At 68.8% G+C, this 57,141-nt stretch carries 51 protein-coding genes and 1 pseudogene; 19 read left to right on the forward strand and 33 right to left on the reverse strand.

Features of this window, described 5'->3' with window-relative positions; genetic code table 11:
* Positions 1-425: 425 nt before the first annotated feature.
* Positions 426-3,962: a discoidin domain-containing protein gene (locus tag AB0M27_RS33485; RefSeq protein ID WP_365727329.1), complete on the reverse strand. Its 3,537-nt coding sequence runs from the start codon at positions 3,960-3,962 to the stop codon at positions 426-428.
* A 463-nt stretch (positions 3,963-4,425) separates the two neighbouring features.
* Positions 4,426-4,752, reverse strand: coding sequence for a hypothetical protein (locus tag AB0M27_RS33490; RefSeq protein ID WP_365727331.1), 327 nt, complete (start codon positions 4,750-4,752; stop codon positions 4,426-4,428).
* Here AB0M27_RS33490 and AB0M27_RS33495 point away from each other — a divergent pair.
* Positions 4,651-4,914, forward strand: a complete 264-nt coding sequence (locus AB0M27_RS33495; protein ID WP_365727417.1) for a hypothetical protein — start codon at positions 4,651-4,653, stop codon at positions 4,912-4,914. The genes AB0M27_RS33490 and AB0M27_RS33495 overlap by 102 nt on opposite strands.
* Before the next feature lie 57 nt (positions 4,915-4,971).
* Positions 4,972-5,088, forward strand: a pseudogene (locus tag AB0M27_RS33500) (aldo/keto reductase); the annotation flags it as partial.
* A gap of 169 nt (positions 5,089-5,257) precedes the next feature.
* On the opposite strand, the gene AB0M27_RS33505 reads toward AB0M27_RS33500, so the two are convergent.
* From AB0M27_RS33505 to AB0M27_RS33520, 4 genes are all read right to left on the reverse strand, one after another.
* Positions 5,258-6,262, reverse strand: a complete 1,005-nt coding sequence (locus tag AB0M27_RS33505; RefSeq protein WP_365727333.1) for a fumarylacetoacetate hydrolase family protein — start codon at positions 6,260-6,262, stop codon at positions 5,258-5,260.
* Complete coding sequence (locus AB0M27_RS33510) at positions 6,186-7,481, reverse strand: MFS transporter (protein ID WP_365727335.1); 1,296 nt, start codon at positions 7,479-7,481, stop codon at positions 6,186-6,188. The genes AB0M27_RS33505 and AB0M27_RS33510 overlap by 77 nt, the downstream gene beginning before the upstream one ends.
* A gap of 285 nt (positions 7,482-7,766) precedes the next feature.
* Positions 7,767-10,697, reverse strand: a complete 2,931-nt coding sequence (locus AB0M27_RS33515; protein ID WP_365727337.1) for an FAD-linked oxidase C-terminal domain-containing protein — start codon at positions 10,695-10,697, stop codon at positions 7,767-7,769.
* 37 nt (positions 10,698-10,734) lie between these two features.
* Positions 10,735-11,901: an aminotransferase class V-fold PLP-dependent enzyme gene (locus AB0M27_RS33520; protein ID WP_365727339.1), complete on the reverse strand. Its 1,167-nt coding sequence runs from the start codon at positions 11,899-11,901 to the stop codon at positions 10,735-10,737.
* Positions 11,902-11,996: 95 nt separating this feature from the next.
* Here AB0M27_RS33520 and AB0M27_RS33525 point away from each other — a divergent pair, with 95 nt between their 5' ends.
* The 7 genes from AB0M27_RS33525 to AB0M27_RS33555 all read left to right on the forward strand — a co-directional run bounded on the left by AB0M27_RS33525 (position 11,997) and on the right by AB0M27_RS33555 (position 19,670).
* Positions 11,997-12,737, forward strand: coding sequence for an IclR family transcriptional regulator (locus tag AB0M27_RS33525; protein WP_365727340.1), 741 nt, complete (start codon positions 11,997-11,999; stop codon positions 12,735-12,737).
* A 906-nt stretch (positions 12,738-13,643) separates the two neighbouring features.
* Entirely contained in the window at positions 13,644-14,339 is a 696-nt protein-coding gene (locus AB0M27_RS33530; protein WP_365727341.1) for a response regulator transcription factor, read from the forward strand.
* A 6-nt stretch (positions 14,340-14,345) separates the two neighbouring features.
* Positions 14,346-15,689, forward strand: a complete 1,344-nt coding sequence (locus AB0M27_RS33535) for a HAMP domain-containing sensor histidine kinase (RefSeq protein ID WP_365727343.1) — start codon at positions 14,346-14,348, stop codon at positions 15,687-15,689.
* A gap of 696 nt (positions 15,690-16,385) precedes the next feature.
* Positions 16,386-17,330: an FAD:protein FMN transferase gene (locus tag AB0M27_RS33540; RefSeq protein WP_365727344.1), complete on the forward strand. Its 945-nt coding sequence runs from the start codon at positions 16,386-16,388 to the stop codon at positions 17,328-17,330.
* Positions 17,327-18,067 (forward strand): ferric reductase-like transmembrane domain-containing protein, encoded by a 741-nt coding sequence (locus AB0M27_RS33545; RefSeq protein WP_365727346.1) that lies wholly within the window; start codon positions 17,327-17,329, stop codon positions 18,065-18,067. The genes AB0M27_RS33540 and AB0M27_RS33545 overlap by 4 nt, the downstream gene beginning before the upstream one ends.
* Positions 18,064-19,419, forward strand: coding sequence for an NADH-ubiquinone oxidoreductase-F iron-sulfur binding region domain-containing protein (locus AB0M27_RS33550; RefSeq protein WP_365727348.1), 1,356 nt, complete (start codon positions 18,064-18,066; stop codon positions 19,417-19,419). The genes AB0M27_RS33545 and AB0M27_RS33550 overlap by 4 nt, the downstream gene beginning before the upstream one ends.
* A 5-nt stretch (positions 19,420-19,424) precedes the next feature.
* The gene (locus AB0M27_RS33555) at positions 19,425-19,670 is read left to right on the forward strand and encodes a ferredoxin (protein WP_365727350.1); all 246 of its coding nucleotides are present in this window, start codon (positions 19,425-19,427) and stop codon (positions 19,668-19,670) included.
* A 140-nt stretch (positions 19,671-19,810) separates the two neighbouring features.
* Here the strand turns inward: AB0M27_RS33555 and AB0M27_RS33560 are convergent, their stop codons facing one another.
* Complete coding sequence (locus AB0M27_RS33560) at positions 19,811-20,131, reverse strand: hypothetical protein (protein WP_365727352.1); 321 nt, start codon at positions 20,129-20,131, stop codon at positions 19,811-19,813.
* 145 nt (positions 20,132-20,276) lie between these two features.
* On the opposite strand from AB0M27_RS33560, the gene AB0M27_RS33565 reads away from it, so the two are divergent.
* Complete coding sequence (locus AB0M27_RS33565) at positions 20,277-20,489, forward strand: hypothetical protein (RefSeq protein WP_365727353.1); 213 nt, start codon at positions 20,277-20,279, stop codon at positions 20,487-20,489.
* On the opposite strand, the gene AB0M27_RS33570 is transcribed toward AB0M27_RS33565, so the two are convergent.
* The 9 genes from AB0M27_RS33570 to AB0M27_RS33610 are packed head-to-tail and all read right to left on the reverse strand — an operon-like array spanning position 20,470 to position 27,449.
* A complete protein-coding gene (locus AB0M27_RS33570) occupies positions 20,470-20,976 on the reverse strand; it encodes an ester cyclase (protein WP_365727355.1) in 507 nt (168 codons plus the stop codon). The two genes, AB0M27_RS33565 and AB0M27_RS33570, sit on opposite strands and share 20 nt — an antisense overlap.
* Positions 20,973-21,293: a Dabb family protein gene (locus tag AB0M27_RS33575; RefSeq protein ID WP_365727357.1), complete on the reverse strand. Its 321-nt coding sequence runs from the start codon at positions 21,291-21,293 to the stop codon at positions 20,973-20,975. The genes AB0M27_RS33570 and AB0M27_RS33575 overlap by 4 nt, the downstream gene beginning before the upstream one ends.
* Positions 21,294-21,310: 17 nt before the next feature.
* Positions 21,311-22,117 (reverse strand): SDR family oxidoreductase, encoded by an 807-nt coding sequence (locus AB0M27_RS33580; RefSeq protein ID WP_365727358.1) that lies wholly within the window; start codon positions 22,115-22,117, stop codon positions 21,311-21,313.
* A 20-nt stretch (positions 22,118-22,137) separates the two neighbouring features.
* A complete protein-coding gene (locus tag AB0M27_RS33585) occupies positions 22,138-22,704 on the reverse strand; it encodes a YceI family protein (protein WP_365727360.1) in 567 nt (188 codons plus the stop codon).
* Positions 22,705-22,743: 39 nt separating this feature from the next.
* Positions 22,744-23,841 carry an LLM class flavin-dependent oxidoreductase gene (locus AB0M27_RS33590; protein ID WP_365727361.1) on the reverse strand — a complete coding sequence of 366 codons (1,098 nt, stop codon included), beginning with the start codon at positions 23,839-23,841 and terminating at the stop codon, positions 22,744-22,746.
* 6 nt (positions 23,842-23,847) lie between these two features.
* A complete protein-coding gene (locus AB0M27_RS33595) occupies positions 23,848-24,702 on the reverse strand; it encodes an ABC transporter ATP-binding protein (RefSeq protein WP_365727363.1) in 855 nt (284 codons plus the stop codon).
* The gene (locus tag AB0M27_RS33600; RefSeq protein WP_365727365.1) at positions 24,699-25,544 is read right to left on the reverse strand and encodes an ABC transporter permease; all 846 of its coding nucleotides are present in this window, start codon (positions 25,542-25,544) and stop codon (positions 24,699-24,701) included. Before AB0M27_RS33600 ends, AB0M27_RS33595 begins: the two co-directional genes overlap by 4 nt.
* On the reverse strand, positions 25,541-26,464 hold the full coding sequence (locus AB0M27_RS33605) for an ABC transporter permease (protein WP_365727367.1): 924 nt from the start codon (positions 26,462-26,464) through the stop codon (positions 25,541-25,543). Before AB0M27_RS33605 ends, AB0M27_RS33600 begins: the two co-directional genes overlap by 4 nt.
* 7 nt (positions 26,465-26,471) lie before the next feature.
* The gene (locus tag AB0M27_RS33610; protein ID WP_365727368.1) at positions 26,472-27,449 is read right to left on the reverse strand and encodes an ABC transporter substrate-binding protein; all 978 of its coding nucleotides are present in this window, start codon (positions 27,447-27,449) and stop codon (positions 26,472-26,474) included.
* Positions 27,450-28,037: 588 nt separating this feature from the next.
* On the opposite strand from AB0M27_RS33610, the gene AB0M27_RS33615 reads away from it, so the two are divergent.
* A complete protein-coding gene (locus AB0M27_RS33615; RefSeq protein WP_365727370.1) occupies positions 28,038-28,583 on the forward strand; it encodes a flavin reductase family protein in 546 nt (181 codons plus the stop codon).
* Between the two features lie 278 nt (positions 28,584-28,861).
* Here the strand turns inward: AB0M27_RS33615 and AB0M27_RS33620 are convergent, their stop codons facing one another.
* Complete coding sequence (locus AB0M27_RS33620; protein ID WP_365727372.1) at positions 28,862-29,539, reverse strand: Crp/Fnr family transcriptional regulator; 678 nt, start codon at positions 29,537-29,539, stop codon at positions 28,862-28,864.
* A gap of 190 nt (positions 29,540-29,729) precedes the next feature.
* Complete coding sequence (locus AB0M27_RS33625) at positions 29,730-31,022, reverse strand: M24 family metallopeptidase (RefSeq protein WP_365727374.1); 1,293 nt, start codon at positions 31,020-31,022, stop codon at positions 29,730-29,732.
* 244 nt (positions 31,023-31,266) lie between these two features.
* Between AB0M27_RS33625 and AB0M27_RS33630 the strand changes: the two genes are divergently transcribed.
* The gene (locus AB0M27_RS33630; RefSeq protein WP_365727375.1) at positions 31,267-31,422 is read left to right on the forward strand and encodes a hypothetical protein; all 156 of its coding nucleotides are present in this window, start codon (positions 31,267-31,269) and stop codon (positions 31,420-31,422) included.
* A 186-nt stretch (positions 31,423-31,608) separates the two neighbouring features.
* Here the strand turns inward: AB0M27_RS33630 and AB0M27_RS33635 are convergent, their stop codons facing one another.
* The 12 genes from AB0M27_RS33635 to AB0M27_RS33690 all read right to left on the reverse strand — a co-directional run bounded on the left by AB0M27_RS33635 (position 31,609) and on the right by AB0M27_RS33690 (position 44,960).
* The gene (locus AB0M27_RS33635; RefSeq protein WP_365727376.1) at positions 31,609-31,827 is read right to left on the reverse strand and encodes a hypothetical protein; all 219 of its coding nucleotides are present in this window, start codon (positions 31,825-31,827) and stop codon (positions 31,609-31,611) included.
* 345 nt (positions 31,828-32,172) lie between these two features.
* On the reverse strand, positions 32,173-32,328 hold the full coding sequence (locus tag AB0M27_RS33640; RefSeq protein ID WP_365727378.1) for a hypothetical protein: 156 nt from the start codon (positions 32,326-32,328) through the stop codon (positions 32,173-32,175).
* A 14-nt stretch (positions 32,329-32,342) separates the two neighbouring features.
* A complete protein-coding gene (locus AB0M27_RS33645; RefSeq protein ID WP_365727380.1) occupies positions 32,343-33,389 on the reverse strand; it encodes a branched-chain amino acid ABC transporter permease in 1,047 nt (348 codons plus the stop codon).
* Entirely contained in the window at positions 33,386-34,273 is an 888-nt protein-coding gene (locus tag AB0M27_RS33650) for a branched-chain amino acid ABC transporter permease (RefSeq protein WP_365727383.1), read from the reverse strand. Before AB0M27_RS33650 ends, AB0M27_RS33645 begins: the two co-directional genes overlap by 4 nt.
* Positions 34,274-34,280: 7 nt before the next feature.
* Positions 34,281-35,528 carry an amino acid ABC transporter substrate-binding protein gene (locus tag AB0M27_RS33655; RefSeq protein ID WP_365727385.1) on the reverse strand — a complete coding sequence of 416 codons (1,248 nt, stop codon included), beginning with the start codon at positions 35,526-35,528 and terminating at the stop codon, positions 34,281-34,283.
* 453 nt (positions 35,529-35,981) lie between these two features.
* Positions 35,982-36,704 carry an ABC transporter ATP-binding protein gene (locus tag AB0M27_RS33660; RefSeq protein ID WP_365727387.1) on the reverse strand — a complete coding sequence of 241 codons (723 nt, stop codon included), beginning with the start codon at positions 36,702-36,704 and terminating at the stop codon, positions 35,982-35,984.
* A 2-nt stretch (positions 36,705-36,706) separates the two neighbouring features.
* On the reverse strand, positions 36,707-37,438 hold the full coding sequence (locus AB0M27_RS33665; RefSeq protein ID WP_351208767.1) for an ABC transporter ATP-binding protein: 732 nt from the start codon (positions 37,436-37,438) through the stop codon (positions 36,707-36,709).
* A complete protein-coding gene (locus AB0M27_RS33670; protein ID WP_365727389.1) occupies positions 37,435-38,472 on the reverse strand; it encodes a branched-chain amino acid ABC transporter permease in 1,038 nt (345 codons plus the stop codon). The genes AB0M27_RS33665 and AB0M27_RS33670 overlap by 4 nt, the downstream gene beginning before the upstream one ends.
* Positions 38,469-39,347, reverse strand: a complete 879-nt coding sequence (locus tag AB0M27_RS33675; protein ID WP_365727391.1) for a branched-chain amino acid ABC transporter permease — start codon at positions 39,345-39,347, stop codon at positions 38,469-38,471. The genes AB0M27_RS33670 and AB0M27_RS33675 overlap by 4 nt, the downstream gene beginning before the upstream one ends.
* Positions 39,348-39,355: 8 nt before the next feature.
* Positions 39,356-40,591 carry an amino acid ABC transporter substrate-binding protein gene (locus tag AB0M27_RS33680; protein ID WP_365727393.1) on the reverse strand — a complete coding sequence of 412 codons (1,236 nt, stop codon included), beginning with the start codon at positions 40,589-40,591 and terminating at the stop codon, positions 39,356-39,358.
* 793 nt (positions 40,592-41,384) lie between these two features.
* Positions 41,385-42,731: a dihydrolipoamide acetyltransferase family protein gene (locus AB0M27_RS33685; protein WP_365727395.1), complete on the reverse strand. Its 1,347-nt coding sequence runs from the start codon at positions 42,729-42,731 to the stop codon at positions 41,385-41,387.
* Positions 42,732-42,773: 42 nt separating this feature from the next.
* A complete protein-coding gene (locus AB0M27_RS33690; protein WP_365727397.1) occupies positions 42,774-44,960 on the reverse strand; it encodes a thiamine pyrophosphate-dependent enzyme in 2,187 nt (728 codons plus the stop codon).
* Positions 44,961-45,123: 163 nt separating this feature from the next.
* Here AB0M27_RS33690 and AB0M27_RS33695 point away from each other — a divergent pair, with 163 nt between their 5' ends.
* Positions 45,124-45,675 (forward strand): VOC family protein, encoded by a 552-nt coding sequence (locus tag AB0M27_RS33695; protein WP_365727399.1) that lies wholly within the window; start codon positions 45,124-45,126, stop codon positions 45,673-45,675.
* A gap of 19 nt (positions 45,676-45,694) precedes the next feature.
* Positions 45,695-46,339 (forward strand): GntR family transcriptional regulator, encoded by a 645-nt coding sequence (locus AB0M27_RS33700; protein ID WP_365727401.1) that lies wholly within the window; start codon positions 45,695-45,697, stop codon positions 46,337-46,339.
* Positions 46,340-46,479: 140 nt separating this feature from the next.
* On the opposite strand, the gene AB0M27_RS33705 is transcribed toward AB0M27_RS33700, so the two are convergent.
* The gene (locus tag AB0M27_RS33705) at positions 46,480-47,538 is read right to left on the reverse strand and encodes a LacI family DNA-binding transcriptional regulator (RefSeq protein WP_365727403.1); all 1,059 of its coding nucleotides are present in this window, start codon (positions 47,536-47,538) and stop codon (positions 46,480-46,482) included.
* A gap of 353 nt (positions 47,539-47,891) precedes the next feature.
* Here AB0M27_RS33705 and AB0M27_RS33710 point away from each other — a divergent pair, with 353 nt between their 5' ends.
* The 4 genes from AB0M27_RS33710 (at position 47,892) to AB0M27_RS33725 (ending at position 55,263) form a co-directional block, all read left to right on the forward strand.
* Entirely contained in the window at positions 47,892-48,839 is a 948-nt protein-coding gene (locus AB0M27_RS33710; RefSeq protein WP_365727405.1) for an NAD(P)-dependent oxidoreductase, read from the forward strand.
* A 149-nt stretch (positions 48,840-48,988) separates the two neighbouring features.
* Positions 48,989-50,233, forward strand: a complete 1,245-nt coding sequence (locus AB0M27_RS33715; protein ID WP_365727407.1) for a Xaa-Pro peptidase family protein — start codon at positions 48,989-48,991, stop codon at positions 50,231-50,233.
* A gap of 456 nt (positions 50,234-50,689) precedes the next feature.
* Positions 50,690-52,165 carry an NAD-dependent succinate-semialdehyde dehydrogenase gene (locus AB0M27_RS33720; RefSeq protein ID WP_365727409.1) on the forward strand — a complete coding sequence of 492 codons (1,476 nt, stop codon included), beginning with the start codon at positions 50,690-50,692 and terminating at the stop codon, positions 52,163-52,165.
* Between the two features lie 929 nt (positions 52,166-53,094).
* On the forward strand, positions 53,095-55,263 hold the full coding sequence (locus tag AB0M27_RS33725; RefSeq protein ID WP_365727419.1) for an RICIN domain-containing protein: 2,169 nt from the start codon (positions 53,095-53,097) through the stop codon (positions 55,261-55,263).
* Between the two features lie 392 nt (positions 55,264-55,655).
* On the opposite strand, the gene AB0M27_RS33730 is transcribed toward AB0M27_RS33725, so the two are convergent.
* Both AB0M27_RS33730 and AB0M27_RS33735 read right to left on the reverse strand, forming a co-directional pair.
* A complete protein-coding gene (locus AB0M27_RS33730; protein WP_365727411.1) occupies positions 55,656-55,997 on the reverse strand; it encodes a hypothetical protein in 342 nt (113 codons plus the stop codon).
* Between the two features lie 26 nt (positions 55,998-56,023).
* On the reverse strand, positions 56,024-56,215 hold the full coding sequence (locus AB0M27_RS33735; protein ID WP_365727413.1) for a hypothetical protein: 192 nt from the start codon (positions 56,213-56,215) through the stop codon (positions 56,024-56,026).
* A gap of 340 nt (positions 56,216-56,555) precedes the next feature.
* Between AB0M27_RS33735 and AB0M27_RS33740 the strand changes: the two genes are divergently transcribed.
* The gene (locus AB0M27_RS33740; protein ID WP_365727415.1) at positions 56,556-56,930 is read left to right on the forward strand and encodes a hypothetical protein; all 375 of its coding nucleotides are present in this window, start codon (positions 56,556-56,558) and stop codon (positions 56,928-56,930) included.
* Positions 56,931-57,141: the final 211 nt, after the last annotated feature.

The raw sequence follows: 57,141 nt of genomic DNA on the forward strand, positions 1-57,141 counted from the left end.
CGGGGGCCCCCGCGCGCCGGGGGGCCGGGCCGGGCCTCTTTGGGGGGGGTGGGGGGGGGGGCGCCGCCGGGGGGGCGGGGGGCGCCCCCCCACGCCGGCGGCCGACGCCGGTGGGGCGGCCGCGGTGCGGGAGGCGGCGTCGGCCGGCGCGAAGGACATCCACACCATGCCAAGCGCGGCGACAAGGGCCACCGCCAGGCGCGGGACCGGCCCCGTGCCGCGTAAAGGCCTTGGGATCTCACGCATCGGATGCTCCTTCAGGGAATGTGGGGGACGGGCGCCCCGACCGTACAGAGCATGATGAGAGGTCGCAAGATTTCCATCCAGACAAAGAAAATATTGCCCAGAGTGTTGAAAGAAGACAATGCACACAACGGCCCGGGGGCCGACCCACGCTTGTGGGCCGGCCCCCGGGCGTGTTGCCGTCAGGGATTGACGTTGATGGTGAAGGTCGTGGTCGGGTTGTAGACGTCGATGTGGTTGTTGGTCTGGGTCAGGTGGTTGAACGTCGCCGAGCCCACGGCCGGGCCCTGTCCCGACTCGGGCATCGGATTGGCCCAGATGCCGTAGCCGGACTTGGCGTCGTAGGCGTCTCCGCTCTGCTGTGCCCCGGTGATGGACGTGTTGGTGAAGACGGTGTCCTTGATCGGGTTGAGGGCCGTGCCGTTGACGTAGTCGGTCTGGAACATGATGCCGGCGTACGTCGGGTCGACGATGTCGGTGTCGTTCACCCGGATCCCCTGGAACGGCTGGGTCGCGGAGAACAGCCAGATCGCGGGGAACACCTGGCCGCCCCAGAAGTGACCACCGTCGCGCACCAGCGAGACGTTCTGGATGGTGGTCGGCTGGGTGCCGAATCCCTGGAAGGGATAGCCGAAGTTCAGCGAGCTGATGGTGATGCCCGAATACGTCAGCGTGTCGGCCACGTACAGGTTCTGCAGGGTGTTGTTCTCACCGCCGTAGACGGCGACTCCCGCCGCCCGCCACGGCGTCAGCGCGGTCAGGTTCTGGAAGGTGTTGTTGGTCAGGTCCGAGGAGTTGTGGTCCTGGGCCGCGAACAGCGCGAAGCTGTCGTCGCCGGTCGACCGGGCCTCGTTGTTGCTCACCAGGTTGTTCTGGCTGCCGTTGGTGAGGTTGATGCCGTCCGCGAAGGTGTCGCGGATCCGCATGTTCGTCGCCTTCAGCCCGTTCACGTGGGTGCCCCAGATGGCGCACACCTGGTGCTCGACCCAGACGTCGTCGACGGTGATGTTGGAGACGTCGGTCAGGTCGAAGACCTTGCCGGGCCCGTCGATGCGGGAGGTGTAGTTGCCGAACCAGCCGAAGCCCCGGAAGGTCGAGCCGTCGGCGCTGCTCTGCACCGACCAGCCGACGTCCGAGTTGTCCGACGTGGTCGGGGAGTTGAACTGGGTGTACCAGGGCCCTGCGCCCACCACCTTGACGGCCTTGCCGTAGACGTTGAACTTGCCGGTGGTCTGGTACTGCCCGGCGGGCAGGTAGACGCCGACGAGGTTGCCCGTGGTGTCCTGGCGGACGGTGTCGAGCGCCTTCTGCACGTCCTGCTGGCCGAAGCCCGCCGGGGTGAGGTAGGCGTTCGGGTCCGGGTTGGCGACCGGGGCGACCTGCTCGGTGTTGATGTAGTCGATCGCGTACTGCGAGGTGTTGGACGAGTCCTTCTGCAGCTTGATGACGCTGCCCTGGGGCACGGCCCGGTCGAGCATCACGTGCGCCTCGTCGTAGATGTGACGCGGCGATCCGGCGCTGGGATTGTTGCCCGGACCGGTCTCCGCGCCGTACAGCCAGGCGTACTTGGAGTTCAGCGTGATGGTCTGCAGGAAGGTGCCGTCGACATAGACGTTCAGGGTGGCAGTGGCACCGCCGCCGCCGGGGGCGTCGGGGATGGAGAAGCGGGTCACCAGGGTGTTGGTGCTGGCCCGGGTCGTCCACTGGACGTAGGCGCCGGTGGTGTTCAGGGTGACGGCCTTGCGCCCGGACGCCTCGCCGGCCAGGTCGCCGATGGTGCGGTTGGGGCCGACCACGGCGGCGCCGCCGCCGATCTGGCCGTCCTCGCCCTGGTACACGTCATAGGGCATGTTGGCGCCGCGGCCTACGAACAGCGAGGTGTCACTGGTGTTGTTGGCCTGTTTGACCGACAGCTCGTTGGGGTCGACGGCGATCACGGTGTGCACCGTGTACTTGCCGTTGACGGCCGTCCAGCTGCCCAGGCTCACCGGGGGAGCGGCGGCGCCGGCGGCGATCGTGCCGGTGTAGGAGCCGGTGAGGGTGGTGAGCGTCTTGCCGGTGCTGTCGAGCAGGGTGAGCGTGACACCGTGGGAACCGCTGCCCGAGGCGACCGTGCCCTGGTTCTTCAGCGTCACCGAGAACTTGACGCTGTTGCCCGCCGAGGGGTTGTTCGGGCTCCAGTCCACGGTTCCGACCAGGTCCGAGCTCTGTACCGGCGCGACGACAAGGTTGTTCGGGTTGGTGTAGGTGTTGTTGTCGTAGCCCAGCTCGATGAAGCTCTTCGCCTCGTCCACCTTGGCGGTGAGCTGGTACGTACCGGCCGTCTGCGCGCCGATCACCGTGGACACCGTGGTGGAGGCGCCGGCCGCCAGAGCGCCGACGGGGGCGGTGCCGACCTTGGTGCTGCCCAGGTAGAAGTTGACGTTGGAGGCCGGAGAGGCCGCGGTGCCCACGTTGGCGACCGTGGCGGACGCGGTGACCGAGTCGGTCTCCACCGGGGCGGACGGGGACCACGAGGACGCGGAGACCGTGAGGTCGGGGTTGGGGGCCGGAGTGCCGATCACCTGGAGTTCGCCGACCTGGCCGCCGGGGGCTCCGCTGTTGCTGGTGATGCTCAGCTCGACATCCGCGACCTTGGCGCTCACAGGGATGGTGACGGTGTTGCCGGTGTTGGGGTCGAAGGTGTACGTCTGCGCGGCCGAGATGCTGGTGAAGTCCGTCGCGCTCTGCTCACGGCCGAGCACCTGGATGGTCTGGGTGCGGGTGGACCAGGCCGAGGCCGGGTTCAGCTTCACCACGACGGAGGTGACGTCGGCGTTCGCGCCGAGCTGCACGGTGAGCCGGCTCGGGTACGAGGAGCCCTCGAAGTACGTGGTGAGGTCGCCGTCGTTCGCGTTCGTCGGGGCGTAGGTGTACGTGTACGGGCTGCCGGTGATCGGCTTGTGCAGCGCCAGGTTGGTGCCGCTGCCGCCGGTGCCGGTGCGGGTGACGGTGTTGCCGGCGGGCGAGACGTTGCCGGCGGCGTCGCGCGCCTTGACGTAGTACGACACCGTCGCCGTGGCCGGCTGGTTGTCGGTCCAGGTCAAAGTGGTGCCGCTGACGGTTGCGGCCAGCGCGCCGTTGCGGTAGACGTCGTAAGCGGTGACGCCGACGTCGTCGGTCGACGCTCCCCACGACAGGGCGATCTGACCGGCCTGCGGCTGGGTGTAGGACAGGGTGCCGGGCGTGGTGGGGGGCGTGGTGTCGGCGGTGCTCGGCCCGTACACCTGGAACTCGGAGACCTGGGCCGCCGGCCATCCGGTGTTGGCCGTGATCAGCGCTCGCAGGTAACGGGTGCCGGTCGCCGCGAAGTTGATGGCGACCGTGCTGTTGGTGGCCGGATCGAACGTGTACGAGGCGGACGCCACGATGGTGGTGAAGTTGCTGCCGTCGGTGCTGCCCTGGACCGACAGCGTCTGGGTGCGGGCGGGCCAGTTGGTCACCGGCACCTGCAGCACGAGCTGGTTGACGCTGGTGGTCGCGCCCAGGTCGACCTGCAGCCACTGTGGGAAGGCGTTGTTGGCGCTCTCCCAGTAGGTTGCCTGGTTGCCGTCGTTGGCGTTGGCCGGCGTGTAGGTCTGGGTGTAGCTGCCGGCGCTCATGGTCTTGCCCGCCGCCAGGTTGGTCCCGGCGGCGTGGGCGGGTCCGGCCTGCAGCACTGCCAGCAGTGCTGCCAGCATGCCGAGCACTGCGACGACGGCGGTTCGCTGCCGGCCTGACGCGGGCGGCGCGGAGGATCTTCCGGTGGTTCTCATCCTCGTCCTCGGCTCCTTGGAGGGGTGGGGGTACGGATGCGAGGGGTGACGAACTCGGTGAGCTGGCGACTGCGCGAAAATCTCGATGTTGATCTTGCGAAATCGCCCATGATTCGATGAAAAAACTGCAGCATCGATTGAAAGGAAGCTACAGAGTGGCCATGCACTCGTCAATGAATGCGACAGCGCGCGGAGTTGCCGCCCTCGTGGCGAGCCGGACTGCGATCGCGGCGGGCGTTCCCCGGCCATGACGTGCACCGGTCCGGCCGGTACGGGTCCGGGTGCCGATCCGGCGCTGCGCCATCTGCTGCCGGTGCCGCAACGCCGGGTCGGCAAGCCCGCGTTCACCGATGCCGACCGCGTGAGGCTAGCCGGTCTGCTCCGCCACTCACCCCACCGCGATGGAGGCACTTCCCAGCGGTAGCCGGGAGAGGATCGTGCGGCTCGGACCCACTCTCCTCCTGGCCCTCGAGGACGCCGGCAGCGAGACCAGGTTCTTGATCCTTGACCGCGACTCGAAGTTCACGACCGCCTTCAACGCCCTGCCGACGCCGGACTGAGAGTCGTCACCGGCATCCGGACCGCGCGCACGAACTCCCTCACGGAGCGCTGGATACAGACGTGCCAACGCGAACACGTCGACCGCACCATGGCCCAGGACCAGAGCCACCTGCTCCACGCGCTCCGCGAGTTCGAGACCCACTACGACGAGCACCGGCCGCACCGAGCCCTGAAGCAAGCCGCGCCGCGCCGCTCCGCCCACTCCCCCAACCGATCAACGAACCAGCGCACATCAGACACCAAGAGGTACGCCGACGAGACCGACTCGGCGGTACCCCCCACGAGTACCGACATGCCGCGTGCCCGGGCCGGATGATGTACCGGCACCCGCACTCCAGTGCCTGCGCACCATCGCGGCCCCGGCCTCCACCCGGAGCAGGAACTGCAAAACGTCGCCGCGCTGGAGAATCCCGACCTCACCAGCGATGAACCGGGCGAGATCGACGAGTACTCCACCGACGGCGGCGTCGACCTCCGGCGGGACGCCCGCACCAGCGACCCCGGTCGACCGTCTCCGGGCTCGTCCAGGTGCCACGGGCGGGACGCGCAGCGCTCAGTCAGCCTGAACCATCGCCTGCACCACGGGTGCCGCCGGCTTCGCGGGCGGGAGTTGGGCCACAGGAGAGCGCACACTCATCGGCCGGGGCGGGGTCGAACGCTCACGTCGTGCCCGGCTCGCCGAGCGGCTCCGCGCCGACCACCGGATTCGACAGTGTTCCCACGCCTTCGATCCGGACTTCGACCCGGTCCCCCGGGACCAGCGGACCCACGCCGGCGGGGCTGCCCGTGAGCAGTACGTCACCTGGCTGCAGGGTGATCCAGCGGGTGACGAAGGCCAGCAGTTCACCCACGCCGAAGACCATGTCGGCGGTGGAGCCGTCCTGGACCGTACGACCGTTGACGAGGGTGTCCAGCCGCAGCGCTCCGGGGTCGGCCACGTCCGTCTCGATCCATGGCCCGAGCGGGCAGAAGGTGTCCGCGCTCTTGGCCCTGGTCCACTGCCCGTCGGCGCGCCAGTCGTCCGCGGTGATGTCGTTGGCACAGGTGTAGCCGAGCACGTAGTCGGCGAACGACGCCGCGGGAACGTCGCGGGCGGTGCGGCCGATCACGACGGCGAGTTCTCCCTCGTACTCCAGCCTGCGCAGTCCGGCCGGGTGGACCACCGCCGCACCGGGGCCGACCACGGCATTGGGCGCCTTGAGGAACAGCGGCGGCTGGGTCGGCCACGGCCGCTGCTTCTCCGCTATCTGTCCTGCGTAGTTGCTTCCCGCACACACAATGACCCGCGGGTCGCAGGGCGCGAGGAGCTCCACCTCGTCGAGCGCCGCGATCCTGGGGCCAGGCCGTGAACTGCCGAGCGAGGTGTCGCCCATCTCGTGAATGTACTCGCCGATCAGCGCACCACGTCCGGTGTGCTCTGCCCTGCGATACCTGACCAACCGCACCGCGCATCTCCCTTGTCGGCCCCTGTGGACCGTACTTGTCCCGAAAGTTGTCGAAGCCGGCTCCCGCACCTGTCGGGCCTGTGTGCCGGGCGGCCGGATTCCGGCCGCCCGGCACACAGAGGACAGGGCGAGAAGGGAACTGTCAGGCAGGCCTGACAGCGGGTGGTCCCTCCGCTCCCTCCGTTTCGGTACCGATGGGCGGGACACTCGTCGCCTCACGCAGCTTCTTCCGCAGCGTCAGGACGAGCAGCGCCGCCACCGCAAAGACGGCGCCGAAGAACACCTGAGTGAGGGCGTATCCCCCGCTGATGTCCTTGAGCCATCCCCCGATGTAGGGTCCGAAGAATCCACCGAGGTTGCCGACCCCGTTGATGATGCCGATGCCCGCACCCGCGGCCGCCACCGGCGTGAGCTTGGTGACGGTGGCCCAGAACGGTCCGTACCAGGCGATCGACGCCGCAGTGCCCAGGATCATCGCTCCCAGCACGAGCCACTTCTGCTGCGCCGAGATCAGACCCGCCCCGGCCAGGACCACGGCTCCCACGCCGAGGACCGCGACCATGTGGGCGACGTGCCTGCCGCGGCGGTCCGCGGACCTGCCGATCAAAATGATCGCCGCGCCGGCTGCGATCTGGGGCAGCATCGCGACCACACCGACTTTCATGTCGGTGTGGAAAGCCGTTTTGAGCACGCTCGGCAACCACATCGAAAGCCCGAGCAGACCCAGTTGGGTCAGCGTGTAGATGAGGGCGAACAGCCACACGATGGGGCTGCTGAACGCCGCCTTGAACGTCCCCTGGTTCTTGAGCGGTTCGCCCTCCGCAGTGCGGGCCTTCTCGATGTAGTCCCGCTCGTTGGCCGAGAGCCACTCGGCTTTCGCCGGGGTGTCGCGGATGATGGCGAGCCATGCGACGAGCCCGAGTACGAGTGGGGCGCCGCCCTGGATGATGAACATCCAGCGCCAGTCCGCGTACGTCAGGATGATGCCGGAGAACGGGGCGGCGACGATTGCCGCGATCGGCGTGTACAGCTTGAAGATCGCGTATGCCCGGCTGCGTTCGGCGAACGGGAACCACGACCGGATGGTGGACATCAGCGCGGGCTGTACGCCGCCCTCGGCCACCCCGAGCAAGAAGCGGGTGAGTACGAGTTCGGTGTAGTTGTGCGTCAGCCCTGAGGCCACCGCGGCCACGCTCCACAGCACCATCAGGATCGCGATCCACCGTTTCGCGCTCCACCGCTCGGCCATGTAGCCGCCGGGGACCTGCAGCAGCAGGTAACCCCAGAAGAAGACGCCGCTCGCGAAGCCCTCCTGGGCCCCGGAGAGGTGCATGTCCACCTCGAGGTGGGGCAGGGCGAAGCTGATGTTCGTTCGGTCTATGTAGCAGATGATGTAGACGAAGACGATGACAGGCAGAATTCTGGTCCATCGCCTCATATGGGATCGCCCTCGCAAAAGGGATGTCGGCGTTGCCAACGACCTACCTCCTTGTAGGTGCAAACTGCCGGATGTCTCAGCGCACTGACTGCACGCGAGACTCGTGGGACGAGCTGCGTCGTCTCCCTTCTCGATGTGCCTGCCGCTCGGCGGTTTTCGCGCAGGGCGCGGCCGAGGCCGGACAGGCAGTGACACGTCATACGGATGTGCCGGCCCCGGCGGCGGTGCTGAGCGTCGCGTGCGCCCCGCCTCCGGGGAGGAATTCAGCCGGGACCACCCGGTCTGTCAGGTGGTGTGGAGCGCGGAGCGGACGAGTTCCACAGGGTGGAGGGCGCGGCGTCCGCCGCCGTGGGAGATCTGCTGCCGGCAGGACACACCGGTCGCTACGACGACGGTGTCGGGGGAAGCCGCTTTGATGGCTGGGAAGAGGCGGTCGTTGCCGACGGTCATCGACAGGTGGTAGTGCTCGGATTCGTATCCGAAGGATCCGGCCATGCCGCAGCATCCGGCGTCGAGTTCCTCGACCGTCACTCCGGGGATCCGCTTGAGGAGCGCGATGGTCGCGGCGGTCCCGACCTCGGCCTTCTGATGGCAGTGGCCGTGGTAGAGCAGCCTGCGCCCGGCGAGCCAGGAGTCCGCACGCAGCCGTAGCCGTCCGTCGTCGATGGCTTCGGTCAGCAACTCTTCCACCTGCTTCACCCGGCCGGCGACGTCCTTGACCGCCGTGTCGTCGGGCAGCAGCGCCAGATGCTCGTCGCGCAGAGTCATCAGGCAGGACGGTTCGCACCCCACGATCGGCGAGTGCGGTTCCCCGCGAGCGGTGAGCGCCTGGGCGAGCGTGCGCGCCTTGTGCTTGGCGTCATCGACGAGCCCTTTGGACAGGCTGGACCTGCCGCAGCAGCCGCCGGCCTCCAGGTGGACCTGCCATCCCGCCAGTTCCAGCAGTTCGATCGCCGCCCGGCCGATGTCCGGCTCGGTGAAGGTGGTGAAGGAGTCCGCGAGGAAGACGACCGTGCCCTGGGTGACGGGGTGTGCCGTGGGCGTGCGGCGGCTGAACCAGCGCAGCAGGTTGGCCCGCACGAACGTCGGTAGCGGCCTGGCGGGGGTGATGCCGATGAGCCGGTCCATCAGCCGGCGCACCGGTGGGATGCGCCCGGGCAGGTTGGACAGCGGTGCGGTCGCCGAGCCAAGGCGGTTCAGCGAACGGATCGTACCGAAGATCCTGGATCGTAGCGGCGTTCCGTGCAGGTCATGGTGGTGTGACAGCGTTTCGGTCTTGAGCGCGGCCATGTCCACGCCGAGGGGGCATTCGCTCTTGCACGCCTTGCATCCCAGGCACAGGTCCATGATGTCGTGCAGCCGTTCGTCGCCCAGTGCCGCCCGGGGATCGGGCTGTGACAGGGCGTTGACGAGCGCGTTCGCCCGGCCGCGGGTGGAGTGCTCTTCTTGGAGTGTCGCCATGTACGAGGGACACATGGTGCCGGTGGCGCTCTTCCGGCAGAGCCCGATGTTCATGCACCGGTCCGCCGCGCCGCGCATGCCACCGACCACCTCGAAGGACAGCCGCGTCCGCACCGGGGTGGCCGGTGGCAGTGCCGCGTCCCGCAGGTTGTCCGTCATCGACGGGGCGTCCACGATCTTGCCCGGGTTCATCCGGTTGTGCGGATCGAAGACGCCTTTCACCTGGCGCATGGCCTCGTAGAGTTCGTCGCCGAAGAGTTCCCGGTTGAACTCGCTCCTGGCCAGCCCGTCGCCGTGCTCGCTGGAGTTGACGCCGCCGTACTCCCTGACCAGGTCCTTGATCTCCTCCGCGACCGAGCGCATCGTGAGCACCTGGGCCGGATCGGTCAGGTCGAGGAAGGGGCGGATGTGCAGGCAGCCGACCGAGCAGTGCCCGTAGAACCCGGCCGTCAGGTCGTGGCGGTCCAGGATCGCCTTGAAGCGCCGGGTGTACTCGGCGAGGTGCGCGGGATCGACCGCGGTGTCCTCGATGAAGGCCAGCGGGCGGCGTGAGCCGACGCTTGCGGCCATCAGCAGGCCGAGGCTTGATTTGCGCACTTTGAGCAGGGCGGCCTGCTGGTCGGCCGTGACGGCCTCCAACGTGTGGTAGCCGTGGCCGTGGCGCTGCCACAGCGCGGTCAACCGCTTCAGCTGCCCGCGAAGCCCGCGCTCGTCGTCCCCGGTGAAGGTCACGAAGAGCAGCGCCTGGGGGTCGCCTTCCAGGATGGTGCCCAGCGAGGCGTATTCCAGCCTCTGCCGGGACAGTTCCAGGATCGTACGGTCCATCAGCTCCACAGCGGCCGGATCGCAGGCCAGCGCATCCTCGGTGGCCGCGATGGCGGCGGGCGTGGAGGTGAAGTGACCAACGGCGATCACCGTATGAAGCGGCTTGGGCACCAGGTCGACCAGGGCCTCGGTGGCAACCACAAGCGTGCCCTCAGAGCCCACGACGAACTTGGCCAGATCGAACGGTTCGTCCCCGGCGAGCCGGTCCAGCCGGTAGCCGCCGGCCCGTCGCCAGAACTTCGGGAACCCCTCGGCGATCGAGGAGGCGTTCTGGTTCAGGATCTCGGGCAGCCGCCGGTAGATGTCGCCCTCGAGGGTGGCTGCCTGCGCCCGGCGTACCCGCTCTGCCTCGTTCACCGGTGCCAGGTGGGCTCGGCTCGCGTCGCTGAGCACCACGTCCAGCTCACGTACGTGATCGATGGTCATCCCGTAGCGGACCGACCCGCTGCCCGCCGAGTTGTTTCCGATCATGCCGCCGATCGTGGCGCGGTTGCTGGTCGAGGTGTCGGGGCCGAACATCAGCCCCAGCGGAGCGGCGGCCCGGTTGAGCTGGTCCTGCACCACGCCCGCCTCGACCCTGGCCGTACGGTTGTCGGGGTCTATCTGAAGTATGCGGTTCATGTGCCGGGACAGGTCCAGCACGAGGCCGGGCCCGATGGTCTGGCCGGCGAGGCTGGTGCCGGCCCCGCGCGGGACGACGGGTACGCCGTGTTCGGCGGCCGCCGCGACCGTGGCCGCCACGTCCCCGGCGTGGCGGGGGAACACCACGCCCATCGGAGTTATCGAGTACATGCTCGCGTCCCGCGCGAACAGGTGCCTGGTGTAGTCGTCGAAGGCGACCTCGCCGTCGAGTTCCCGCCCAAGCTTGCGTATCAGGTCCTGCGCGGTGACGTGTTCGCCGACGGGCCTTGAACTGCTGGCCGTGGTCACTGCTCGTTTCCTCCTTACCGGTGTTGCACTGCGCTGTTCACTCGGCGCGCAGCAGGTCCAGTGCGGCACTCAGGCCGGCCGGGTTGATGTCCACCCCTGCCAGTTGGAGCCCCATCTGAACGCCGGCGAGAGTTCCGGCCAGGGTCAGGTCGTTGAAGTGACCGAGGTGGCCGATCCGGAAGACCCGTCCCGCGAGCTTGCTCAGGCCGGTGCCCAGGGACATGTCGAAGCGGTCCAGGATGATGCGACGGACCTTGTCAGCGTCGTGCTCCTCGCCCAGCAGTACCGCGGTCAGGACACTGGAGTACTCCCGCTCGTCGGCGCACAGCACCTCCAGGCCCCAGCCCTGGACGGCAGCCCGGGTGGCCTCGGCATGACGGTCATGCCGTGCGAAGACGTTGGGCAGGCCCTCCTCGTCGAGCATGATCAGGGCCTCGCGCAGCCCGTACAGCATGTTGGTGGCCGGGGTATAGGGCCAGTAGCCGTGCTGGTTGGCCTCGAGAATGGGTGTCCAGTCCCAGTAGGACCGCGGCGACCGCGCCCGCTCGGCGGCGGCGAGTGCCTTCTCGCTGAGCGCGTTGAAGCCGAGCCCCGGGGGCAGCATCAAGCCCTTCTGCGAGCAGCTGATGGTGACGTCGACACCCCACTCCTCGTGCCGGTAGTCGATCGATCCCAGCGAGGAGATCGTGTCCACCAGGAGCAGAGCGGGATGACCCGCCTCGTCGATGGCCGCTCGGATCTCCGGTACACGGCTGGTGACGCCGGTGGAAGTCTCGTTGTGAACGACCATCACCGCCGCGATGGAGTGGGCCTTGTCCGCGGCCAGCCGCTCGGCGACGACCTGCGGGTCCACGCCACGCCGCCAGTCGCCCGGAACGAAGTCCACTTCCAGCCCGAGGCCTTCGGCCATGCCGCGCCACAGGGTGGCGAAGTGGCCAGTCTCGAACGCCAGCACACGGTCGCCGGGGCTCAGCGTGTTGACCAGCGCCGCTTCCCACGCCCCGGTCCCCGAGGAGGGATAGATGACGACGGGACCGCTGGTGCCGAACACCGGCTTGACTCGTTCCAGGACGTCCAGTCCCAACTCGGCGAACTCCGGCCCGCGGTGGTCGATGGTCGGTCGTGCGATGGCCTGCAGTACCCGGTCGGGGACGCTGGTCGGGCCAGGGATCTGCAAAAAATGCCGCCCAGTATGCGTCGTCACTTGCGATCACTCCAACTTCTGTGCCGTAATACGGCACACCGTTCCGTAAAAAGGTACGGTGAGGTTAGGGACGAGCGATCAGGGAGTCAATGGAGATGCAGAACGTTCTCAACGCTTTGCGAGTCCTTGAAGAGGTCGCGACGCGGCAGCCGATCGGCGTCGGCGAGCTGTCACGCGTTCTGGGCATGCCCAAGAGTTCCGTCCAGCGTGCACTGCGCACGCTGGGCGAGGCGGGGTGGATCCGTCCCGCAGGAGGCGAGGTCACCCGCTGGGTCGTGACCACGAAAGCGCTGGACGTGGGCCGGCACGCCAGCGGCGACCTCGGTCTGCGCGACGCGGCCGTACCGCTGATGGAAGAACTGCGTCGGCGCACCGACGAGACGATTCACCTGACCGTTCGGGAAGGGAACAAGATGGTGCTCATCGAGCGGCTGGAGACGTCCAAGCCCGTGCGCACCAGCATGTCCCTGGGGCATTCCCTGCCCCTCCACGCGTCCGCCAACGGCAAGGCGGTACTCGCGCACAGCCCTGCCGAGGTGATCGGCCGGCTGCTCGCCGAGGGGCTTCCCCGTTACACCGACACGACCATCACCGACCCCGACCGGATGCTCGCCGAGCTGGAGCGGATACGAGCACAGGGCTATGCGACCAACAGGGGCGAGTGGCGGTCCGACGTCGGCTCGGTCGCAGCGGCCATCATGGGTGCGGCCGAAGAGCCGATCGCGAGCCTCAGCGTCAACATCCCGATGACCCGATTGACTGACGAATCCGAGTCCTTCTTCGGCGCCGTGGTGAGCGAGGCGGCGAAGACCCTCTCAGCGCGCCTCGGGCACTGATACGGTCCCACCCCGCCCGCATCCGCATGACGTCAGGCCGTGATCTCTCGCCACAGCAGCTCCCGGCCGAAGCCGCTACGCCGCCCTGACGACTGACTGCATCTCCTGTCGATCGCCTTCAGAAGACGGTGGACCGGGGCAGCCGTCGATGCGCGGGCGAAAAGGGCAGGTCAGGGAGGATGCTCGCCTGTAGCCCCGAGGCACTGGCAGTGCGGGCCCGGGTGCCGCCCCGTCACGGACGTGGCGGCAGCGGTGGCAGGACGGGTCGTGGCGGAAGACATGCGGGCCGCATCGGCGTGGCTCCTCGCCGCATCGGCGTGGCTCCTCGCATCCGTCGACCGACGCATGCGCGGTGAGAGGGGCGCGGGGCACGCCCCGGCTTCCTGACACACCACGATGCCCGCACGCCACCGGTGGGAACAGGATCTCAGGACGCTCCGGTCGTCGTCTGCGCCGGCTGTGTTGTGGAGGCGGGGGCGCCGGCCCGGGGCTGCGGGAGGCTGCGGGAGGAGTGGCCAACCACATCGGACGCCGGTGCAGAGATGCCCGGCAGCATGTGAGCGTAACCAACCCCGAGCAGAAGGGCTGCGGCCGTCGCAGCGGTGGCGGTCCGGCGGGTCGTGGTGCTCACACGCCGAAGTCCGTGTTCGCGCCGCCGCGCCGGGTCGGAGTCCTGTGTGGGTCCAGGCATGGACATGGGCCGGCCTCCTTCGGGCGAAGACAGTGCCGCGAGGCGATCCTCCGGCTCGCGTACGCCATGTCATCAGCTTGCGTCGCGCCACGTCGGAGAGCCGTTCAGGAAAGCTTCAGATGTGGCAAAGCCAGGCGGATGCGGCAGCGCTCCCGTGCGTGCCTTGCCCATCCGCCGGCCCGGAGACTCGTCCACGTCGTCCTAGGCTTGGTGCTGTGGAACAGGAAACCGGGTCCAGGGCGGATCCCGACGCGCTCACGGTGCTGGTCGTCGAGGACGATCCGGGGCTCGCCGGGTCGCTGGTACGCGGCCTGGACCGAGCCGGATACCGGGCGAGAAGCGTCGGCTCCGGACGCGGTGCGCTCACCCACGTACCGCCGCCCGATGTGGTCCTGCTCGACCTCGGTCTGCCGGACATGGACGGCATCGAGGTCTGCCGCGTGCTGCGGCGCCAGTCCGACGTGGCGATCATCGTCGTGACCGCCCGCGGCGAGGAGGGCGACCGGGTCGCCGCCCTCGACGAAGGCGCCGACGACTATCTGGTCAAGCCTTTCGGCCTGGCGGAGTTGCTGGCGCGCATCAGGGCCGTGCTACGCCGCATCCGCCCGTCCGGGCCCGAACTGCTGACCCACGGCCCGCTCGTCGTCGACCCACGCACCCGCAAGGTGACGGTCGGCGGCGAGGACGTCGCGCTGACGCCCAAGGAGTTCGACATCCTCCAGTGCCTCGCCGCCGATCCGGGTCGGGTCGTGACGCGTCAGGAGATCCTTGAGCGCGCCTGGGACGCCCACTGGTACGGGCCCACGAAGGTGCTGGACGTCCATATGGCCGCGTTGCGCCGCAAGCTGGGCGTGCCCGGACTGGTCGAGACCGTCTACGGGCGCGGCTTCCGCCTTGGCGAAGTCGGCTGACACGCCGTGACCCGCCGCATCGCCCTCAGCGTCCTCGCCCTGATCACCGCGATTCTGGTGCTGGCGGTGGTGCCGCTCGGGCTGCTCATGACCCAGCGCGAGCAGACCTCGTTCCGGGACGAAGCGGCAGCGAAGACGAGGTCGATCGCCTCCGCTGCCGAGGAGTACCTGTCCGATCGCAAGTCGGATGCGGCGGCACGAAGCCTGTTCGAGGAGGCCCACAAGAGGGGCGACTGCGCCACCGTCTACGACAACGCGGGGCATGTTGTGCTGTCGACCGCGTGTTCCGACGTGGCCGGGGACGACTCCGCGGGGCTGGTCTCCTCCGTGCTCGCCCATCCCGACAGCCGGGTGCGCCAGGACGATCAGTGGCTGACCACCGCCGTACCGATCGGTGACACCTCGGACCCCGTCGGGGTCGCCGTCCTGAGCCGGTCCGCCGATCCGCTGCACGACCGGATACTGGCGATGTGGGGCTGGCTCGCGTTGATCGGCGTCGGCGGCCTCGGCGCCGCCGTGCTGCTCTCGGTGCTCCTGGCACGCTGGGTCGGCCGTCCGCTGCGAGTGCTGGACGAGGCGGCACAGCGGCTGGGCGAGGGGGCGCTGGACGCGCGGGCGCCGGCCGGGGCAGGGCCACAGGAGGTGCGCCGCCTCGCGGCGACGTTCAACACGATGGCCGGGCGCACCGAGGCCCTGGTGCACGGTCACCGGGCCGTGGTCGCCGATGTGTCGCACCAGCTGCGCACCCCGCTGGCGGCCCTCCGGCTGCGGCTCGACCTGCTCGCCGCCGACGCCGAAGGGGACACCGCGGCGGAACTGGCTGACGCGCAGGGCGAGATCGCCCGGTTGTCCCGGCTGGTGGACGGCATGCTGGCGGTGGCCCGTGCCGAGCACGCGGTGCCGCGACCGGTGCCGGTCCGGGTGGACCGCGTCGTGGCCGAACGCGTTGCCGCCTGGGAACCCGTCGCCGACGCGGGCCAGATCCGGCTCACCGCCGAATGCCGCCCCGGGCTCACCGCCTTCCTCGGCGAGGGCGACCTGGAGCAGGTGCTCGACAACCTGATCGCCAACGCCCTCGACGCGGTCCAGGAGGGCGGCCAGGTCCGGATCACCGGCAAGCGGCACAACGGCACGGTGCAGCTGCGGGTCGTCGACAATGGCCTTGGGATGAGCCAGGCCGCGCGGGAGACAGCGTTCCGCAGGTTCGGCAACCCCGAGGCGAGCGGTACCGGGCTGGGCCTGGCCATCGTCCACCGACTGGTCACCACCAACGGCGGCACCGCCGACCTGCTGGACTCGCCTGGCGGCGGTCTGACCGTGGTGCTGTCGCTGCCCGCGTCCCGGCGCTGACGCGACCGCGGCAGCCAGTCCGAGTCCGGCGCTACGCGGACTGTCGACGCCCGAGCCGCTCCAGGACCGTTCCGAACACCCGCCGGCCTCTCTTGGATACCTCACATCACCATCCTGACCAGCATGTTTGATGATCTTTGCGGGTTCTGAAGGATTCCTGAACCGGTTCCCGACAGATGCCTGCGCAGGCTGGTGGACGGATACCCACAGGTGTGGCCGCGAGGTGTCGAGCGCTTCACGACGGCACACCGACGGCCGAGGAGGAACCATGTCCCACCCCGACCACCCCACGTCGGCCGGCGCCGCCCGGCGCCGTGACCGCGGCCTGCGCCGGACCGGAAGCACCACCCGCTGGGTGGCCGCCGCAGCCGCGGCCGGCTCCGTGGCGCTCGCCACGGGGTACGCCCACGCCCTGCCCGGGAAGTCCTCGTCCACGCCCGGGAGCACCTCCCCGGCGTCGACGCCCGCGTCCGCCCCCACGTCGAGCACACCTGCCGCCCCGCGGACTCCGTCGCACTCGGCGGCCCCGTCCAGGACCGCCACCTCGGCCTCCCGCGAGTCTCCACACGCGACCGTGTCGAAGCGACCGACGACCCCCACTGCGCCGCCGGCCACACATCCGGCAGCCCCGGCACCCACCGCTACGAAGCCCCCCACACCGACTCCGCAGCCCTCGCACACCGCGTCGGGGGCGTCATGACCGCGGCCACACGTCCGGCATCGGTCTCCTTCCCCGCGCTGGGGACCACCGCCTCGCTTCTCGTCGCCGACCCGGACGGGATGGACGCGGCACGGCAGGTGCTCGACGCCGAACTCGCCGCCATCGACGCGGCGTGTAGCCGCTTCCGGCGCGACTCGGAACTCTCGCGCGCCAATGCTGCGGCGGGTGCCCCCCGCCACGTGGGCGCCCTGTTCGCCGAGGCACTGGACGTGGCGCTGCATGCGGCGGAGGTGACCGACGGCGCCGTGGATCCCACCGTCGGAACCGCCGTGAGCGCGCTCGGCTACGACGTCACGTTCGCCGCGCTGCGCCCGCAGGACCTGGGTCCCGTACACCTCGCCGGACCGTCCTCGGGCTGGAGGGCGGTGGAATGGGACCGGGCCGCCCGGCGGCTGCGGATGCCGCCGGGCATCGCGCTCGACCTCGGCGCGACCGCCAAGGCCCTCGCCGCGGACCGGGCCGCCCACCGCGCCGCCGAGGTGGCGGGCTGCGGCGTCCTGGTCAACCTTGGCGGGGACCTCTCCGTCGCGGGCCAGGCGCCACCGGGAGGATGGCGGGTCGCCATCGCCGACGATCACGCGGCGCCCGACACCGGAGGCCGGCCCACGGTGAGCGTCACCGAGGGCGGACTCGCCACCTCCGGCACCACGGTGCGAACCTGGCGCCGAGGGGGTCGCCGGCTGCATCACATCGTCGATCCCGCCACCGGCGACGTACCCGCCCCGGTGTGGCGGACCGTCAGCGTCGCCGCCGTCAGTTGCGTGGCCGCCAACACCGCCAGCACCGAGGCGGTCGTCCTCGGTGAACGCGCCCTGGGCCGGCTGTGCCGGGTGGGGCTGCCCGCGCGGCTGGTCCGCGTGGACGGGACCGTCGAGCGAGTCTGCGGCTGGCCCGAGGACACTGCGGGAGGCGCCCGATGACCGGACTCGTCCCGCTGGCCGCAGCCGGCCCCAGCCCGCTGTGGTACGCGACCCGGGCCGGCGGCACCGTGGCCCTGGTGCTGCTCACCGCGACCGTCGCGCTCGGCATCGCCGTGGGCGGCCGGTACACACCGCGGCGGCTCGCCCGCTTCGAGGTGAGCGCGCTGCACCGCAACCTGGCGGTGCTGACCCTGGGCTTCCTGGCCCTGCACATCGGCACCGCGATCCTTGACACCTTCGTCCACCTGGGCTGGCTGGTGACGGTGGTGCCGTTCACCGCCTCCTACCGGCCGCTCTGGCTGGGACTGGGCACGGTCGCCTTCGACCTGCTGCTCGCGGTCGCGGCCACCAGCGCGGTACGGCTGCGCATGGGGCAGCGGCGGTGGAAGACCGTGCACTGGCTGGCCTACGCGGCCTGGCCGGTCGCCCTCTTCCACGCCGCCGGGGCCGGCACCGACACCCGGCTCACCCTGCAACTCGCCTTGTACGCCGCATGCGTCGCCCTCGTCGTCGCCGCCGTCTGGTGGCGGCTGTACCGGGCGGGCCCGGGCCGGGTCGCCATGCGGCTCTGGACGGGGGTCACCGCAGCGGCGGTGCCCGTGGTGCTGACCGCGTTCCTGAGTTCCGGGCCGCTGCAGCCGGGTTGGGCACACCGCGCGGGAGGCGCCGCGCCGGCAGCCGCGGGCGCCGTACACCCGGCGCCCGCGCCGACCGATAACGCCGGAGGGTCCGAATGACAGACGCAATGACCAACGAACAGCCGACCCTGCTGACCGGCGACGGACTTGACGGCATGATGGGCCCGTACGGCTCCCGGCTGCTGCACGGCTGGTACGCCACCGGTGGCGCGGCCGACCTGGACGGGCACCTCGGCCGGTACGGTCCACCACCGTTTCCCCGCTCCTCGGACGCGGTCGGCCGACTGGTGCGCGCGGTGGAGGACGCCGGACTGACCGGCAGGGGCGGCGCGGCCTTCCCCACCGGCCGCAAACTGCGCAGCGTCGCCGCCGGCAAAGGCACCGCCGTGGTGGTCGCCAACGGCATGGAGAGCGAACCAGCCAGCCGGAAGGACGAGACGCTGCTGGACCTCGCCCCGCACCTGGTGCTGGACGGCGCCGCACTGGCCGCCGCCGCGGTGGGCGCCGACGTGGCGCACCTGTGCCTACCGGGTACCAGGCAGGACCAGGCACGCGCACTCCGCGAGGCCGTCGAGGAACGCCGGAGGCGGGGCCTCGACCCGGTGCCGGTTTTCGTGCACGAACTGCCCCACCACTACGTCTCCAGCGAGGAGACGTCGCTGGTGCGGTGGCTGAACGGCGGCGACGCCCGCCCGCTGGCGACCCCGCCACGGCCCTTCGAGAAGGGGGTCGGCCGGCGCCCCACCCTGATCGACAACGTCGAGACCCTCGCCCACCTCGCACTGATCGCGCGGTACGGTCCCGACTGGTTCCGGAGCGCCGGGCGCGCCGACGCCGCGGGCACCACGCTGGTGACCCTCTCGGGTGCGCTGCGCACGCCGGGCGTCTACGAAGTGCCGATGGGCCTGCCGCTCGGTGAGGTACTGGACGTCGCGGGGGGAGCCTCGGAGCCGCTCGCGGCGCTCCTGCTGGGCGGCTTCTTCGGCAGTTGGCTGCCGGTGGACCAGGCCCTGCGCGTCCCGTTCGCCAAGCAGGACCTGGCGTCGCTCGGTGCGGGACCCGGTGCCGGAGTGTTCGTGGCTCTTCCCCGCCGCGCCTGCGGTCTGGCCGAGGCGGCCAGGGTGCTCGGATATCTCGCGGCGCAGAGTGCACGGCAGTGCGGACCGTGCCGACTCGGACTGCCGGCCGTGGCCGCGGACTTCGCGGATCTCGCCTGGGGCCCTCCCGACCCTCATCTGAGGGAGCGGCTGGAGGGCCGGGTGGGACTGCTCGCCGGGCGCGGTGCCTGCCGACACCCTGACGGCGCGTCACGCTTCGCGGCGACCGCCCTGCGCGTCTTCGCGGACGACGCACGGCACCACCTGAGCCTCGGCCCGTGCGCCGCGGCAGGCCACGAGCCCGTTCTGCCGGTTCCGGACACAGTGGTACCCGACGAGCGGGAATGGAGGTAGACGGTATGGCCGGCACACACTCCCTGGGAATCGACCGCATCGCATGCGACGGCTACGGCCTGTGCGCCGAACTCCTCCCGGAACTCGTCGGGTTGGACGAGTGGGGCTTCCCGATCGTGGGAGCGGCCCCCCTTACGGGTCAAGCCCTCGGGCACGCGCGGCGCGCGGTGGCCGCATGTCCGGCGCTGGCACTCCGCCTGGACCGGGCACCGGACCGCACACCGGACCGGCAGTCGCCCCAGCGGACGTGAACGACTTCTTGACCTCACGTCAGACATGTTTCTGCCGGCTCCAGCGCACCGCGAGGGAGTATTTCGAGCCGCACAGGCTCTGAACCCGCCGAGGTACTCAGCGGGCCTACCGGCTCAACTCGCCCGCGGTGCCGGTCGGCTCAGCTGTCCGCCGTCTCCGTGCTCCCCGTGGCGCCGGTCGACCCCGAGGACGGGGACTTCGGCGTCTGCCGCACTGCGCGCAACGCGGGGTCGGTGATCAGCGGCGCTGCCGGGCGGGCGGTGCCGATGCGGATCGGGGTGAACTCGGCGTAGACGTTGTTCGCGACGGTCGCGGACTTCTGGATGACGCCGATGCCGTAGAGGCCGGCGCCGCCGTGGAAGGCGCTCGCCGGAATGGTGAGGCTGCCGGAGGTGGTCGTCAGCGGCTGCGTCCAGGCCGGATAGAAGATCGGCCCGAGGGCCGGGTTCCAGTGGCCCACGCCGGAAACCTCATCCGCCCAGGTGGCAGCGGGGTCTGGCTGGTGAGCGAGTTGCGCTGCTGTCCGTTCGCTGCGCAACTCGCCTCTCCTGGGGACCGGTGCAGGATGATGATCTGCTGTGCTGCGTCGACTGGCCTGTCTCGGTATGACGAACGCGTTCGCTTTACTGCGGCTGCTGCCGATGAACGATCGGGTCAAGGACGTAGAGATCGTGGTGCTGAGCCACCAGATCGTCGTCCTGGAACGACAACTGATCGAGATCGGCAGGCCCTTCGCCCGGGCGGCGAGCGGACTTTCGGCAGGCCGCCGTAGCCGGACTCGCGCGATGGAGTACGCCGCTACGGGGTCGTACCGATGACCTGGATGTCGAGCAGTTCCGCGGTGATGGGAGCGCCGAGCTGACGGAGCAGGCCCAGCTCGTCACCGAAGAACCAGGCCTCGGCGACCAGGCCGTCCTCGATGCGCCACACGCCGCACTCCAGGACCTCCAGGCACCGGCGGGTGGCCGGGATGCCGAAGAGCTGACCGGTGTGGGTGCCGCGCAGGGTCCAGACGGCCCATACGCGGTCGTCCTTGGCGATGATGTCCTCGATCGTGTCGACGCGGTCGGAGATCGAGTGGGCGTCGTATCCGCGGCCGTCCTTCATGCCGGAGATGTCCGCCAAGGATGCGAATCCCCAGCGGTGGTGGCGCATGCCGGGGCGCATGAACTTCCTGCGCTCGGCGAACGGCACCGACCGCAGCCGCACGATCAGATCGATGTTGGCCTGTTCCTGCGGGGTGTAGCTGCGCGGATCCACGTCCGCCGGCAACGCCGCGGCGACCAGGCTACGGACCGCGCTCATGCCGCCGCCCCCGCCGGGTCCCGTTCGACGACCCAGTCCAGGACGATCCGGCCGACGCAGGTCTCGTCCAGCCTGGGCAGCAGAGCGGCGTGGACGGGGTGCTTCTGATAGCGGTCCAGCGCATCCTCGTCCACCAGGCGTACCAGCATGCCGTGCGTGACCCCGGCGTCGAGGGACCGCGTGTGGAAGTTCGGGCCGACGGTCAGTTCGATCAGGCCCGGCAGGACGGCGATGCCCGCGGCGAACTCGACGAGCGCCTCGGTCACCGCCTCCTCCGCGCCCGGTCGCGCCTTCACGACGATGATGTGTTCGATCATTGTGGTTTCCTTCGGATCTACAGCGCGTTGACGGTGATCCCGCCGTCCACGACGAGCGAGGTGCCAGTGATGTAGCCGGCCCGCCGGGAGGCCAGGAAGGCCACCGCGTCGGCGACCTCGGCCGACTCGGCCCACCGGCCGAGCAGCACGCCGAGCTTGGCGAGGTAGGCGTCGAGGAACTCCTCGGTCGTCCTGCCCGCCTTCCCCGCCGCCGCGGCGGCCCAGCCGACCCGCCACTCGGTGGCGACCAGGCCGGGGACCACGGCGTTCACGGTGATCCCCTCGGGCGCAAGGTCGCGGGCCAGATAGCGGGTGGCGTGGTGCATGGCCGCGTTGTTGAGGCCGTGGGTGAGGGCGCCCTCCCAGACCGTCTCGCCGGCGACGCCGCCGATGTTGACGATCCGGCCGGCGCCGGTCTTGTCCAGCAGCGGGTGCAGCGCCCGGATGATCCGGAGCATGCCGACGGTCTTCACGTCCAGGTCGGCGGCCCAGTCGCCGTCGTCCCAGAACAACTGCCGGTCGAGCCGGCGCATCCGGTGCCCGGCGGCGATCACGAGGATCTGCACGCGTCCGAACTCCAGCTCGATCTGGTGGGCGGCCGCCTCGACGGACGCCCGGTCGGTGACGTCGGCCTGGATGCCGACGACCGGTCCGGGGTGCCCCAGCGCCCGCAGCTCGGCCACCGTCTCGTCGAGGGTGGTCTTGGTGCGGGCGAGCAGGACGACGCCCGCGCCCTCGGCGAGCAGCGCTGCGGCCGCGGCCTTTCCGATGCCGGTGCTGCCGCCGGAGACGACGGCCGTGGAGCGGGCGATTCCGAGATCCATCTGTGTCTCCGCTCGCTCGGTCAGGACTGGGTGAGGACGAGCTCGATCTCCAGCGTGATCCGGACGAGGTCCGAGACGATCGCGCCGCCGGAGTCGAGCGCGGCGTTCCAAGTGACGCCGAAGTCCTTGCGGTTGATGTCGGTGACGGCCGAGAAACCGGCCCGGATCGCGCCACGGTGCGAGATCACCCCGCCGAAGACGGTGTCGAGCACCACCGGCCGGGTGACGCCCTTGATGGTGAGGTCGCCCGGGACGTTCCAGCGCCCGCCGGCGGTCGGCACCGCCGGGCCGCCGGTGAAGGTGATGACCGGATGGGTCTCCGCGTCGAGGAAGTCCGCGGAGCGGATCAGCTCGTCGCGCTTGGGGTGACCGGCGCTCACCGAGGCGACGTCGATGTCCGCGCGCACGGTCGCGGCGAGCGGGTTGCCGGCCGGGACGTCGACGGCGCCGTTGACGGCCCCGAACCGGCCGGTCACCCGGGCGACGGTCATGTGCCGTACGGAGAACTCGACGAGCGAGTGGGCCGCGTCGATGGTCCAGGCGCCGGGCTGGAGCGGGGTCTCGGTGCTGCTCTGCAGGGTGGTCACAAGGTTCCCTTTCTTGGGTTTGGTGCCGGATGGGGTCGGTCAGCTGGTGGTGGCGGAGTACGCGACGTGCTCGGCGGTCTGCACCGGGTCGGTGAAGCGGGGCATCACCTCGTCGATGAAGCGGCGCAGCGAGCGGGCGCCGAGGGCCGGACTCATCTGCCCGTAGAGGAAGACCAGCGTCATGTGGCCGACGCCGATGCCTTCGTACTCGCTGATCTTGCGGGCCACGGTCTCCGGGCTGCCGACGATCATGGCCTTCTTCAGGAAGTCGTCCCGGTCCACGGCCGAGACGCCGACGATGCTGCTCCTGAACCCGGCCGCCGCCGCGGTCCCGCCGAACGACTTCTTGGACTGCTCGGCGAGGTAGTCGAGCGGCCCGGCGACGTCGGCCAGCGCGGACTCGTCGGTCTCGCCGACGTAGACCATCTTCTGCACCATCGACCACTCCCGGGCGAAGGCGAGCGTCTCCTCGTCGTGGCCGGACGCGTTCAGCGTGTCGTGGTAGAGCCGCCACTTGCGGGCGGTCTCGGGCACGGCCTCGCGGGCGGTCATCAGCACCCATCCGCGCTCGGCGGTGTGGACGATGCCCTCGTCGGACAGCGCGGCGCGGCCGAACCGCGGCCCCGGCTTGGTGTACGAGGTCGGCATGATCCGGCGGGTCAGCACGCCCTTGGAGTGCGGCGTGGCGTACTCCAGGTCCGGGTCGTCCAGCGTCTTGCGCCTGGCCTGCTCCGCGATCCGGACGACCTCGTCCATGAGCGCGCCGCGCTGCACCGGGTCCCGGCCGAGACCCTTGTACTCCTGCGGGGAGCCGCCCGTGCCGACGCCGATGATGCACCGGCCCCGGGTGAGGAGGTCGAGAGTGTTGCACGCCTCGGCGAAGTTCATCGGGTTCCACAGCGCCGGGACCGCGACCGACAGCACCACATGAGCGTTCGTCAGCTGCGGCGCCAGGTACGCCCCGAACGTGAACGGGTTGCCGTAGGTGTTGTAGCCGGTGAAGTGGTGCTCGGTCAGGCACACGCCGGCGAACCCGCTGCGGTCGGCGAGGATCGCCTGGGCCGTGACCGCGTCGATCACGTCGAGGTCGTGGTCGGGTCCCGGGGACTGGGCGTTCAGGTATACCGAGAAACGCATGACGATCTACTCCTTGGATCCGATGGATGCGGGATCGGACGGTGGGCGGCCTGGCAGCGGCGGAGCTTGGGAATCCCGGCGGCGCAGATGGTTCGCCACCTCCGTGCGGAGCTTGACGAAGTCGGCCGTGGCCCTGGTGGCGATCTGGTCGCGAGGCGCCGGCAGCGCCACCGGGATGTCGGCCGCCACGGTCGCGGGCGGGCTGGTCAGCGCGATCACCCGATCGGAGATGTAGACACTCTCGTCGATGTCGTGGGTGACGAACAGGACCGTGACGCCGAAGAGGTCGCGCACCTCGAGGGTGAGGTCCTCCAGGTCGACCCGGGTCTGCGCGTCGACGCTGGCGAACGGCTCGTCCATGAGCAGGACCTTGGGGCGGCACGCCAGGGCGCGGGCGATGGCGACCCGCTGCTGCATGCCGCCGGACAGCTGCCAGGGGTAGCGGTTCCAGGCGTCGGCCAGGCCCACCGCCTCCAGGGACTCCCGGACCCGCGCCCTGCGCTCGGGCCGCGGCACATGTGTCGCCTTCAGCGGAAACTCGATGTTGGCGCCCACCCGCAGCCACGGGAACAGCGAGCGGCTGTAGTCCTGGAACACGATCGCCAGATCACTGGGGACTCCCCGTACGGGCGCCCCCAGCACGCTGATCTCGCCCGAGGCGGGCTTGAGCAGGCCGGCGACACAGAGCAGCAGGGTCGACTTGCCGGTGCCGGACGGCCCGACGATCGACACGAGCTCCCCGGGTGAGACCGTGAAGGACACGTCGGCGATGGCCTGGTGCGTCACGCCCTTGGCGGCGTACGTGTGCGACAGCCCGCGTACGCCGATCACCGCCGTCTGGGTCGTTTGCGCGTTGGTCACTTGCCTCGAGCCCCCTTGTGCCAGCGCAGCAGCCGGCTCTCGACGGTGAGGAAGACGGTGTTGATCAGGTAGCCGGCGATGGCGAGCAGCGCCATGGCGGCCCACATCCCCGTCATGTCGAAGTGCTGCTGGGCGGTGATGAGGCTGAAGCCGAGGCCGCTGGTGGCCACCACCCACTCCGAGAGCACCATGAGGATCAGCGCGAGGGCGAGCCCGATACGCATCCCGGCTGCGATGGCCGGCCCGCTCGACGGCAGCACCACCTGCACCAACTGGCGCCACCGGCTCAGGTGCAGGGCCCGCGCGGTGAACCGCAGCCGGGGATCGACGGAGGCCGCCGCGGCCATCGTGTTGAGCAGGACCGGCCAGACGCAGCCGAATACGATCAGCGCCACCCGCATGCCCGTAGACGCCCCGAAGAGCAGCAGGAAGACCGGTACGACAGCCGGAGTGGGCAGCGCCCGCAGGAACTGCGCCGGCGGGTCGAGGATCTGCCGCGCAGTCCGTACGGCGCCCGCGAGGACCCCTACCACTACGCCGATCAGCGACCCGAGCAGCCAGCCCGCCAGCATCCGGCCCATGCTCGGCACGACATCGGCCATGAAGGCCGGGGTCACGAACAGGTGCGCGGCCGGGCCGGAGAACCAGTCGACGAGGATCCGGTCGAGGATCTCGGTCGGCGGCGGGAAGAACAGGTTGCCTGCGTCGTTCGTCGCCCACTGCCAGGCGAGCAGCAGCAGGACGAGCACCCCGAACCGCACCACGGCGCCCTTGCCCAGCCTGGCCAGCAGACGGACCTGGCGTGCCGGCCGACGGATCGGGCCGGTTGCCGTCAGGGTCATGACGTCCCCTCTCGTCCGTGCCATGGGAACGCGCGCCGCTCGAGCGCGGTGGCCGCGGAGTTCACGGCCAGGCCGAGCAGTCCGGCGACCGCCACCGAGGCGTACACGAGATCGGCGTGGAAGCCTCCTCGGCTGGAGTCGAGGATGAACGCGCCGATCCCCTGGGTCGTACCGATGATCAGTTCGGCGGCGACGGTGACCACCAGGGCCAGGCTGACCGCGATGCGCACGCCGGTGCCGATGGCGGGTGCCGCCGACGGGATGACGACGGTGAACACCCTGCGCGGCCACTTCGCCCCGAACAGGCCGGCCGTCTGCAGAGCGACCCCGTCCACGTCCTGTACGCCGTGCACCGTGTTGAGCAGGATCGGCCAGAAGGCCGCGATGGCGACCGCGAGGACCACACTCGTCTGCCCGAGCCCGACCGTGAGCGTCAGCAGCGGGATGATCGCCACCGCCGGCAGCGGTCGCAGCACGTCGATCACCACCCGGGTGGCCCGCATGGCCGTGGGGAACAGCCCCAGCAGCAACCCGCAGACCACCGCGGTCGGCGTGGCCGCCAGCATCGCGAGTCCGGCCGAGGCGAGCGTGTGCCCGATGTCGGACAGGAAGCGCGACGCGGTGAGCAGCGCGCCGAGCTGTGCCGTGATCGTGGTGGCCGGCGGCAGATAGCGCGGCGCGACGAGGCCGCTCCAGCTCACCAGCTGGTCGGTGAGGCAGATCGTGAGAAGGCCGACCAGCCCTCGGACGAAGGCGCTGCGCGCCGCCGCCCGTGCGCATCGGACGGACCAGCCGGGGCGCCGCGGCGCCGCAGTCGTGGTCCTCGCGATGCTCCGGGCCGTGCCGGTGCCGCCCTCGCCGGCGTCCGTATGGGCCCGTTGCCACACCGTCCCCGGACTGGTCGGTTTCCTGGTGAACATGATCCGCTCAGCTCCCGGACGGGGCCGGGGCGGCGAACGACTTACCGGCGTCGATCTTCGCGGTGAGCAGGCCGTTGTCCACCATGAGGTCGGCCAGGGACTGCAACGCGGCCGTGTCCGTCACGTTCCGGATGTACGTCGGCAGCGTGATGCTCTTCGCCAGTTCATCGGTGACGCCGCTGTATTTGGGGATCAGCGCCCGGACGACGCTCTGGTCCGCGTCCGCCTTCTGGTTGGCGGCGGTGAGACCGTCACGGAAGGCGGTGACCGCCTTCGGGTTCTTCTGCACGTACGTGTTGGTGGCGACGTACGCCCCGATCAGCATGTCCGTGTTGCCGCCGGTGAAGACGTCCAGCACCACGTCGGTCTTGAGGTGCTGCTTGATCTCGCTCTGGAACGGCTCGGGCGTGCACACCGCGTCGGTGACCTTGTTCTGCAGGGTGCTCTCGTGGTCGACCTGGGGCACCGTCACGAGTTGGACCTTCTTGGCGTCGACGCCGGCGGCCTTGAGCAGGTTCGGGATGGCGAGTGCGCAGGAGGAGGTCGGCGATGGGATGGCGACCTTCTTGCCGACCAGGTCGGCCGGCTTGGCGATCCCCGAGCCTGCCCGGCTGAGCACCCGGATCTGACCTGGCGCCCCCTGGTCACCGAGGGCAACGATCGAGATCGGCAGGCCCTTCGCCCGGGCGGCGAGAATGTCGGGGACGGTCGCCCACACGATCGGGTACTCGCCGGACATGAGCCCGACGATCGTGGACTGGGCGCCCTGGTGGGTGTGCATGGCGACCTTGATGCCCGCCTGTTCGAACGTCCCGGACGTCGCACCGTACGCCGCGGCGGCGCTGGAGGCGTTCGGCGGCGCGTCGACCGTGATCGGCGACGCGGCCCCGTCGGCCGCCCCCTGGGTTTTGCCGCCGGGCGCGGCCGACGTCGCCCCCGGAGAACCGGAGCAGGACGCCAGAGCCGACGCCGAGATGGCGGCCATGATGACGTACACACATCGAGCGAGTCGGCTCGGCCGACACGTATGTGCTCGGCTTGTCATCGACGATGCACCTTCCCTTCACTGTTGCTGTAGTGACGGGTGCGGCCTCGACAGCCCCCGATCGCAACGGTCCGCACTGACAGCTGCGCTGGTGAGTACCCGGCGGAATGACTGCTCGTCACCGCACGGGAATGCGCCTGTAATGACGCCGAATAAAAGCCGACGGTGACCGCGCGGGTCAATGAATCTCCGTGTGGAATCCTGCACTTCGCGGCGGCCGACCAATGTCTTGACCCGATGCCGCGCAAGCGTGAATTGTTGAAGGGACCTCCGCCTCCGGTCGGCGCGGTTCTCGCTTGCCGGCCAAGGGTCATGGTTGCGGGCGGGGTCAGGTGGTTGTCCGCAGTGGATCGCGATCGGGCTGGCGGCCGGTGACGATGTACCTGGTGACAGCGCGTTGGCGCTGATCGCGGACAACGGCTGCGAACCTGACCGTGTCTGATTCTGCACAGACGATTGTGCCGGGCCTGTGTTTTTTGCTTCGCTGAACCGGCGATACGTCCCTGCCCTGACATTCGAGGAGTCCGCATGAGCACGGGGTTCACCGATTGCATGTCGATGTCACCAGTGGTCAATCTGGCGGGTTACGGAATCGAAGCTGACCATTTCCGGTCGTTGGCCGCCGCACTTCCGACCGGCGTTACCGTCGTCACCGCGCTGACGGCGGACGGCGCACCGGTCGGCATGACGTCGGGGGCCGTGTGCAGCCTGTCGTGCGAGCCGCCGCTCGTGCTCACTTGCATCGGGAAGGGCTCGCGGACGCTGGGGGCGATCAAGCAGCGGCAGAGCTTCTGCGTCAACGTGCTGGCGTCCGGCTCTGACGCGATCTCGAACCGGTTCGCGGCCTCCGGCGGTGACAAGTTCACCGACGTCGACTGGCGGCCGGGGCCGGGCGGGCTGCCGGTCCTGGCCGCGGGCACGACAGCGCATGCGGTCTGCGAGCTGTACCAGGTCGTCCCCGCCGGCGACCACGAGATCGTCATCGGACTGATCGTCGCAGGAGATTCCGACCCCTCAGGATCGCCGCTCGTGTACTACCGCCGTGCCTACGCGGGGTTCGACGCCCTCGCCTGAGTCTTCGTGATCTCATCGACGCGCCCCGCGGACAGGGCGCCGATACGGCCGAGACGGACCGGTCGGGCACATCGAACGCACCACCAGTCCGTCAACGACAGCCGTGCACACGAGCTGCCGGGACCCCACAGCCGTGGCAGACGGCCGTGTCCTGCGGCGTCCGCGCCCGAACCAGAATCCGGTTCCTCGGATCGATCACCGAGAAGGCCGGTTCCGTGACAGCCCATCAGTGCTCGCCGGGTGACCTCCTCGAAGCGGCTCGCTTCGGCCGGGCAAGGTCATGCGTGCGCCTTGTGGGTCAGTTTGGCGATGTCGAGGATGACCAGGCTGCGGAGTTCAAGGCGGACGACGCCTCGGTTGGCGAGTTCGGACAGGGACTTGTTGACGCTCTCGCGTGATGCCCCGACACAGTGTGCGAGTTGTTCCTGGGTGAGGCCGTGGTCGACGCGGATGCCTTCGAGTGTCGGGGTGCCGAACTTCGTGGCCAGGTCGAGGAGCATGCGGGCGACGCGGAGCGGGATGTGGCCGTGCAGCAGATTTTCCACGGCGTCGTTGACGCGCCGAACCCGGCGAGCCAGCAATTGCAGGAAGTGCCATGCCACGTCGGGCTCCTCCTGCAGCCAGCGGCGTACGGCCGACGCCGTGAACTCGACCAGTTCGAGGTCGGTCAGGGCGGTCGCCGTGGCTCTGCGCGGCGCCGGGTCGAACAGGGTGAGCTCGCCGAGGAGGTCGCCGGGGCCCAGCACGGCCAGGAGACTGTCGCGGTCCGCGCCGGCGGGGCGGGTCATCCCTATCTTGCCTCGGGTGATCACATACATCGAAGTGCCGAGATCGCCGAGCCGGAACACGACCCCGCCGCGCTCGAGATGCCGCCGCTGCGCCAGCGTCTCCAAGGTGAGGGCCGCATCCGGACGCAGCCCGGCAAACAGCACAGTATTGGCCAGGATCTCGTCCACCCCGCCATGGTATGTATCGTTCACGACGTATACCAGAGTTCGAAATTCGGTCCTGTGAGAGACAGGTGACAGGAGTGCCCGGTCGAGGGCCGATACGGCCGTATCCGGCAACAGACCCCGCCACAAGGCGCGTTGTGGGCGGGCGGGTGAGAGACAGATCCCACCCCGACTTGTGCCGGTTGGCGCCCCGTCAGTAAGGGTTGGCGACGAACAGGTCCTGGGCCGGGAACAGGGTCAGGACCTTGGCGCCGTCGGCGGTGACGACGACCTCCTCCTCGATGCGGGCGGCCGAGAAGCCGTCGGAGGCGGGGCAGTACGTCTCGAGGGCGAACACCATGCCTTCCTCGATCTCCACGGGGTTCTCCAGGGAGGTGAGGCGGCTGATGATGGGCCGTTCGTGCAGGCCGAGGCCCAGGCCGTGGCCGAACTGGAGGCCGAAGCAGTCCATCTCGGTGGCGAAGCCGAACTCGGTCGCCTTCGGCCAGGCGCGGGCGATGGTGTCCGTCGTCTGCCCGGGGCGTACCAGCTCGATGGCGGCGTCGATCCACTCACGGGCTTTGGTGTAGGCGTCACGCTGGCTGGGGGTGGCGGATCCGACGTTGAGGGTGCGGTAGTAGCAGGTGCGGTAGCCGTTGTACGACTGGATGATGTCGAAGAAACAGGTGTCGCCGGGGCGGATCAGCCGGTCTGTGAAGTTGTGCGGGTGCGGGTTGCAGCGCTCCCCGGAGACCGCGTTGATCGCCTCCACGTCGTCGGAGCCCTGCTCGTAGAGGTACTTGTGCGCCAGCGCCACGATGTCGTTCTCGCGGATGCCCGGCTTGAGGGCGTCGGCGATCTGCTGGTAGGCGCCGTCCACCATCGCCGCGGACTGGCTGAGTAGCAGGATCTCGTCGACGTTCTTGATCTGCCGCGCGTCGAGCATGACCTGCTGGCCGTCGGCCACCCGGATGCCGGCGCGCCGCAACTCGAACAGGAACGGCGGCTCCATGATGTCGATGCCGACCGGCTCGCCAGCCACCCCTGCCTGCACCAGCAGGTCCTTGATCTCTGCCACGGCTCGCTCCATCAGCCCGGCCTCCGGCGCGATCGCACCGCGCAGCCCGAGCAGCCCCGCTCGGGAGTTGCCCGGCGCCAGCCACGGCGCGTACAGCTGATGGTGCCGGGCCGCGGACCCGAAGTCCCACACCACCGGCTCACCGCCCCGGGTGAGCAATGCGTAGCGGGTCATCTTGTCACGCGACCACTCACCGATGACGGTGTTCGTGAGATAGCGGATGTTGTTCACGTCAAATACCAGCAGCGCGCCAAGGTCGGACGCCTCCAGCGCGGCGCGTGCCCGGGCGAGCCGGTACGCCCGCAACCGGTCGAAGTCGACGCGGGTCTCGAAATCGACGGCGGTGTGTCCCGGCGCCGGGATGTGCGGGGTGACCGAGAGCCGGCCCTGCAAGTCGTGGGCCGGGTTGGGTGCCGCGCTGATGGTCACTGCTGTCTCCTGTCGGGTCGAGTCCGCGGGCGACCGTGACGTCGTGCGCCGTCAGGCCGGCGCCGGGGCGCGGATGGTCGGCACGCGCACGCTAGGTTCGCCCATGACACCGGGTCAATCGACCGTGCAGATCTGCACAAGCGGCCACACCGGGATTGACATCCCGGAACGAGGCCGAGTTCCCCGCCGTGCGCTCGCATACCATGGCCGCGCGGTGTTCGTCCGGCACCCGCCGGAGGCTCTCATGGACCGAATCGGGCCGCGAACGCTGCCGTTGCCGGCCTTGACGACCCAGCACCATCGCATCGCTTTGTTCCGCGAGATCGTGGCCATCGACGATCTTCCGCTCATGCAACGGATCGCAGCCGCCCTGAGCCTCGCGCACTGCCGCCTCCTGTGATCGGGAGGCGTTGAGGGCGGTGCCGGACGGCGTTGCCCCTCGTTGGTGTGCCGGATTCCCGGGCGTCGCAGATACTGACGGTTGGTCGTCCGCAATGGCAGTCGGCCGTGGGGAGGTTGCTTGGCCGACGCTCGTTCCCGGCCGCCGATGTGGCCGGCGTGATGACTCGGGCGCCCTGGTACGTCGTTACTTCCCGGCGCCGTCGTAGGCGTCGCGCAGTGCACGGATGGCATCGGCAAGCTCGGTGGCCCGGTCGCGTCCGAGGGGAGTGAGGACGCGAGCGCGCAGGATCTGTGCCACCGTCCGCGAGATGGCCCGGGCGGTGTCCTCGCCCCGGCCGGTCGGTTCCAGGTAGGTGACGCGCCGCTCGGCCTCGCACGCCAGACGCCGGGCCAGACCGGCCACGCAGAGCCGGTCGGCGAGCTCGGTGAACCCGCCGCTCGCCTGCCTCCTGCGCCAGGCGTGACATCGGCATCCGGTGCTGGGAGGCAGCGAGCAAGCGCGCCATTACATCGGTGAGGCCTCGACCGAGATCGAAACGCTCGGCAACTTCGCTCACGAGAGCGTCCTGGGGGCGTGGAAACCCTGCATCACCAGCATCCACCAGTCGAGCGGGTCACGATCTGCTCTGGTCGACGCCTCGGCCGTCACCACCGTCGGTCGGCGACGGTGATACCGCGCTCTGACGGTCCCTCGTTTCGATGCCCATGGCACTCTCACCTTCCTGGCAGCGCGGGCGTTCCCGATCACTCAGTGGTGAAGGCCCGGCCGTCCCAGGAAGGCGCGGGTCCTCAGCCCGCCGGCGATGCCGAAGCCGGTGGCCGCGGCCGGCCACCAGGGTGCCCGGGGGAGCAGCCCGAGGGCCTGGTCGGCCGACCAGTGGCCGGGTCCGGTGAGCGTGAGCACGGCCGGCAGGACGATCAGGACTTGCGGCTACTCGTAGCCGTCGTAGGCGTCTGCGGGGATGCGCCCTCGGCCGGCAATGGTTCACGGCGAGTTCCGCGTCGACGGCGCAGCCACTCGCCCGCGGTGGGCAGGATGCCCCGGGGAAGCAGCAGGATGACGGCGAGGAACAAGACCGCATAGGTGACCAGGTAGAGCTTGCTCGCGCCGACCGAGTAGGCCAGGTACTCCTGGACGGGTGCGATGACCAGCGCTCCGACCGTGGGTCCCCAAAGGGTTTTCTGGCCCCCGAGGAAGACCATCAGCACCGTTCCGACCATGAGCAGCGGATCGACCGCGTACTGCGGGAGGATGAAGGAGATGTAGTACGCCCACACCGCGCCCGCAGCGGCGGTCAGGCTGACGCTGACGCAATACATCATGACCTTGATCGCGGTGGTGGGCACACCTACGCCGCGGGCCTTGTCCTCGTCCTCGCGCACCGCGGTCAGTGCGAGTCCGAGCGGGGCGCGGCGGGTGACCTCGAACAGGGTGACGGCCACTGCCAGGATCACCAGCATGGCGAAGTAGAAGGGCGCCTCGTAACCATCGGGAGCGAACGGCGCCACGGCGGCAGTCAGTCCGGCGGACCCGTGCGTCACGCCGGTGAGGTTGAAGGCCAGGGCTTGAGCCATGAACAGGAACGTGATGGTGACGATCGCGAAGGCCACGTGGCGGGCCCGCAGGACGACCCAGCCGATGGGCGCGGCGATGACGGCCGCCGCGACCGCGATCAGCGGCACCAGGAGGAATGGCCCGTACCCTGCGAGTGCCGCCCTGTCGGGTCCGCCGAGCAGCGCCAGGGAGTAGGCGCCAAGGCCGAAGAACGCGGCGTGGCCGAGCGATATGTAGCCGGTGAAGCCGCCGAGCAGATTCCACGATGACCCCAGCGCGGCGTACATGATGGTGAGAACACCGAGGTTGAGTATCCACGAGGTGTGCACCAGCAGCGGGAAGCAGGCGCACATCAGCAGAGGCAGGCCGAGCCGGAAAGCCGGTGTCCGTGACAGCCGATCGAAGGTCACAGTGCACCTCGCTCGACTGTGCCGAACAGCCCTTGGGGGCGGAGCAGCACCACCAGGAAGAGTACGGCCAAGAACGTGAACGGTGCCCACACGGGGCTGATGGTCGCCGCCACGACCGCTTCGACCACGCCGAAGGCGACCGAGGCGAGGACGGCTCCGGGCAGACTGCCCAGGCCTCCCAGAACAGTGATCGAGAGCAGCCGGGAGATCAGGTCGTAGGAGCTGTTCGCGTTGAAGGGGTACAGCATCCCGTACACCGCGCCGGCACCGCCGGCCAGCGCGACGCCCACGCCCATCCCCAGTGCCCCGACGCGTTCGGCTTCGACTCCGAGCAGCTTCGCCGCGACCGGATTTTGCACCGTGGCCCGCAGCGAGCGGCCGAACTGCGTCTTCCGCAGCAGCAGCCACAGTCCGGACAGCAGTACCGCGGCGACGCCGAAGGCCAGCACACGAACCACCGACACCGTGTACCCGCCGACCTCCCACGAGGCGTTGGCGTAACTGGTGTGGATGGACCGGTAGTCGGCACCGTAGACCAAGTCGAGGAGTCCTTCGATGCCGATCGCCACCCCGAACATGATCAGCAAGGTCTGCTCAAAACTGACCTCGGCCTTGCGTCGCTTGACCGGCCTGATGAACAGGATCTGGACGGAGATCCCGACGACGAACATCGCGGGCATCACCAGCAGGATGGTCGCCAGGGGGTCGATGCCGAAGTGCGTGTGCAGGGTGTAACTGAGGTAGGCGGAGAGCATCACGAAGATGCCCTGGGCGACGTTCACGACCCGCATGACACCGAACACGAGCGTCTGCCCGGTGGACATCAGCGCGTACACCCCGCCCGTCAGTATCCCGAGAAGCAATGCCTGGATCAGCGTGTGCATGGCAGGTTCAGCCTCCCCATGCGGGCTTGGGGATCACGGGCGCATGTACGGCGGTATCGCTCGGATAGACGGGCAGCAGCCGGCCGTCGGTCCATTCCTCGAGCATGTTGTCGTGCCCGCTGGTCGCTCCGTCGCTGTCCCAGCTGAGGCTGCCCTCGACGGTCTGGACGGTCATGGAGTGCAGGGACGAGATGATCGTGGTGTTGTCGGCTTTCCCGGTCTTCTCGGCGACCGCCTGCAGGATCTGTCCGGCCGCATACGCCTCGGCCGAGCTGGCGTCGATGGTGTCCGCGGATCCGCCGAATTTGGCGAGATATTCCTTGATGAACTGCTGGTTTCCGGTGCGGTTCACCAGAGGTGACCAGTCGTTCGAGGTGAAAATCCCGGCGACATTGCCCTTCCCGGCTTTGTCGGGGAAGTTCACAGGGTCGTTCGCGTCGTTCGGCATGAACAGCCACTTGGGATCGAAACGCTGCTGGATCATCGCCCGCACCGTCTCGTAGGCGTCCTCGCCCTGCGTGCCCGCGATCACCATGTCCGGGTGGGTGGCGACGATCCGTGACACGGTGGGCCCGACGTCGGCTTGTTCGCTGGGATAGGTCTGGTTCAACACGGTCGTGATGCCCGCGGCCTGCAACCGCCGGCGCATCGTATCCACGACCGAGGTGGCGAACGGGTTGTCGACACTGGAGTACGCGACGGTCCTGGGTCGCCGGCCGGCCGGCAGCGACAGTATGTAGTCGCAGAAACTCACGCCGAGTTCCGCCACGGGTGACGGCTGGGCGAGGAAGAGGTTGTGCAGATGCAGCGCGAAGACAGTGGGTGCGCCCCCCGCCGACTCGATGAAGGCGTATCCGTACCGGGCGGCCACCCGAGCCGCGGGCACGGTCAGCAGACTCGACACCGGCCCGAACACGAGATCGACGTGATCCCTGCTGATGAGGTTCTGATAGTTGGTCACCACCTGGGTGCTGCTGCTCGCGTCGTCGACGATCTTCAGCTGTACCTGGCGTCCGAGGATCCCGCCGGCCTTGTTGACCTGATCGGCCCAGAGTTGGTAACCGCGCTTCGCTGCTCGCGCGGTGTCGCCGAAGTCTCCGGTCATGGACAGGGAAATGCCGATCCGGAGCGGCTGATGGGATCCGCTGCCGACTCCTGCGGCGCTCGTTGCCGGATTTACTGAACAGCTGGCAGTCAACAGCGTCGCCAGGATACAAGCGCTGGAGGCCAGATTGCGTCGGATGGCTGGTGTCACCGTAAGCTCCCTCTCATACCAAGGGCAGGCAGGTCGATGAGCCGAGATACCGCCAAAAGTGCGGCGGACGTGGTGGGGGCGGACAGTGAGCTGGGGTCCGGGCAAACCCGGAAGCCGGCCTGCTCACTCAACGGAAGCCGCTCCCGAGCGGCGGCTGCGTTTCCGGCCCTGGCCATTTGACGCCCGCCGCATGCCGGCGGGCAACCGGCTGGCGGCCGTTGTGCAATCCTGCACAACAAGGGCCTGGAAAACGGGGAAAGTGACTGGGAATAGGTGGGCTGTTCGCGCCTGCCAGCACCAAGCAACGCCAAAAGGGCGAGGAAGCCAAAGAGAGCAAGGGGATCGCAGCTGCCGGGCCGCCACCACGGGTGGCGGCCCGGAAATGGCCGCTGCCCTGCCCGCGGTCGGTGTCCGAGGGCAGGGCTTGCGGGTACGGGGCCGTTGGCGTGCCACCTATCGCGGCGCGGCTCCCAGGTAGAGGCGTGCCACCTCAGGATCGTCCAGCAGTTCGGCACCACTGGCGACGAGGCGGACCCGGCCTGCTTCAAGGACGGCCCCGACATCGGAGGCGGCCAGACCGGAGCGTGCGTTCTGCTCGACAAGGAGCACGGTGCGGCCGTCGGTGGCGAGTTGCCGAATGCTGGTGAAGACCTGCTGCCGGGATTTGGGGTCCAGGCCGATGGAGGGCTCGTCGAGAAGGATGAGTGCGGGGTCAAGGACCAGAGTCCGAGCGAGTTCGACCTGCTTCTGCTCGCCGCCGGAGAGGGAACCGGCGTGCTCCCGCGCCCGTTTGGTGCAGATGGGAAAGGCCTCGACGGCGCGTTCGATGCGGGTCTGCACCACCTTGTGGTCCTTGAGCGTGTAGCCGCCCATGAGGAGGTTGTCCCACACGCTCATCGCCGGGAACAAGCTGCGGTCTTGGGGAACGTGGACGATACCGAGCCCCAGCCGTTCCCTGGGCGAGAGCTTGCCCAGAGGTTTGCCGCGGAAGGCGACGGTGCCCCCTTTCGGCCGCAGCAGCCCGCTGATGGTCTTCAAAACGGTTGACTTCCCTGCACCATTGGGGCCGATCAGGCACGTGACCGTGCCGGGTTCGACGGTCAGGTGCACGCCCTTGAGAATGTCGCCGGCACCGTATCCGGCCACAACGGCGTCCAGGGTGAGGATCGGGGCCATGGTCAGCTCCCCAAGTAGGCGTCGAGGACGAGAGAATTGGTTTGGACCTCGTCGGGTGTGCCGGTGAAGATCCGCTTTCCCTGGTCGAGCACGATGACCGGGTCACACAGTCGCATGACGAAGGTCATATCGTGCTCGACGATGAGGAACGTGACTCCAGCCGCGTGCCGTTGCCGGATGTGGCGTTCCATGGTCTCGATCATGACCGGGTTGACGCCCGCGGTGGGCTCGTCCAGGAGCACCAGCTCCGGATCGCTCATCAGTACGGCGGCGAACTCCAGCAACTTGCGCTGGCCGTAGGAGAGTTCCGAGGCCAGCAGGTCGGCGACGGGTGCCAGCCGGAACTCCTCCAGCAGTCGGCCCGCCCGCTGCCGGTCGGCTCGGCTCACCCGCCGGGTCAGCAGCTGCCGCCAGCTGTAGCCGCCGGCGACCACCAGGTTCTCCTCGACGCTCAGCTGCGGGAAGACCCGGGCCTGCTGGAAGGTGCGGGACAGGCCGCGCCGGTAGAGGGTACCGGCGTCCAGGCCTGTGACCTCACGCCCGTTGAACCGTACCTGGCCGCTGTCGGGCCGCAGGTATCCGGTGATCAGGTTGAACAGGGTGGTCTTGCCCGACCCGTTGGGGCCGATGAGTGCGGTGACGGTGTCGCGCTGGACGGCGAACGAGCAGGAGTCGACCGCCCGCGTTCCGCCGAAGGACTTGGTGGCGTCGGTTACCTCGAGCAGTGCGGTCACAAGTGCCCTCCTTCTGTCGTCGGCACGGGGGCGCCGGGGGCCGTTCGCGGGGTGGACAGGCCGGCGGCGACGACTCTGGCCCGGCTCCGCCGCCGGATCATGTCCTGGACGGTGGGCAGGATGCCGCGCGGCAAGAGCAGCATGATCAGCAGGAACACCAGGGCGTAGGCGATGAGGTAGACCTGGCTGCCTCCGAGCTGGTAGGCGAGGTACTGCTGGGCGGATTCCAGGATGAAGGCGCCGATGACCGGGCCCCACAAGGTGGCACGGCCTCCGAGGAAGGTCATCAGGACGATCGCGATCGTGATCAGCGGGTCGATGGCGAACTGCGGGTAGATGAAGCCCTCGTAGTAGCCCCAGACCGCGCCCACCATGGCCGTGAAGCCGACGCTGAGGGCGAAGGCCAACAGCTTGATACCGGTGGTGCGCACGCCGATGCCGCGAGCCTTGTCCTCGTCCGCGCGTATCACGACCAGGCTCAGTCCGACCTTGGTGCGCATGATCGCGTACGTGACTGCCATCACCACCGCGAGCAGCACCAGCAGGACGTAGTAGAAGGGCCGGTCGAAGCCGGCTCCCGAGAACGGCGGCTGTGGCAGGGCCAGCCCCTGTGCGCCTCCAGTGATGCCGTGCAGGTTGAACGCAAGGGTCTGGGTGACGAACAGAAGCGTGATGGTGACGATGGCGAAGACATCGGCCCGAGTGCGCATCGCCACTGCGGCGATGGGCAGGCCGAGGACGGCACCGAGCAGGCCGATCACCGGTAGCGCCCAGAACGGCTCGTAGCCACTGGTGACGGAGTGGTGGGCGAACCACAGTCCTTCCGCGTAGGCGCCGATGCCGAAGAAGGCGGCGTGGCCGAGGGAGGGATAGCCGGCGAACCCGCCGACGATGTTCCAGGCGCTGGACATCACCGCGAACATCAGGGTGAAGATCAGCATGTTGATCGCCCAGTGCGCCAGATCGAACGACGGCAGGGCCGCCAGCAGCCCGAAGAAGACGATGGCGATTGCTGCGCCACGGAACGCTTTCATATGGCCCCCCGGGTCGCGGTGCCGAACAGGCCTCGCGGCCTCAGGAGAAGGATGAGGAGGATGATGACGAAGTACGTCATCCCGGACCAGGACGGTGAGAGCGTCGAGGCGACCACGGCGGAGGAGACCGACACGATCACCGCACCGATCACGGCCCCGACCACGCTGCCCAGACCACCGAGCAGGACGATGGACAGCAGCAACGAGATCAGGTCGTAGTGACTGCCGGAGTTGAAGGGATACAGCAGTCCGTAGACGGAGCCGGCTGCTGCCGCGGTTGCCGACCCGAGCCCGAAGCCGAGGGCGGACACGCGCTGGGCCTCGACGCCGAGCAGGCGGGCGGCGTCCGGGTTCTGCACGGTGGCGCGCACGGCCCGGCCGAAACGCGTCCGGTTCAGCAGCAGGTACAGAAGGCCGAGGGCGACGAGCGAGAGCAAGAAGCCCCACAGCCGCACCAGGGTGATCTGGTAGCCGAATACGGTCCAGCTGGCGTTGCTGTAGGAGGTGCTGACGCTTCGGTAGTTGGTCTTCCACACCACGCTCATGACGCCCTCGACGAGCAGGGCGACGGCGAAGGTGACGAGCAGGCTGAGTTCGGAGCGGTCCTCCCTCTTCAGCGGCCGCAGGAAGCACACCTCGACCGCCACCCCGAGCGCGAACATCACGACCGTGGTGATCGGGATGGCCAGGAACGGGTCGAGGCCGAAGGAGGTGAACAGTTGATAGGCCAGGTAGGCGCCCAGGATGACCATCGCTCCCTGCGCCAGGTTGACGACCTTCATGATGCCGAAGATCAGGGTCTGCCCGGAGGCCATGAGCGCATAGACGCCGGCGGTGAGGAGGCCGAGGATGAGTGCCTGGATGAGGCTGTGCATGGCCTGTGTCACCCGCCCCAGTTCGGCTTGGGGTAGACCGGGGCGACCCGGGCGACACCCGCGGGGTAGACGGGCACGAGCTTGCCGCCCTGCCACTGGACGAGGGAGAACTGGCCGGTCGGAGAGCCATCGGCCTTCCAAGCCATGTTCCCGAGCAGAGTGGGCCAGCTCCCCGAGTGCAGGGACTGGGTGATCGTGACGTTGTCGAGCTTGCCGGTCTTCTTGGCGACCTCTTCCAGCAACTGCCCGCAGGCGTAGGCCTCGGCGGACGTGTTGTCGATCTTCTGCGGGGTGCCGCCGTACTTCTTGAGGTACGCGGCGGTGAATCCGGCGCTTCCCGGTGCGGTGGACCCCGGATACCAGTCACCGGAGGACATGACGCCCGTGGTGTTGCCGGCACCCACCTTGTCGGGGAACTGTTGCGGGGAGTTCGCGCCGTTCGACTGGAACATGAACTTCGGGTTGAAGTGCAGCTGCACCAGTGCCTTGACCTGCTGGTAGGCGTCCTGGGTCTGGGTGCCACCGACCAGGACGTCCGGGTGAGCTGCGGCAACACCGGACATCACCGGGGAGAGGTCCTGGGTCTCGGCCGGATACACCTGCTTGTACACGGTCTTGATGCCCGCGGCCTCGAACTTGGCCCGGACGCTTTCGGCGACCGGGGCGGCGAACGGGTCGTCCAGCTCCGCGTAGGCGGCGGTCTTCGGCCGCTTGTCGGCCGGGAGCGACAGTATCCAGTTGGCGAACACATCACCGGAGCGGGTGGAGGGCGCCGGCTGGACGAAGAAGAGGTTGTTCAGGTGCTGTTCGAAGACCTTCGGACCACCGCCGGCCGGCTCGAGGAAGGCGTATCCGTACCGCTTGGCGACCTGTGCCGCCGGTATGGTGAGCAGGCTGGAGAACGGGCCGAACACCAGGTCGACATGGTCCTGGTTGATGAGATTCTGGTAGTTGGTGATGACCTGGGTGGGGCTGGACAGGTCGTCGACGATCTTGATCTGCACCTTGCGGCCGAGCAGGCCGCCCTTGGCGTTGACCGAGTCGGCCCACAGCTGGTAGCCGCGCTGAACAGCCTGACCGGAATCGGCGAAGTCCCCGGTGAGCGACACCGAGGCACCGATCACGAGCGGGCCGTGGGCTGATCCGGCGTCATCGGAGCCAGAGGTGGCGCAGCCGGTCGCGGCCAGCGCGCAGGCAGCGGCAACCGCGGTCAAGGCGTTCCGGCGACGTGCGTTGCGTTTCATGGGTGGTCCTCGTGAGTGGCGTGTGGTGAGGTCGTCGCACCGACCAGGCCTGTGGCCGAGTCGGCCGGTCCGCAGCCGAGTTGGGCGGACCCGGTGGAGCAGTGGCGAGGAGGTGGGCTGCGCGGCCGCCGTCCCTTCAGCCGGGTTGCGCAGCGTCACCGGTACGACTTGAACGGCACACCCACCGGCCGGTCCTTGCAATCGGATGCGGCACCGCCCGATCCAGGCGCTGCGACCGATCGAGAGAAAGGCAAGTGGCTGGACAACGGTCGCCTGGTCGTCACAGCGGCCGCAGTTGCGACCAGACGATTGGCAATCGATTGCACGCTGCCCACATATTGTGGAGTGCGCCACATGGTGTCAAGGGGTCGGATAGTCTTGCCGTCGCACCGGACTACCCGGCATGCGAACGATTGCAGTGGGGGCGGCATCTCCTTGGAGTGCCGGCATGTGCAGCCGGGCGACGGGCGACGATCTCGATCTACGCCCGCTCCCCGGACCCGGACTTCCTGGTCCTGCCGCGGGGCCGCCGTGCCGTCATCCGTGGCACGCGGCCCACGAGCCGTGCACCGTCCACCCGCCGCGAAGGCAGGGCAGACTGCTTTACTCCCCCTGCAGGGCTTTCGATGATGGCTCGACGCCGGGCGTTTCCCCCCGACGCCGCCAGTCCGTCACCGGGGCTCCTGGCGGCTGCCCGGACCGGACTTCCATCGGCGGGCAACAGCGAGCTTCCGGCCGAAGAACAGCTAGGTCATCAAGGCCTCCAGTCTGCTGGGCAAGCGAGAGCGCGACGCTAAAGGAGCAGGAGCATCGGCTGCTCGACCGCTTTGGTGAACTCGCCCATCCAGCGCGCCGCGTCGGCGCCGTCGACGGCCCGGTGGTCGACGGAGAGCACCACGCGCATGACCGTCGCCGTGGTAAGCGTTCCGTCGTCGCTGACCGCCGGCTCTCGGCGGCCTGCGCCGACGGCGAGGATGGCCGCCTGGGGCGGGTTGATGATGGCGGCGAATTCCTCCACCCCGAACATGCCGAGGTTGGTGATGGTCAGGGTTCCGCCCTCAAGGTCGCTCTGGGCGAGCCGTCCGGCGCCGGCCTGCTCGACGTAGTCCTTGACCTCGCGGGCCACACTGCCCACAGGTCGCGCGTCCACGGACCTGACGACGGGGGTGACGAGGCCCCGGGGGGAGGCGATGGCAACACCGATGTCGACGGAGGCGTAGCGGAGCATTGTCTCGTCCTGCCATACGACATTCATCTGCGGTACCTGCTGGTGCGCATACGCCGCCGCCTTGATGACGAAGTCGTTGACCGAGACGCGGATGGCGGAGACCTGGTTGACCTCACTGCGCAGAGCCAACAGCGTGTCGATGCGGGCGCTGCCTTTGAGATAGAAGTGCGGGGCCTGCTGCTTGCTCCGGGTCAGGCGGGCGGCAATGGCACGCCGCAGGCGCGTGTGCGGGATGATCTCAGCCAGGCCGGGCGGTGCCGCCGCGGCCTTCCCGCCGGCCTCCGAAGCCGGCGCCGGTGGCCTGGCTGCCTCGGGCGGGGTCCGGCTGACATTGGTCGGTTCCGCCGCTGAGGTCTGGGCGGCGGAGCCGTTGGCCGCAGCCGCGCCACCGTCCACTCGGGCCGCGATCGCCCGTTCGACGTCCTTGCGGACGATCCGCCCGTGCGGTCCGGTGCCGTGGACGTCGGTCAGCGACAGTCCGGCCTGTTTCAGCAATCGCCTCGCAAGGGGACTGGCGAAGATCCGTTCATGTTCCTCGGTTGCAGCCGGTGCGGCGCCCAGTCCTTCCGGCAGGGGGGCGGGAGTACTGCCGGCCCGCGCGGTGGTGTCTGTGGAGGGACGTCGGGCGATTCCCAGCTGGCCGAGCACGGCGTTCAGGTCGGTGAAGTCCTCGCCTGGATCCAGTAGTACCGCGATGGGTGAGCCGACCTCCACGGTGCTGCCGGCCTCGGCGAGAATGCCGGCCAGCGTCGCGTCATGCTCCGCCTCCAGCTCGACCATCGCCTTGTCGGTTTCGATGACGGCGATGGGATCCCCGGCACCGAAGCTGCCGTGCTCCTTGACGAGCCACTGCGACAGCAACGCCTCGGTCGATCCTGCCGCCACCTCGGGCATATGCAGCAGCTTGGCCATGACCTCTCCTTGTGTCCTCTCGGCTGCGGGAATGCGGCGAGCTCAGTCGGCGTCGCAGATCTCACGGAGCCGGGCGATGATCTCCTCGGTGCCGGCGATGGCGGCGCGCTCGAGGACCTTGCTGATGCTCGGCGACGACTCAGCCCCTGTCACGCGCTGCACCGGCTGGTCCAGCCAGTCGAAGAGGCGGCGCTGGATCTCGTCGGCGAGCCAGCCACCGTAGGACGTGCCCACGGCGCCCTGCTCGACGATGAGAACGTTGTTGGTCTTCCTCACGCTCTCCTCGATCGCCTCCCAGTCGACGCCGGCCCGGTCCAGCCACCGCAGGTCGATGACATCGGCGTCGACCGTCTCGACCGCGTCCAGAGCCTCGAGGCACCGGTTCACCATCGACAGGTAGGAAATGACGGTCAGGTCCTTGCCGCGCCGCCTGAACGCGGCCTTTCCGACCGGGATGCAGTAGTCGAAGTCGTCGACCGGTCCGATGCCCGACGAGTTGTACAGGTCGACGTGCTCCAGGACGACGACGGGGTCCTTGCAGCGCAGGGCTGCGTTCATCATCCCCACGTAGTCGAACGGGGTGCTCGGCGCCGCGATGCGCAGGCCTGGGGCGGTGGCCAGCACTCCGGCGGGGTCCATGGTGTGCTGCGAGCCGTAGCCCGTGCCGGCGGCGATCTTGCTGCGCAGCACGAAGGGCATGTCGTTGTCGCCGCCGAACATGTGCCGGGCCTTGGCGACCTGGTTGAACAATTGGTCGGCTGCCACCCACATGAAATCGGCGTACATCAGTTCCGCGACCGGCTTGTAACGTCCGTCGAGGGCAATGCCGCCGCTGAGGCCGACGAATGCGTTCTCGCTGATGGGCGTGCCCAGAGTGCGCCCGGGGAAGTTGTCGGCGAGGTTCTTGGTGGCACCGTTGGTGCCGCCCTTCAGCTTGTGGACGTCCTCGCCCATGACGACGATGGAGTCGTCCTGCACCATGCGCCGCTGCATGACCTTGCTGACCACGTCGATGAACTTGACGGTGTCCGTGGCGCCGGTGAAGCTCTCTGCTTCCTCGAACCGCACGCCCTCGTCGAACTCGCTGAGGTCACCGCGGACGCCGACGTCGACGAAGCTCGTCTCGGGCCACTCCGACGCCTTGATCCGCCGCTGGCCGGGCTTGCCGTCGGGTACCGGTTCCAGCAGCTCGTCGCCAATGTCCGACATGGTGGTGGCTATGTCGACGGCTGCCTGGTCGATCTCTTCCTGGGTTGCCAGCGCACGGCGCAGCAGGTGCCGCTTGAGCATCTCGAGCGGGTCGCGCTCGCGCCAGCTCTTCTCCTCGTCCCTGTCCCGGTACCCGAAGGCACTGCCGGGGTAGGGGCCGTTCTGGTGGAAGAAACGGTAGACCTCGGCCTCGACGATCGTCGGGCCGCCTCCGGAACGCATGACGTCGAGCGCTTCCTGCATCGCCAGATGGACAGCCACCGGGTCCATGCCGTCCACACGCCAGCTGGGGATGTTGAAGCCCAGGCCACGGGCGGACAGCCGCGGCTCGGCGGTCGCCTCGCTCACATGGGTGGATACTGCGTACTGATTGTTCTCGATGAAGAAGCAGACGGGCAGTTTCCATGCTGCCGCGAGGTTGAACGTCTCCAGAACCGAGCCGATGTTCACGGCGCCGTCACCGAAGTAGGTCACCGACACGGCATCGGTACCGGCCCGTTGGTGGGCCCAGGCGAAGCCCGCGGCCTGCGGGACACCGCCGCCGACAATGGCGTTCGTGCCCATCGCGCCGGCCTCGCGCCATTGCAGGTGCATGGATCCGCCGCGGCCCCGGCAGAACCCCCGTTCGAGACCGCAGATCTCGGCCAGCGTGCGCTCCAGAACGGTCCGCACGCCCGGCGTGATTTTCGCCAGTGATCCGGACGGTGCATCGGCGACATGCGCGAACGCCTTGGCCAGGAACTGGTGGTGGCCGCGGTGGGTGCCGTTGATGAAGTCACTGCTGCGCAGAGGCAGCACCGAGCCGACGGATCCTCCCTCCTGCCCGATGCTCGAATGCGCAGGGCCGTGGATCAGCCCCTGGCCGGCGAGCTCCAGTACGTACTCCTCGAAGGAGCGGATCCACAACAGGTGACTGAGCATCCGGCGCAGGACATCGCCGTCGACGTTGTCCCAGTCCCTGTCGGTGGCCCGCAGTTCCACCCAGTTCGACGCCGCGCGCAGCCGGTGGTGCGTGGCCATGAAGCCTCCTCGACGTGGCTTGATACACGCCGGACCCTGACACACATTGGATCCAACGACAAGGTCGAAAACTGAAGATGTGGAGCAACTGGCGAGCTCTATGCCTCAGGCCGAGGGCCCACTAGTCTGAGCGCACAAAGATCGGATCCAATGGGAGGGACTCGTGAGGGAGTCAACATCCGGACTGCCCGGCCTGGCCGGGGTCGATCACTTCGGATTTACGGTCCCCGACCTCGACGAGGCACGGCATTTCCTCGTCGATGTCCTGGGGTGCGAGTTCATGTACACACTCGGCCCTTACCAGGACGACGGAACCTGGATGGCCGATCACCTCAACGTGGCGGCCGACACGGTGATGCGCCGCCTGCACTTCTTCCGCTGCGGCGGAGCGGCGATCTTCGAAGTGTTCGACTACGAAGCCGCGGACCGGCGCCGCGAACAGCCGCGGAACAGCGACGTCGGCGGTCACCACGTCGCCCTGTACGTCGAGGATCTCGACGCGGCCGTGGCATACCTGCACGAACGCGGAGTTCGGGTGCTCGGCGAACCGACCACGAGCAAGGGACCCAGCGCCGGCCAGCGGTGGGTGTACTTCCTCGCACCGTGGGGCATGCAGTTCGAACTGGTCTCGTACCCGGACGGTAAGGCGTTCGATAAGCTCCCCTCACCAGCGCAAACCATGCAAAAGCACCGGAGGGCACGTGGCGAGCACTAAGGCAGCGCTCAGGCCGGGCGTGGCCAGCAGGCGCATCGCGGAGCACCTGCGCGAGCAGATCCTCGCCGGCCAGCTGTCACCTGGTGAACGCATCGTCCAGGACGAGATCGCCGAGCAGTTCGGCGCAAGCCGCCTGCCCGTTCGAGAGGCTCTGCGCATCCTGGAATCCTCTGGCCTGGTGACGCTGCGCTCCAGCACCGGAGCGTGGGTCGCCACGATGGAGCAGCGCGACTGCGAGATCGCCTACAAGATCCGCGAACGGGTCGAGCCCCTGGCTCTGGTCGAATCACTCGCAGCGCTGAGCGACACCGACGTCGACCGCCTCGAGGAGATCCAGGCACAGATCGAAGCCTCCGACGATGTCGAGGACTTTCTGCACCTGGATCGCGAGCTGCACACACTCACCTACAGCGGATGCACCGTCACCGAGCTCAACAGCATGGTCAACCGATACTGGGACATGACACAGCACTATCGTCGCGCCTTCACCCGTCTGGCCGGCCCTGACCGCAAGTGGGTCATCAACGCCGAGCATCGGCTGCTCATCGAGGCCATCCAGCAACGAGACGTCGAAACGGCCGAACACGTGCTCATCGGCCACATCAAGCGCACCCGCCTCGAGCTGCTGCGCCATCCCGAGGTGTTCTCCAGTGAGCAGCACTGATGACACGGCCTCACAGGCATGGGTCCTGGCCGGGCAGCCTGCCTGGGCAGAGCCTGCACATTGTGCCTGAACAGCCCGCCGGCGAGCGTCTTCGGTGGTCAGGCCACGGCTGACCTCGTACACCTCTTGCGGGATGTGTCTCAGCCGCGCGTCGGCTTGCGGTCCACGGCGTCCGCGGTCGATTCCCGGATGACCAAATGCACGGGCAGCAGCACTGTCTTGGCCGCCCACACGGTGTCGTACGACAGATCCGAGCGGTCCAGCAGTTCCAGCAGCAGATGTGCGGCCTCCGCGCCGAGTTCGTGATGCGGCACATGGACGGTGGTCAGCGGCGGCTGGAACTCATCCGCGAACTGCATGTCGTTGAACCCGACTAGGGAGACGTCCTGCGGGCAGCGCAGTCCCCTCGCGCGCAGCACATGCAGCGCTCCGAGCGCGATCAGGTCGTTGCCGGCGACGATCGCCGTGGTGGCCGGGTGGCGGTCGAGAAGTTCACCCGTGGCCTGCTCTCCCGCTGCCACCGTGTACGCCCGGGCCGGTATGACCGGCGCCTGGTCCGGGCCGATCCCTGCGCTCTCCATTGCATGCCGAAAGGCCCGGGCCCGGGTGATCCCGGTGGACATGTCCTGTGGGCCGGACACGTGGGCGACATGGCGGTGCCCTCGCTCCAGCAAATGCTCGGCCGCGAGCGACACACCGGCGCTGTCATCGCCCGCGACGAACGGGAAGAGCTTCCGGTCGGTGCAACGGTTGAGGAGCACGATGGGCACTCCGGACTTGCGCGCCTCGTCCAGCAGCGGGTGTTTGCGCCGCGCGGTGGCGACGATGAACCCGTCGACCTGACGCCCCAGCAGGACGTCGAACTGGTGGCGCTCCTTGTCCTCGTCGCTGTCCGTATTGGCCAGCAGCGCGGTGTAGCCCCGAGGCGCAAGGGCCGCCTCGATGCCCCGTGCCATGGGCGGGAACAGCGGATTGATGAGGTCCGGCATGAGGACCCCGACCGTAAACGAACGGTTCATCCGCAGGCTGCGGGCGGCGGTGTTGGGGGTGAACCCCAGCTCCTCCGCGGCGGCCCTGACCCGCCTGGCCGTCACCGGGCTCACCCGACCGCTCGTGCGGGGATTGAGGGCACGGGACGCCGTAGCTTGGTGAACCCCGGCGAGTCGTGCGACGTCGGACAGGGTGGGGCGCGTGCTCACGTGCGCAGTCTAGGGATGTCCGCCACGTCACCACAACCGATCGCCTCGGTGATGCAACGACCACCGCTTCAACCCACTTGACAGGCCTGCAGTCGCGGAGCAAGCATAACTTGGCAATCGATTGCAGAGCACATACGGCGAGCGGCGCCCGCACCCGCTCGCTGCGGACACGATGTGTAATCACCACAGATCAAGTGCTCCCTTTCTCATCGCGTGCCAGGCATGACCGGTGCCTTCTTAGAGCAACCGAGCGCATGTCACCGAGCCCGTGTCGGCTCCTCCGCTGCGGCGGGGGTTTCCGCCGGTCGGCATGCCGGCCCTGCTGCGCCGTCTTCCAGGAGTGAGGAAAAACCATGACGTATGTCGCCACCAACCGCCCCCGCATCGGCTGGATCGGTACCGGCCGTATGGGATACCAGCTGGCAGGCCGTCTGCTCGACGCCGGCCACGATGTCGCCGTCTACAACCGGACCCGGGCCAAGGCCGAGCCGCTGTCCGAGAAGGGCGCGACGATCGTCGACCGGCCCGAGGAACTCGCCGACCGGGACGTCGTGTTCGTGATGGTCTCCGCCTCCGCGGACCTGGAGTCGGTCACCACCGGCCCCGGGGGCGTGCTGACCGCGAAGAACGTCGCACCGGGCGTACTGATCGACAGCTCCACGGTGTCCACCCAGGTCTCCGCCCTCGTACGGGAAGCGGCCGCCAAGCGCGGCACCGACTTCCTGGCTGCGCCGGTCAGTGGCAACCCGAAGGTGATCACGGCCGGCAAGCTGACCGTCGCGGTCTCCGGTCCGCGCGAGGTGTTCGATGCCGTCGAGCCCCTGCTGAACCTGCTGGGCCGCGGTGTGACCTACGTCGGTGAGGACGAGGTGGCCCGCCTGGTCAAGATCGCGCACAACGTCTTTCTGGGTGTCGTCACCCAGTCGCTGGCCGAGATCACGCTGCTCGCGGAGAAGGGCGGCGTCAAACGCTCCGCGTTCCTTGAGTTCCTCAATGACTCGGTGATGGGCTCGGTTTTCACCAAGTACAAGTCGCCGGCGTTGGTCAACCTTGATTTCAAGCCGACCTTCACCAACATCCTGCTGCGCAAGGACTTCGACCTCGCACTGGCCGCTGCCCGCGAACTGGAGGTTCCGATGCCCGTGGCCTCGGCCACCGCGCAGTTCGTCCAGGCGGCGATCGGCGCCGGTCACACCGAAGAGGACTTCGCCACCCTGATCCTCGAGCAGGCACGCCGCTGCGGCATCACGCTGGAAGCGGAGAACGTGACGATGGACGACGGCCTCACCCCCCGGTCCTGAGCGTTCGGCCCACCAGCACCAGGAGCCCGCACGGGTTCGCCAAGCCCGCCGCCAGGCGACAACGCCCCTCCTCCGACCGCCCGCACGGCCCCTCGCCGGTTTCCCGGGCAACGTGACAAAGGACGAACCACACGATGACAGTGACGAGCGTGAGCGCCTCACGCCCCATCCCGGCCCACGGACACAGCGCAGTCGACTACGAGATGCGCGTGGACTACGACCGGCTGCGGTCCTACCGACTGGAGCGCGCCCGTGGCGTGCTGGACGCCAGCGAGTGCGGTGCTTTCCTGCTGTTCGACTTCTACAACATCCGTTACACCACGCAAACCTGGATCGGCGGCGCCCTCGGGGACAAGATGACCCGGTACGCCCTGCTGACCCGCGGTGGAGACCCGGTGCTGTGGGACTTCGGTTCCGCCGCCAGACATCACCAGTTGTTCGCCCCGTGGCTGAAGCCCGAAAACTCCCGTGCCGGCATGCTGGGCATGCGCGGCGCCATCGCTCCGGACGCCGGCCTGATGGCCTCGGCGGTACGCGAGATCAAGGGCATGCTCGAGGACGCGGGTGTGGCGGACCTGCCGGTCGGTGTGGACATCGTCGAGCCGCCGTTCCTGTTCGAGATGCAGCGGCAGGGACTGAAGGTCGTCGACGCCCAGCAGATGATGCTCGACGCCCGGACCATCAAATCGCCGGACGAAATCGCCCTGCTGTCCATGGCCGCGGCCATGGTGGACGGGGTCTATCAGGACATCGTCGACGTGCTCAAGCCCGGCATCCGGGAGAACGAGATCGTCGCGTTGGCCAACAAGCGCCTGTACGAGATGGGCTCCGACCAGGTGGAGGCCATCAACGCGGTCTCCGGCGAGCGCTGCAACCCGCACCCGCACAACTTCTCCGACCGCCTCATCCGCCCCGGGGACCAGGCGTTCTTCGACATCATCCAGTCCTATAACGGCTACCGCACCTGTTACTACCGCACTTTCGCGGTCGGCAGCGCCACCAGCTCGCAGCGTGACGCCTACACCAGGGCCCGCGAGTGGATGGACGCCGCCATCGCCGTGGTGAAGCCGGGGGTCGGCACCGACCAGGTGGCTCGGGTGTGGCCGGCCGCAACCGAGTTCGGTTTCGCCAACGAGATGGCCGCCTTCGGTCTGCAGTTCGGCCATGGGCTGGGCCTCGGTCTGCACGAGCGGCCCATCATCAGCCGGCTGAACAGCCTGGACAACCCCGTGGAGATCCAGGAGGGCATGGTCTTCGCCCTGGAAACCTACTGCCCGGCCTCGGACGGCTTCTCCGCGGCACGAATAGAAGAGGAGGTCGTGGTCACCGCCGACGGACCACAGATCCTCACGAAGTTCCCGGCGCAGGAGCTCTTCGTCGCCAACGCGTACTGACGGGACCCACCCGACGGCCCGGGCCCGTGCGGCGGGCCCGTGCCCCGTGCCACGGCACACGCGGTGCTCATGTCCCCGTGAGCGGAGCCGTCCTCGCCCCCTGGAGGCCGGCCGCCGTATGAAACCGCTCAGCAGCACCTTTCGCAGCGAACCGTGGCGACGGCCGGGTGGGCGGCCCGCCCAGACCCGTGGCGGCGACGGGAGAGACGGCCGCCCGGACAACCGGAGACATATCCCGGGCGCCGTCGTGGCAACGTCGAACGATCGCGGAGGACCCCTCCGGCTTTGCCGCAGGAGTACCAAGCCGGTGGCCAGGATCGCCGAGGAGCCCTGCCTCGCCCCCCTCGGCACCGGTCCGCATCACCGCTCATGGCACCACCCACCGCTGCCACGCCGGACAACCTGGCGGTCACGCAGCGGACCTCATCATCGGAACGTGCAGAAGGCGATGAATCAGTGAGTGCACACCACTCGGGCTCCCCCGCCCGGCTCCGTATCGACAAGCTCCCCACCGACCTGTTCATCGGCGGCCACTGGCAGCCGTCGAGCGACGGCTCCCGTATCGATGTCGTGGACCCGGCCACCGGCGAAAAGCTCGCCGATGTCGCCAGCGCGACCACCGAGGATGCCCTCGCTGCTGTGACCGCGGCCGATGCCGCCCTTCCCGGCTGGGCCGCCACCCCACCCCGGCAGCGGGCCGAGCTCCTTCGCCGCGCCTTTGACCTGATGACCCGACGAGCGGAGGAATTCGCCGAGCTGATCGTCCTGGAGAACGGCAAGACCCTCGCCGACGCCCGCGGCGAGGTGGTCTACGCCGCGGAGTTCTTCCGCTGGTACGCCGAGGAGGCCGTGCGGACCCTGGGCAGCGTCCAGACCGCGCCGTCCGGCTCGAACAAGATCCTCGTGCTGCGCCAGCCGGTAGGCGTCTCGGTCCTCGTCACACCGTGGAACTTCCCCGCCGCGATGGCCACCCGGAAGATCGGTCCGGCGCTGGCGGCCGGCTGCACCGTGGTCCTGAAGCCCGCCAGTGACACACCGCTGACCGCGCTGGCCGTCGCCGCCCTCCTCGAGGAGGTGGGCTTGCCCGCCGGTGTGGTGAACGTGCTGCCCTCCCGCCGCTCTGGGGCGGTCGTCGGCGCGATGCTGGACGACCCACGGGTACGCAAGCTGTCGTTCACGGGTTCCACCGAGGTCGGCCGGGTCCTGCTGGCTGCCGCATCCAGGACCGTGGTCAACTGCTCGATGGAGCTCGGCGGCAACGCGCCGTTCCTGGTCTTCGCCGACGCCGACCTGGACGAAGCGGTGGCCGGTGCCCTGGTGGCGAAGATGCGCAACGGCGGTGAGGCGTGCACGGCCGCGAACCGCTTCTACGTCGAGGTATCGGTCGCGGACGAGTTCACCCGTCGGCTGGCCGAGGCGATGGGCGCCCTGAAGGTCGGCCCCGGCCTCGACGACGGAGTGCAGGTCGGCCCGCTCGTCAACGCGGAAAGCCGGGACAAGGTGGCCGAACTCGTCACGGGCACCGTGCGGGCCGGCGCCTCGCTGGTGACCGGCGGCCGGCCGCTCGAGGGCGCCGGTCACTACTACCCGCCAACGGTGCTCAAGGACGTGCCCCCCGGCGCGCCGGTGCTGGAGGAGGAGATCTTCGGCCCGGTCGCTCCCGTCGTCAGCTTCACCACCGAGGACGAGGCGATCGAGCTGGCCAACGCTACGGAGTACGGTCTGGTCTCCTACGTCTACACCTCCGACCTGGCCCGCGGCCTGCGGGTGAGCGAGCGTCTGGACTCCGGCATGGTGGGGCTCAACCGCGGTGTCGTGTCGGATCCGGCAGCACCGTTCGGCGGTACCAAGCAGAGCGGCATCGGCCGCGAGGGTGGTCATGAGGGGCTGCTCGACTACACGGAGTCCAAGTACATCGCCCTGTCGTGGTGACCGCATACCGTAACCCGGACACATCACACGGTCCGCCGTCAGGCTGACGGCAACGCCCAGCCACGGGCGATCCCGGTCGGCCGCGGCCTGGATCGCCCGGGCACCGAACCCTCACATGGCGTGCCGCTCGTACGCCACGACCGGCCGCCCTGCACCGGTCCCGCTCGCACCACCCCGCCCCTGGGACATCGAAGTCCTGGACGGAAAGGACTCCTTCGGAACGGAGCGCTCCCAAGTCGCCTCCGCGGCACCGGACACGATCTACGTCAACGGGCGGATCCGGCCAGGGCCGGAAACGGGTCGGCCGCCGCTTCCAGCGAGCGGCGGGCGCACGGGGCGTAGGCGGGAGCTCTGCCAGTCTCCGCCACACGTCCGGGAGGGGCAGCGGCGAGGTGAAGGGGTAACCCTGGTCGATCTCGGTGACCGCGACGCATGCGTAGGAGGCCGTGATCTCTCGCCCAAGCAGTTCCTGGCCGAAGTCGCCATGCCGACCTGGTCGCTGACCGCATCTCCTGTTCCGATGGTGCCGGGTCGGCCGTGCGGTGCATCGTCCCAGGTCTTGTACTCCAGGCCGGCGGTGTACGTGCCGACCCGTGTGAGCGGGGTGAGGGTCCAGTACGGCTTCGGCGACAACAACGTCACCGGACGCATCCTCGTCGTCGGCCTGAAGACGGGCACGACGGTGGCACCGCTCGACCATCCGGGTCCGCGGGCGCCACGGCGCCCCCGGACAGTGGTCGTTGTTTGCACGGAACATAGTTCACGACTTTTCTTTCGCCGTATATTGACGGCTCGTCGGGTGGCGCCTAACGTCCGATCAACCTCTCGCCCATCAGGCGCACTAGGAGACACGCGTGACAAACGTTCTCGCTGTGCTCGTCCGAGCCCACCGTCACCGCAGACGCACAACCGCCCTCACGACTGCGCTCCTGCTGCCGGCCGCCGCCGGCGTCGCGCTGGTCTCGGCCCCGAGCGCCGGCGCTGCGACCATCCCCACCGTCCCCACCACCGTCGTGAACGCGAACAGCGGCAAGTGTGTTGACGCGCGTGCCGCGGCCACCGGTAACGGCACCGCTGTGCAGCAGTACACCTGCAACGGCACCGGCGCCCAGTCCTGGCAGTTCACCGCGACCGACGGTGGCTACTACCGGATCGGCGTGGCCTCCGCGCCGAACCAGGTCTGGGACGAGACCGATCTCTCCACCGCCGACGGCGCGCTGACCCAGCTGTGGCTCTACGGCAGCGGCGCCAACCAGCAGTGGCTGCCGGTCGCCGAGGCTTCCGGGACGTACCACTTCGTCAACCGCAACAGCGGCAAGTGCCTCGATGTGCCGTCGGCGTCCACCGCCGACAGCGTCCAGCTGCAGCAGTACACCTGCAACGGCACCGGCGCCCAGTCCTTCACGCTCACCGGCGGCATCAACCCGCCGCCCAGCACCCCGGACTTCGGCCCCAACGTCACGGTGTTCGACCCGTCGATGCCGACGTCCACCATCCAGTCGAAGATCAACTCGGTCTACAGCACCCAGCAGACCAACGAGTTCGGCACGCAGCGCAACGCCCTGCTGTTCACCCCCGGCACGTACAACGTCGACATACCAGTCGGCTACTACACCCAGGTCGCCGGGCTGGGCCTGTCACCGGACCAGGTGTCGATCACGGGCGGCGGCGTGCACGTCGAAGGGCATACCAACGACGGCAACGCCACCCAGAACTTCTGGCGTGACGCCGAGAACATGTCGGTGAGCCCCAGCTCGGGAAGCACCATGTGGGCCGTCTCGCAGGCCGACCCGTTCCGGCGCATGGACGTGCACGGCAGCATGAAGCTGTGGGACGACACCCACGGCACCAGTACCAACTGGTCCAGTGGCGGCTACATCGGCGACTCCCGGGTCTCCGGCCAGATCAACTCCGGGACCCAGCAGCAGTTCCTCACCCAGGACACCGCCATGGACGGCGGCTGGACCGGGCACAACTGGAACATGGTCTTCGTCGGCGACACCGGCGCCCCGGCGACCAGCTTCCCCAACCCGCAGTACACCACCGTCGCCCAGAGCCCCGTGATGCGCGAGAAGCCGTTCATCTACGTCGACGGCTCGGGCAACTGGCAGGTGTTCGTCCCGTCGGTGCGCACCAATGTCCAGGGCCCGGACTGGATCAACGGCACCGCTCCGGGCACCTCGCTGTCGATCAGCCAGTTCTACATCGTCAAGCCCGGTGACACCGCCACGACGATCAACAACGCGCTCGCCGCGGGCCAGAACCTGATCGTCACCCCGGGCGTCTACCACCTGTCCGCCCCACTGAACATCACCCGCCCCGACACGGTGGTCCTGGGACTGGGCCTGGCCACCCTCGTGCCGGACAACGGCGTCACCGCGATCACCACCGCAGACGTCGACGGCATCGACATCGCCGGGCTGCTGATCAGCGCGAACACCACCAACTCCAACACCCTCATGCAGGTCGGCCCGGCCGGTTCGAGCGCCGGGCACAGCGCCGACCCGATCGTGCTCCACGACGTGTTCTTCCGCATCGGCGGCGACATCGCCGGCAAGGCCACCCAGACACTGGTGATCAACAGCAACGACGTCATCGGCGACGACCTGTGGCTGTGGCGGGCGGACCACACCAACGGCGTCGGCTGGACGACCAACCCGGCCGTCAACGGGCTGATCGTCAACGGCAACAACGTCACCATGTACGGCCTGGCGGTCGAGCACTACCAGAAGTACCAGACCACCTGGAACGGCAACGGCGGCCGCACGTACTTCTACCAGAGCGAGACCCCCTACGACGTGCCCGACCAGTCCAGCTGGACGACCAGCGGAGGCGACCTCGGCTACGCCTCGTACAAGGTGGCCAACTCGGTCACCTCCCACGAGGCATGGGGGGTGGGTGTCTACGCCTATCTCCGCGACAACCCCTCCGTCGTACTCGGCCACGCCATCGAGGTGCCCACCACGTCCACGGTGAAGTTCCACAGCATGGTTACTACGGTCCTGGGCGGCGCCGGCACCATCAACCACGTCATCGACAACACCGGCAGCCAGGTCACCCCCAGCAACAACGTGGCCTACCTGGTCAGCTACCCATAAGTCGGGCGCAGACCTGACGGCACACGGGAAAGGGCCCGGCATGGATCGCGAGGGCCCGGGCGATGAGACCGCCCGGGCCCTCGCGGTAGAGCGGAACCAGACCTTCTGCAGGGCGAAGCCCAGCGTCGTCGTCTCTCCCTTTCTGATCTTCACCGTCATGGTCTGTGGCTGACAGCCGTTGTCCGAGCAGATCACTTGCAGCGCGTTGTTCCGGACATCGAGCCACAGCTGGCAGTAGCCGCTCGCATCGGTCCTGAGCGGGCAGTGGGTCGCGTCACGGTCACGTGCCGGGTCCTCAAGCTCGCCAGACAGCCCTACTACCGCCGGCTCAGCCACCCGGTGACGAAACCGTCATGACCGCTCCCGCCCTCCGGGCCGCGTGACAGAACCTGTCACCCAGGCCTGGGGATCCATCCGGTCTGCGTCGTGCAGGTCATAGTGATCTGATCGCCCAACGGGACGAACACGACGACACGTTCGAACCCCTGTCCGCAGAAGTCGATCTGCGCCCGGTTCTTCCGGCGAAGGGCCGTCAGTGCCTGGGGCAGTTGCTCGATGACCGATGACAGGTCGTAGGAAATGTCGACGGGCCATGGACCCTGGCCGAACCCTGCCACACGGAAACGGCAGTCGGTCTCGGCCAGAAGCTCACAGGCATCCATCACCAGCGACTCGTAGTCCTCGGCGAGGTCGAGGTCATGTGCCACCGGGGTGTCGAAGGTGGGTGGAGACACGGTCATACGGAATCGCACGGGGCTGCTCACTTCTTCGGGATCGGGAACGCCGTCTTGCAGGAACCATCGGGTTTGGGGACAAGCCCCGGGTAATTGGCCTCGGCTATCTCGCCGTAGGGCATGATGACCTGCCCCGTCCCCGGCGGCAGTTCCACCTCACGCACCCCACCGTTGGGGTCGTGATGCGACTTCGGGAACTCCAGGCGTTGTCCAGCCATTGCCCCTGCTCATTGCCCATGCTGCGGGCGCGGTCGGTAAGGCTCTTGGTGTTTTTCACCCCCGCTCCGTGCTCGCTGAAGGTGTGGCCGAAGGTCGGCCGGCCACGCGTGTTCCAGTTGAGCTCGTCGGGGTGAGTCGACGGCTGACGATACGGGCGTCGTGGCTCAAGGCAGACTCGGCCTCCGAGACCTCTGTCAGCGCACGCCGACAAACGGCGGGGCCACCTCCTCCGTACCTGGAAGCCCGCAGCACTCCGCCCCCATCGCCTCGTTTGGCCTCGGCACCCTCGGTCACGGCGGACTCTGCGTCTCCTTCGCCGGAAGCGGGTACGAATCCCGCATGCAGCACAACAGCGCGCGCCTGAAGGCAGCGTGGATCTGCCTTCTCATCGTCGGTGTCGGCATCCTGATCTTCGGTGTCGTCGCCGCGGTCGCACCGGGGGCCGACGACGAGCAACTCATGCGGGCCGACGGTGTGGCCGCGACCGGTATGGGCCTGTTCGGCGTGTTGATCACCCTCGTTCCGTTCCGCCGCGGGGAACGGTGGGCGTGGTATGCGCAGTGGTACTACCCGGCCTTCTGGATCGCCCACTTGGCGGGAGGGCTGCCGCCGGGCAAGGACCATGTGCACCAGGTGGTGTTCATCGTTCTGTCGCTCGCCGGGCTGCTGCTGCCCGTTCGCGTCTTCTTCCCCCGCGTGACGACCACCGCCTGACCTGGGCACCCGTCAGCGCTCGTGCGTACCCGAGCCGGTGAACGGGACCGTGGGCGTAGTCGCGGTGTTCTGCCCGCTGTTCGGCGACGGGATGGTGAGCAGGCGAGTGGTTGGTCAGCGTCGCTGATCAGCTAAGCGAACCTATGCGAACCGTGGGGCTCGGTGTGGGTTCTGCCCATCTTGGTGGGGCTGCGTGAGCGTGGAGGTGGAA

It is taken from the genome of Streptomyces sp. NPDC052107, assembly GCF_040680215.1.
Taxonomy (GTDB): domain Bacteria; phylum Actinomycetota; class Actinomycetes; order Streptomycetales; family Streptomycetaceae; genus Streptomyces.

Coding starts and splice junctions, on each gene's coding strand:
- AB0M27_RS33675 (WP_365727391.1), bottom strand. CDS start 39,347: ATGCACAGCCTCATCCAGGCACTCATCCTCGGCCTCCTCACCGCCGGC.
- AB0M27_RS33510 (WP_365727335.1), bottom strand. CDS start 7,481: ATGAGGCGATGGACCAGAATTCTGCCTGTCATCGTCTTCGTCTACATC.
- AB0M27_RS33570 (WP_365727355.1), bottom strand. CDS start 20,976: ATGAGCGCGGTCCGTAGCCTGGTCGCCGCGGCGTTGCCGGCGGACGTG.
- AB0M27_RS33690 (WP_365727397.1), bottom strand. CDS start 44,960: ATGGCCACGCACCACCGGCTGCGCGCGGCGTCGAACTGGGTGGAACTG.
- AB0M27_RS33550 (WP_365727348.1), top strand. CDS start 18,064: ATGACAGACGCAATGACCAACGAACAGCCGACCCTGCTGACCGGCGAC.
- AB0M27_RS33605 (WP_365727367.1), bottom strand. CDS start 26,464: ATGTTCACCAGGAAACCGACCAGTCCGGGGACGGTGTGGCAACGGGCC.
- AB0M27_RS33545 (WP_365727346.1), top strand. CDS start 17,327: ATGACCGGACTCGTCCCGCTGGCCGCAGCCGGCCCCAGCCCGCTGTGG.
- AB0M27_RS33580 (WP_365727358.1), bottom strand. CDS start 22,117: ATGGATCTCGGAATCGCCCGCTCCACGGCCGTCGTCTCCGGCGGCAGC.
- AB0M27_RS33600 (WP_365727365.1), bottom strand. CDS start 25,544: ATGACCCTGACGGCAACCGGCCCGATCCGTCGGCCGGCACGCCAGGTC.
- AB0M27_RS33650 (WP_365727383.1), bottom strand. CDS start 34,273: ATGCACACGCTGATCCAGGCATTGCTTCTCGGGATACTGACGGGCGGG.
- AB0M27_RS33680 (WP_365727393.1), bottom strand. CDS start 40,591: ATGAAACGCAACGCACGTCGCCGGAACGCCTTGACCGCGGTTGCCGCT.
- AB0M27_RS33615 (WP_365727370.1), top strand. CDS start 28,038: ATGAGCACGGGGTTCACCGATTGCATGTCGATGTCACCAGTGGTCAAT.
- AB0M27_RS33485 (WP_365727329.1), bottom strand. CDS start 3,962: ATGCTGGCAGCACTGCTGGCAGTGCTGCAGGCCGGACCCGCCCACGCC.
- AB0M27_RS33630 (WP_365727375.1), top strand. CDS start 31,267: ATGGACCGAATCGGGCCGCGAACGCTGCCGTTGCCGGCCTTGACGACC.
- AB0M27_RS33540 (WP_365727344.1), top strand. CDS start 16,386: ATGACCGCGGCCACACGTCCGGCATCGGTCTCCTTCCCCGCGCTGGGG.
- AB0M27_RS33685 (WP_365727395.1), bottom strand. CDS start 42,731: ATGGCCAAGCTGCTGCATATGCCCGAGGTGGCGGCAGGATCGACCGAG.
- AB0M27_RS33555 (WP_365727350.1), top strand. CDS start 19,425: ATGGCCGGCACACACTCCCTGGGAATCGACCGCATCGCATGCGACGGC.
- AB0M27_RS33740 (WP_365727415.1), top strand. CDS start 56,556: ATGCAGCACAACAGCGCGCGCCTGAAGGCAGCGTGGATCTGCCTTCTC.
- AB0M27_RS33575 (WP_365727357.1), bottom strand. CDS start 21,293: ATGATCGAACACATCATCGTCGTGAAGGCGCGACCGGGCGCGGAGGAG.
- AB0M27_RS33735 (WP_365727413.1), bottom strand. CDS start 56,215: ATGGCTGGACAACGCCTGGAGTTCCCGAAGTCGCATCACGACCCCAAC.
- AB0M27_RS33525 (WP_365727340.1), top strand. CDS start 11,997: ATGCAGAACGTTCTCAACGCTTTGCGAGTCCTTGAAGAGGTCGCGACG.
- AB0M27_RS33565 (WP_365727353.1), top strand. CDS start 20,277: ATGACGAACGCGTTCGCTTTACTGCGGCTGCTGCCGATGAACGATCGG.
- AB0M27_RS33710 (WP_365727405.1), top strand. CDS start 47,892: ATGACGTATGTCGCCACCAACCGCCCCCGCATCGGCTGGATCGGTACC.
- AB0M27_RS33660 (WP_365727387.1), bottom strand. CDS start 36,704: ATGGCCCCGATCCTCACCCTGGACGCCGTTGTGGCCGGATACGGTGCC.
- AB0M27_RS33610 (WP_365727368.1), bottom strand. CDS start 27,449: ATGGCCGCCATCTCGGCGTCGGCTCTGGCGTCCTGCTCCGGTTCTCCG.
- AB0M27_RS33590 (WP_365727361.1), bottom strand. CDS start 23,841: ATGCGTTTCTCGGTATACCTGAACGCCCAGTCCCCGGGACCCGACCAC.
- AB0M27_RS33670 (WP_365727389.1), bottom strand. CDS start 38,472: ATGAAAGCGTTCCGTGGCGCAGCAATCGCCATCGTCTTCTTCGGGCTG.